We start from the raw sequence: 57,671 nt of genomic DNA, 5'->3' as shown, positions 1-57,671 counted from the left end.
GTATAACTCCAAGTGCCTTCGTTGTTACTTAAAATTCCTATTTCATTACTGCAGTAATCAGCAAAAAAGTAAACACCATATAAATTAGGTTGAGCTGAACCTCTATAAATATAACCACCAGTTATTGAGCATTTAAAGGCTCCAGATGAGGTATGACCATATTCAGCAACCGGAAAAGTCATTTCAGCCATAGGAGGACAGTCGGCTGTGTTATAGGTAGAATTTCCTTCATAACAACGCCATCCATAATTAACACCTAAAGCAGATGCAGAAGGAGTAACCATATTTATTTCTTCGTACTCATTTTGTCCAACATCAGCAATCCAAATGTCATTGGTTAGACTATCAAAAGAAAACTTCCAAGGATTTCGCAGTCCATAAGACCAAATTTCGTCAAGAGCAGTTGCGTCACCAACAAAAGGATTTGTAGCAGGAATAGCATAGTTGTTTCCTCCACTAGTATTATCTACATCTATTCGAAGCATTTTACCTAATAAAGTACTGAGGTCTTGAGCTCTATTTCCTGGATCACCACCTGAGCCTCCATCTCCTGTCGCTATGTATAAATAGCCATCATTTCCAAACGCCATGTCACCACCATTATGATTGATATAAGGTTGAGAAATAGTCATTAATATTAGCTCAGAACTTGAGTCTGCTGTATTGCTATCGCTTCTTGTGAATCTTGAGATTACAGTATCACCTGCGTTGTTTATATAATTAACATAAAAATAACCGTTCGATGCATAATTTGGATGAAAAGCTAATCCTAAAAGTCCTTGTTCACCACCATTATCAGTAACGTTTACGTCAATATCTAAAAAAGGAGTTGAGTTAATTGTGCCTTCTTGGTTTATGATTTGGATATAACCAGATCGTTCTGCAACAAAAAGTCTATTATCGCCTGAATGCTTGATATTTACAGGGTTTGAAAGTCCTGTGGCAAAAGTTTCAATCTCAATATCTTGAGCAAACCCAATAGAAAAACTAAAGAGTATAACTAGAGAGGTTAACTTTTTCATAGTATTAATTTAAGGGAGTTTGTTGCAACAAAATACAAAAAATCTAACAATATCAATGAATTTAATTGTTATTCAGGTTTTTAGAAATAATGTTGCATGCATTGTCAAGAAGAGAGTATACGCGCTCAAAATTTTTAATTGTTCCATAGTAAGGATCAGGAACATGTTTGTCTTTGATGTGAGGGTCTACTTCTAAAATAAGCTTTACTTTAGAAATGTCGTGAGTGTTCCTAGCGAGTTTAATTACGTTTTCGAAATTAGATTGATCCATCACAAAAATATGGTCAAAAGTATCAAAGTCAGAAACTTTAAACTGTCTTCCGCGTTGGTGCGAAATGTTAATTCCGTTAGCTCTAGCTACAGCAATAGACCTATGGTCTGGGTTGTCACCAACATGATAGTTTGCGGTACCAGCCGAATCTACATAAAACTTGTCTGAAGGTAGCTTAGATTCTAAAATACCATGAGCCAATGGTGAGCGGCAAATATTACCTAAGCAAACCATTAGAATACTTACCATAACTTAATTTTAGAGCGATAATTTTTTAGAAAGATCTTCTACGTATTTTCTAAACTGTTTGTCAGTAGAAGATAAATTGTCTACAGTTTTACAAGCATGTAATACTGTTGCGTGGTCGCGTTTTCCAATTTGAGAGCCAATACTCGCTAAAGAAGCTTTAGTGAATTTTTTAGCAAAAAACATAGCTAATTGTCTAGCTTGTACAATGTGACGCTTTCGGGTTTTAGACTGTAATGTGCTAACGTCCATTTGGAAGTAGTCAGAAACTACTTTTTGGATATAGTCAATTGAAACTTCTCTCTTAGTATTCTTAACAAATTTTTCAACAATATCCTTAGCTAAGTTTATTGTAATTTCCTTTTTATTGAATGAAGATTGTGCTATTAAAGAGATTATAGCGCCTTCTAATTCTCTAACGTTAGTTTTAATGTTTTTAGCAACATACTCTATAATTTCTTCAGGCATTTCAACACCATCTCTGTAGAGTTTGTTTTTAAGAATAGATACTCTTGTTTCAAAATCAGGACTCTGTAGTTCTGCTGAAAGTCCCCATTTAAAACGAGACAATAAGCGTTGCTCAATATCTTGCATATCAACAGGAGCTTTATCACTTGTTAAAATGACTTGCTTACCATTTTGGTGTAAATGGTTGAAGATATGGAAGAATACATCTTGAGTTCCAGATTTGCCCGAGAAAAACTGAACATCATCAATAATTAAGACATCAATAATTTGATAAAAATGAATAAAGTCATTTCTGTTATTCTTTTTTACTGAGTCAATATATTGTTGTGTAAATTTTTCAGCAGATATATAAAGTACCGTCTTTTCAGGATACTTGTCTTTAATATCAATACCAATAGCATGAGCTAAGTGGGTTTTTCCTAATCCAACACCACCAAAAATAAGTAATGGGTTAAACGATGTTCCTCCAGGTTTGTTAGCAACTGCTAAACCTGCATTTCTTGCTAACCTGTTTGAATCTCCTTCAAGGAAATTTTCAAAGTTGTAGTTAGGGTTTAATTGAGACTCAATTTTTACATTTCTAATTCCAGGAATTACAAATGGGTTTTTAAGCTCAGGATTTTTATTGTTTAAAGGAATATCAACATCTTGCGACTTAACAGCTGTTCTGTTAGAACTTGGTATTTTTTCAGTAAATGGTTGTTTGTTACCATAGGTGTTTTCCATTTTAATAACATATACCAATTTAGCAGTTTCTCCAAGTTCTTTTGTAAGCGCAACTTTAAGGATTTTTACATAGTGTTCTTCAAGCCACTCGTAGAAGAATTTACTAGGTACTTGAATGCTTAAAGCATTGTCTGTAAGTTTAACTGCTACAATTGGTTCAAACCAAGTTTTGTATGCTTGGGGTTGTATGTTATCTTTTATAAAAGAAAGGCAATTATTCCAAACCGATTGCGCAGTTACATTCATTCTCTAAGTTAATTTTTGATGTTTAGTTAGTTTAGTTTAGTAAAAAAAAGAGAAATTCGAGTTTCTCTTGAGTCATTTTTTTTACCTGACAAATATGTGAACAAAATTCTTAAAAAAAAAATCAAAACTCGTTGAATTTTAAGAATTTTTTTCTCATGTTTAAAACTTGTTGAAAGTACAAAAAAAAAATTAAAATTTTATGGTTAATCCTACAAAATGCTCTGAAAATCAGATTAGAGTACGTTATGGTGAAACAGATCAAATGGGTGTGGTTTACCATGGAAACTACGCGCAATATTTTGAAATAGGTAGAACAGAGTGGTTAAGAAAATTAGGAGTAACTTATAAACAAATGGAAGAAGATGGTGTTATGCTTCCGGTTATATCTTTAAATGTAAAATTCAAAAAGTCAGCGTATTATGATGATGTTATTAAAGTGATAACAAAACTAAAAAAAATGCCAACAGCAACTATAGAATTTGACTACGAAATTTTAAATTCTAAAAATGAAATTTTAACGACAGGAAATACAGTTTTGGCGTTTATAGATATTAACAAGAATAGACCTACAAGATGTCCAAAATATATTTTAGACAAATTACAAGATTAATCGTTTAATGGGCTTATAGAAACTTCAAATAAGCTATCAAAAGCATTAAAAATAGATTCGCTTTCTTTTAATCTTACAGAAATATTAAGTTGGCAATCTAATTCTAGTTTTTGATCTAAAACCTTTATGTTTTTTTCTTTTATAATACGCATCACTTTATTCATGTTTTTGTAATCAAAAGTGATTTTGTAATGCCTGTTAATAGTTTTAGTAACAATTTTTGAAGCTTCTAAACTTAATTGAGCCGCTGTTTTATAAGCATTTATTAAACCACTAACACCTAGTTTTACGCCTCCAAAGTATCTTACAACTACTATTAAAATATTTGTGACTTCAAAAGATTGTATTTGCCCATAAATAGGCATGCCTGCACTGTTGTTGGGTTCACCGTCATCATTTGCCCTAAACTGTATGTTGGTTTCGTCTGTTCCTATTTGGTAAGCATAACACCAATGTCTGGCTTGGTGGTGTTGTTTTTTTAAATCTTCAATATATTGTTTAACCTTATCTTCAGAAGACACAGGAAACGCATATCCAAAAAATTTACTGTTTTTGTCTTTGAATAAGATTTCTTCAGATGGTTTGTTTATGGTTTTGAAAGTATCTTTCATTATGCTAATGTCACTAAAATTATTGAGACAATCGCTAAAACAATACCTAACCAGTTTTTAGCAGAAAGTTTTTCTCCAAATAAAACCAAACCTGTTAAAGTGGAAAGCATCACAATACCTACATTATTTACTGTAAATAGAGTAGAGCTCTCAAACGTTTCATGGTCTAGTGCTTTTAATAAAAAGTAAATAGAACTGTAGTTTATAATACCAAGAGTAATACCTCCTAATAAACTTTTAGGTTGAAATTTAAATTCGCCTTTAAATAGTTTTGCAATAAGGGTTAATACACCAATTAATGCTGCGCAACCAAAAATTGTTGCAGAAAAAATAGGAATTCCATTTTCAGGAACGTAAGTAGTTTCTAGATATTTAATAGAGGTGTCTATAACTCCAGAACCTAAAAACAAAAGTATAGGAAAGAGTAAGTTTTTCTTAAAATTGATTTTAGATCCCGCTTTTATTGAAGCTAAATATACTGCAGCTAAAGCTAGTAATATACCTATCAGCTTTTGAAATCCAGTACTTTCATTATAGACGTAAATACCAAAAATAACAGGAATTACAACACTCATTTTTGAAGCTACTGAAGCAACAGAAACACCGTTTTTTTGAACTGTAATCGCCATTACAATAAAAATACTTATAAATAAAACACCTAAAAAAACGGCTCCCAAAAACCATCTTGAGCTTGTGATTTCAGAAATACTGATAGGCGAATCGTATGCGATTAAACCAACAATACATGCTATAAAATAGTTGACAACTATAGCTTGAGTAGTGTCAATTTTAAATCGTTGAAAGAGCTTAAAAACAATAAAAATTAAAGTTGAAGCGAGTATGCTAAAAACTAAATACATTAAAATAAATGGTTGTTTATAGTGAATAAATTTACAACATCTTCAGTAGTAGGGTTGATGTTCCAGGTATGGATACCTAGTTTTGATGCAGAGTCAGTGTTCTCTTTGGTGTCGTCAATAAAAAGGCACTCTTCAGGTTTTAAATTGTTTTCAAGGAGTACAAACTCATAAATGTTAGCGTTAGGTTTTCTTAAATTGATTTCGTGCGATAAATAAAACTCATGAAATTGAGTTTTAAAATCGTCGTAAAATTCCACCTTGTCTTTTATCCAATTAATATGTAATTCATTAGTATTACTTAATAAAATTAGTTTGTAGTCATCAGTTTTAGCTAGTGTTTTTAAAAACTCTAAACGATGAGTAGGGAAATCTCTCAAAATATAGTTCCAAGCATCAAGAATGGATTCTTTTGAGAGTTTAGGGAAATTCTCTACATAAAACTCTATAAACTCTTCGCTAGATATTAGTCCTTGCTCATACAAACTATTTATGGCAATGAGTTCTTCAGGGAAAGTTTCAACTTCAAACAAATTAAGAGCGTTATTCATTGCGCCTTCTTTATCTAAGTTGATAAACACATCACCAAAATCAAATATTAAGGTTTTAATCATAGTTTTTTCGTGTAAACGGATTTTTTTAGTTATACATCCTTATCAGGATTTTCATAAATCCTTAAAATATCATTTTTAATGTTTTCTTCAGAAATTAGCTTTCCTGTAAAATTAGGTGCTTTTACACCTTCTTTAAACATAGTTTGTCCTGTAAACACTCGTGCTTCATCCCAAACACCAGAATCTATAAAAAGCTGTAAGGTTTTTGAGCCTCCTTCAATAATTACAGAATTAATTTCAGCATCATATAAAGCTTTACAAATTGCTTGAGCTGACGTGTCTTTGATTACTATGGTTTGTGCATCGTTATTAAAGACCTTATGTGTTTTTGAAAGCGTTTCGTTTTTGTCTAAAACCACACGAATAGGATGTGTTCCAGTCCAATCCCTCACGGTTAAGCTTGGGTTGTCTTGTAAAACAGTATTTGTACCAACCAGAATAGCTTGTTCTTCACTACGCCATTTATGCACTAATTGTCGTGAGTAGGTGTTAGTAATCCAAACAGGTTTTTGTTCTTCTTTAGTTAATGGAGCAATAAAACCATCAGTAGTTTGAGCCCATTTTAAAATAATATAAGGACGTTGCTTGTTGTGAAATGTAAAGAAGCGTTTATGATGCTTTTTACAAGCGTCTTCTAAAACGCCAACAACAACATTGCATCCAGCCTTTTTTAGTTTTTCAATACCTTTTCCTGCAACTTTACTATGAGTGTCAATAGTGCCAATTACAACTTTAGGGATGTTATGTTTAATTATTAAATCGCTACAAGGTGGCGTTTTTCCAAAATGACTGCAAGGTTCTAAAGTAACATAAAGTGTCGCTTTTTCTAGCAAAGATTTGTCTTTTACCGATGCTATGGCATTTACTTCAGCATGATTGCCACCATAAGAACTTGTAAAGCCTTCGCCAATAATAGAATTGTTATGCACAATCACACAACCAACCATTGGGTTTGGTCTTGTGGTTCCCAATCCGTTTTTGGCAATTTCAATACAGCGTTTTATGTAATAGTCGTGTTGTTTCAAGAAGAGTAATAATTAACAAATATTATAATTTATATTTATAGAAAATTAAATAACATTGAAAAATTTCTTTTATCGCTTATTATCTTATTTAGTTTGCATTTTTATAATGATAATAGGTTATTCATATATGATTTCAATACCTGAAATGGAGTTTCCATATGTATACAAATCAATCTTAACAAGCGCTATTGTAGCATTTTTTCTGATAGCATTACCATTATTATATATGATTAAAGATTTAATTAAATGGTTCAGAAACAAAAACTGAAATCTACCAAAGCAATTGAATGATTTCTTATCAAAATCGAATTTATAATATGTATCTTCATCCCGAAAAATTTCGGGATAAAAATAATACAATAAAGTGAGCAATAATAATATTGTAATTAGAGAAATACAACCTGAAGATGACCAGCAAATTGCAAAGGTTATTAGAGAGGTGCTTATTGAGTTTGGAGTGCCTAAAGTTGGAACAGCCTATGAAGATAAAGCTTTGGATTGTATGACAAAAACGTATGATACTCCTAAATCTAAATATTTCGTTATTGACCACAATGGTAAAATTATTGGAGGAGCAGGCATTTCGCAATTAGATAACTACCAAGGAAATGTTTGCGAATTGCAAAAAATGTATTTTTTACCAGAAGCTAGAGGTACTGGTTTAGGTGCAAAAATGATGGCAGTTTGTCTTGAGCAAGCTAAAAAATTTGGGTTTGAACACTGTTATTTAGAAACCTTGCCATATATGAAAGCAGCTACAAAACTCTATGCTAGAGTAGGGTTTCAGTCACTAGATAAGCCAATGGGAAATACAGGACACTATTCGTGTAATGTATGGATGATAAAAAAGTTATGAAGTTAAAAGACATTCAAACATTATTTCATAAAACGCTAGATACTATTTATGGTAAACAAGAGGTTGATAGCTTTTTCTATCTCTTGACTGAGCATATTGTTGGTTTAAATAGAATGGCTTTAGCTTTAGAGCCAAATGCTATTATCAATAAAAAAGACGAAGAAGTTTTTCAAGATGCTTTAAGCAGACTAGAACAGCAAGAGCCTATTCAGTATATTATTGGAGAAACTGAGTTTTACGGTTTAATGTTCAAGGTCAATCCAGATACCTTAATTCCAAGACCTGAAACCGAAGAACTTGTAGAGTGGGTTATCAAAAATCACTCAGAACAAAACCAAGATGTTCAATTAAACATTTTAGATATTGGTACAGGAACAGGTTGTATCGCGATTTCTCTGGCTAAACACTTGCCAAATGCTAAAGTTTATGCTTTAGATGTTAGTAGAAACGTGTTGGAAGTAGCAAGACAAAATGCTGAAAATAATAATGTATCTGTGCAATTTATAAATGATGATATTTTAAATCCTAATGGGTTTAAATCAGATTTTAAATTTGATATCATAGTGTCCAATCCGCCTTATGTACGACAACTTGAAAAGCAGGAAGTAAAACCAAATGTGCTCAATCATGAGCCACACCTAGCGTTATTTGTTGATGACCATGATCCGTTGTTATTTTACCGAGCTATATGTGAATTTTCAACTATTTATTTGAAAGAAAAAGGCACTTTGTATTTTGAAATTAATCAATATTTAGGAAAAGAAATGGTTGATTTAATGCAGACATTTTCTTTTAAAAACGTAGAACTCAAGCAAGACTTATTTGATAATGATAGAATGATGAAAGCAGTAAAGCTTTAGGGTTTTCAATAATTCTTAATGACTAATTACACTTAATATGGCTTTAATTTTTTTTGAGTCAGAAAAGGTGAGAGGTGTTGAAAATAACGAACCATCACTTTCGATGGATGAAGAAGCTGACGCGTGAATTTCCTTTAATCCTATTTCTTTAAAACGTTTAGCGTTATTTTGGTTAATGCCACTACCTGCTAAAATGGTAATTCTTCCTTTAGCTTTTTCGTTTAGTTTTTTTAGGGTATTAATGCCTTTTTCAGCTGAAGGTTGTAAACCAGAAGTCAGTACTCTTTCAATACCTAAATTGATGAGCTGTTCGAGAGCTTCTTCAGGATTTTTAACGCAATCAAACGCACGATGAAATGTAAAAGAAAGTGGTTTGGAAAGCTCTACAAGTTCTTTTGTTTGTTTTAAGTCAATAGTATCATCTGCATTTAAAACCCCTGAAACGATGCCTTGAAAACCTAAGTCTTTACATAATTGAATGTCTTGTTTCATGATGTCAAGCTCATCTTCTGTGTAGACAAAATTTCCACTACGAGGTCTAATTAATACAAACACCGGAATTGAAAGTGTATCTCTAACCTGTTTTAATAAACCATAACTAGGTGTAATACCACCAACAGAAAGCTCTTGACATAACTCAATACGATGAGCTCCTGCATCTTGAGCGTTTTTAGATGATTGATAGGAATTGGCACAGATTTCTAAAAGCATGTTTTTGTGTTTGTCACATCGAGTGATTTTGATTTATCAAAATTGTATCGAGATGCTTGTTCTCGATATAAAATTATTACATAATTTCACTCGAACTGACGATTATATAGGTTAATTCACAATTATCTCATCTATAAACGTCCACGCTTTGTTACCAGCACCTTGTTTACCTTCTGAAATGGTTCCATAGTTTGGGATTTTCAAATAAATATATCTAGATGAAACATCTGCCTTTATAATAACTGGTAGCATCTTATCTAAAACTTCTGGAAGTTTAGCCTTAGAATCCAAGCCATGAGCATCAAACCCAAATTCAATTTCCTTTGGAGCATAAATCCATTGGCCTTGTCCATTGTAAAATCGAGTTTCAATAGAATTGATTTCTATTTCTTCACCTAAATCAATGATAATCGCGATATCTTCTCCCCAAAATCCTAACCATTCTTTGTCGCCATAACGTGAATCGCTTCCAGAAATACCATTGATTAATCCTTCAGCACCACTTCCAGGATAGGATTTGTGAGGTGCTTTATTTATGGTAATCTTTTTTCCTACTGCCTTATGATGATTAATGTTTTGAGTGAAAACTTTACCTAATTGTTTTTCATTATTAAAGAGGGAAGCTTTAATGGTCACGCTTTCAGTAATTGGAATAGGTTGATTATAAATTTCTGATTGCAGTGTAGGTTCCGAACTGTCTAGGGTGTATCTTATAGTTTTACCGTCAGTTAGCGTTTTTAGTTGATAGCTAAGATTATCATTTGATAGTAACTCACCTTCAATCTCATAAAGATGATTAGCATAATTAATATCTAAAGCATCGAGTCTCTTGTGAAAATTCTCAACACGTTTCACAAAGTCAGAATAGTTTTTGTTTTCTGGTTTTGACCAAACCACTTCGCTCATGGCTAACATTCGTGGAAAAGCCATATATTCCAATTGACTTTCGGTGTTAATGTACTCTGTCCAAATGTTCCCTTGTGCACCTAAAATGTATTGCGCTTCGTCATCATTGAGTTCCTCAGGGATTGGATTAAAACCATACACTTTTTCTAATGGTAAAAAGCCACCAATAGCTATAGGTTCGTTGTCGTTTTCGCTTTGGTAATAGTCAAAATAACAATGAGACGTAGGTGTCATAATTACATTATGGTGTTGCTTTGCAGCTTCAACAGCACCTTCAATCCCTCTCCATGACATTACAGTTGCATTTGGAGCTAAACCGCCTTCAAGAATTTCGACCCAACCTATAATTTGCTTGCCTTTGCTGTTAAGATATTTTTCAATACGTGCTATAAAATAGCTTTGTAGCTCGTGTTCGTTTTTCAAACCTTTATTCTTTATGAGTTTTTGACAATATTCACAGTTTTTCCATCTGGTTTTTGGAGCTTCATCACCACCAATATGAATGTATGTGCTAGGAAAAAGAGTAGCAACCTCGTCTAAAACACTTTCTAAAAAAGTAAATGTTTCTTCTTTTGGGCAAAAAATATCTTCAAAAACGCCCCATGTTGTGGCAACATCTATTTGTTTTCCAGTACAACCTAATTCAGGATAAGCGGCAATAGCAGCTTGTGCATGACCAGGAAGTTCAATCTCAGGAATTACTGTAACAAACCTGCTTTTAGCATAAGCGACTACCTCTTTAACTTCTTCTTGTGTGTAAAAACCTCCATATGTTTTACCGTCAAATTGTTGAGGTTGGTCGCTATAATGACCAATAAGGGTTTCGTTTCTATAAGCAGCAACTTCTTGCAGTTTTGGATATTTTTTGATTTCAATTCGCCAACCTTGATCGTCGGTTAAATGCCAATGAAACGTATTCATTTTAAGCATCGCTAAAGCATCTATATATTTCTTTATGAATTCAACCGAAAACATGTGTCTGGATACATCTAAGTGCATGCCTCGATGCTCGAATTGTGGCTCGTCTTTAATTGTAGCACAAGGGATAAGTGCTTTTGCTTCAGAAAGCATTTTGTTTTCAAATTCGGTAGGTAGTAATTGTCGTAAAGATTGTACAGCATAAAACGCACCTTGATCTGTTTTTGCTTTAATTACAATTGACTTCGGAAGAATTTCAAGCAAATATCCTTCGAGATTTTCAATACTCTCATCTTTTATAAATGAAATAGAATTATTGTCCTGTAGCTTTATGGAACTTCCATTTTCAATGTAGGATTTTAAAAATTCTGCAGAGATTTTAAAATCGTCAGTATACTTTATTCCGGTAGAATTGTCTAAAACAAAATAGCCTTTATTAATAGTTTGCTCTAAAGGAATTGGGATAATTTGAGGCGTAATACTTGGTGTTTCAGTGTTTTGGCAATTGAATAAAAAACTGATAAAAACAATACAAACGGTTATTTTCTTGAAAGGCATTTTAGTATATTAGATGCTTTAAATATAACTCAAAAAAGATAACTTTTCTCAATTACTTTAATGGATATTAAACAGCAAATAGAAACCCTTCGTGATGAATTGCGTCAGCATAATTATAATTACTACATATTGGATAATCCTACAATAAGTGATTTTGATTTTGATGTAAAGCTTAAGCAGCTTCAAGAGTTGGAAGCAAATCATCCTGAGTTTTATGATGCAAGTTCGCCTACATTGCGTGTAGGAGGAGAGGTTACAAAGAATTTTGAAACTGTTGTTCATGAACATCGTATGTATTCTTTGGATAACTCTTACTCTAAAGAAGATTTGTTAGATTGGGAAACTCGTATTAAAAAGCAAGTTGATGGTGAAGTACAATATACCTGTGAACTTAAATATGATGGTGCGTCTATTAGCTTAACGTATGAAAATGGACAACTTACAAAAGCGGTTACAAGAGGTGACGGATTTCAAGGTGATAATGTTACTACTAATATAAAAACCATTAAATCAGTTCCGTTGCAGTTGAAAGGCGATTTTCCACCTAAATTCGATATAAGAGGTGAAATCGTTTTGCCTTTTGAAGGGTTTAATAAAATGAATGAAGAGCGCATTGAAATAGGAGAAGAACCATATAGAAACCCAAGAAATACAGCTTCAGGAAGCTTGAAGCTACAAGATAGTACTGAAGTAGCTAAACGTCCTTTGGAATGTTTGCTTTATAATATTACAGGAACTAATTTGAATATTTCCACACAATTTGAAAGTTTAGAAAAAGCTAGAGCTTGGGGATTTAAAGTTCCGCAAGCAGCTAAACTTGCTAATTCAATTGATGAGGTTTTAGAATTTATTGCCTATTGGGATGAGCATAGACATAATTTACCTTACGAAACTGATGGTGTTGTTATAAAGGTAAACAGCTTATATCAACAAGAGGAATTAGGATATACAGCCAAAGCACCACGTTGGGCAATGGCTTATAAGTTTAAGGCAGAGCAAGTTTCTACTCGGTTAAATGAAATTACTTATCAAGTTGGGCGAACAGGAGCAATTACTCCAGTTGCAAATTTAGAGCCTGTAGAATTAGCAGGAACAACTGTTAAACGAGCATCATTGCATAATGCTGACCAGATTGCGAAGTTGGATATTAGAGAAGGTGATGAGGTGTATGTAGAAAAAGGAGGAGAGATAATCCCTAAAATTATAGCTGTAGATTTAAGTAAACGACCAGCAGATTCTAAACCAACTGAATATATTACCCACTGTCCAGAATGCAATACTGAATTGGTAAGAACTGAAGGTGAAGCACAACATTATTGTCCGAATTACAATGGATGTAATCCTCAAATCATTGGTCGCATACAGCATTTTATTTCAAGAAAAGCGATGGATATTGATGGCTTAGGAGGAGAAACCGTTGCTTTGTTGGTTAATGCAGGTTTAATTACAAATTATTCTGATTTATATGAATTAACTGTAGACCAAGTGTTGCCCTTAGAACGTATGGCTCAAAAAAGTGCTGAAAACCTTATTAACGGAATTGAAGCATCTAAGCAAATTCCTTTTGAGCGCGTTTTGTATGCGTTAGGTATTAGGTATGTTGGAGAAACCGTTGCAAAAAAACTGGTTAAACATTATAAAACTATTGATGCGATTAAAAATGCTTCGGAAGAAGAACTTGTCAATGTAGATGAAATAGGAGTGAAGATAGCAGAAAGTGTTGTTGCCTTTTTTGCTTCGGAAGCGAATAGCTCTATTATTGAAAGGCTAAAACATTTTGGAGTGCAATTGGAAATTTCAGCTGAAAAATTAGCAAATCAAACCAATAAATTAGAAGGGTCTACGTTTGTAGTATCTGGCGTGTTTACTTCTGTGTCTAGAAATGAGCTTAAAAAGCTTATTGAAGATAATGGAGGTAAAGTGTCTTCTTCAATATCTTCTAAAACAAGCTATGTTGTTGCTGGAGACAACATGGGACCAAGTAAAAAAACAAAAGCAGAATCCTTAAATATACCTATTCTTTCAGAAGAAGAATTTTTATCAATGATTAGGTAAAATCCTACAAAATGTTAATTTTCATCGATAAAATGCATTTTTATTCGTTTAATTGTATTTTTTATTTATATTTGTCCCAATAAGGGATTAATTAAATAAATGCAAAAACCAAAAACATTAATAGCATTACTTGCTGTACTTAGTGTTGTCTTTTTAGGATTACAACTCTTTAAGTATGAGTATTATGCCTCAGGTATTAGAGCATTGCTTTTGGTCTTGCTTAGTATCTTATACTGTTCGCGCGTTGAAAATAAAAGAAAGTTTTTCTTTTTATTTTTAATAACATTTACAGTTGCAGATGTTTTTAACTTCTTGTCTTGGCAAATTTCTCCTGATAGTTTTATGGCTGACTACTCTTATTACATTATTAATGCAATGTATATCATATCATATACGTTTTTGATAATACAAATATTAAAAACATTGGATATTAAAGAAGTGATTGCCAAATTGCCAGTTCATATAATAATTTTATTGGTTTTAGATATTTCGTGTGTAATTGTTGTTACAAACACTACAAAACCTGAATTGCAATTTGCAGAGTATTTGCTTGAATTTGTTTATAATATAGTTATAATGGCTTTGTTGTCTGTAGCGCTTATAAACTACATATACAAAGACGATAAAAAATCGATGAACTTTTTAGTGGGTTCGATTTTTATAGTCTTTTCAGAAGTAATACAACTAGCTTATTTTTATGTTTCGGAAGTAAACGTATTAAATGTACTATGTTCTATCTTCTTAGTGCTTGCTTTTGTATTCTTCTATTTACAGGCAAAAATTAGCCACGAGGAAAATTATAATAAACTAGAAGTTTAATTTTTTTCCAATCACAGGAATGTCTTTTTTGTAAAAATAAAGGATAATAGCAGAAAGTATAAAAGTTACTACTGCAGTTGAAAATAAAACTCCTCCATCATTATTAACTTGAATACCTAGTTGTGTTAAATGCATAACTATTGCACCAAAAATTACACCTAATGTTAGTGTTGCACCTGCCCAAACAGTTTTGGGAATAAGTAAAAGTATTCCGGCTATGAGTTCAAGAACTCCAATGGCAATCCTGCCATAAGGTTCAAGACCAACTTGCGAAAAAATGTACACACTATCAGGATGTGCTGTAAACTTAAATCTAAGAGTTTGAATTAAAATAATTGCAACTGCTAATCTGAGGATAAAAAGAAGTTTAGTTTTCATGAGATTATTTTTAGTTAATATCCCATTTAGACGCAAAACTAGTTTAACCCTATCATTTTAGTGTTAAAATTCTAAACTATAATAGAGGTTCCTTCAGCAGCTTTGTTTTTATCAGCATCAAAATAAAAGTCGATTTTACCTAGGTTTATACCATAGCAACCTACTTGGTTTACAAGGGTGTTTTTACCTTCAATGTTTTTAACAACAGTTGGTTTTGGCAAAAACGTATGCGTGTGTCCACCAATAATTAAGTCAATATCTTTGGTGGCTTTTGCTAAGTTAAGGTCGCATACTTTTTCAGGACTATTTTTGTAGTAATACCCAATATGCGAAAGACAAATAATTAAATCGCAACGTTCGGTCTCTTTTAAAACGCGCGTCATTTCCTGAGCAGTTTCTATAGGATCCATGTATACAGTTTCTTTATACATATCTTTACCTACCAAACCATCTAACTGAATTCCAAGACCAAAAACACCAATTTTAATACCTTCTTTTGTAAAGGTTTTGTAAGGTTTTACATGAGTGTCCATTATGGTGTTTTTAAAATCATAATTAGCTGAAATAAAATCAAAATCAGCATGTGGTAATTGTGCATATAAACCATCTATACCATTGTCGAAATCGTGATTTCCAATTGTAGCAACATCGTATTTAAGCATACTCATCAGCTTAAATTCCAATTCGCCACCATAATAATTAAAGTAAGGAGTGCCTTGAAAAATATCGCCAGCGTCCATTAATAAGGTATTAGGGTTTTCTTTTCGTATCGCTTCAATTAAACTAGCGCGTCTAGCAACACCACCTTTATTTGCGTTTCTGCCATCTTCAGGTCCAAAAGCATCAATGTGACTATGAACGTCATTGGTATGAAGAATAGTGATTTTTTTTGGAGGAGTTGCAAACGATTGTAGTCCTAAACCACCTAATCCTATTAAGGTTGATGCAGCAGCTGTTTTTTGTATAAAGTCTCTTCTTTTCATGGCTTAGTTTTTTAATTGAATAAATCTGTCATCAATTACAGGATTAATAGTGTCTACTTTTTTGAAATAATCTATAAGAGCATTTCTAATTTTGTAATCTAAATCATAAAGACTGTCGTTGGTTTTGAAAAAATCCATGTGGTCACCACCATTGTATAAGTAATCATTGGTTAAAACAAAATAGTTTTTATCAAAATCAATAGGAGAGTCGTGTAAACTAGCTGAAGCAACATTGAAATCTGCGTCAATAGCTAATTTTAATTTAGAAATTGGATGCGCTCTTTTTGCTTTAGCTAGATATTCTAATAACTCTTTTACTTGAGCGCCTTTTAAGTCAACCACAACCATTGAGTTTTCAAAAGGCATTAATCCATAAGCAGTTCTTGCTGTAACATTACCTTTAGAGAGTATAGATCGAATTCCACCATGATTAAGTAAAACAAAATCGATGTCTTTTCCTGTTCTTTTCTTAAATACAGGATTTGCTTGTTCGTAGATAGCATCAGCCATAAAATTTCCTACAGCTGTGTTGTATTCTCCATCGTTTTTTGAGTAGGTATCAACGGAATATGCTAAAACACTGTCAAGGTTTTTGTTAACATGCTCACGATAGGGTTTAATGAATGCTTCAACGTCAGAATTAGCTTGAAGACTATCGGTAATTTGTATCTGTTTACCTTCAATTCTATATAAATGATTTTCCTGTTTACAAGAGGTGAAAATCAAGACTGAAGCAACAACTAAAAGGTGTTTGAAATTCATAGGATATTTTAAAAAGTTACAAAAAGATGTAGCACTATTTACTACATTTGCAAAAAGGATAAAGATAAATGATTTTAAAGGCATTTAGGGAAAAATCAAATCAAAAATATATCAACAAATTGTTAAATTCTAGGAATGGGTCTTTTAGCAATACTAAGGTTGATAAAGTAGGAGTGATTTTACACTTAAGTGAATTTTCTGATTTTGAAGCTTTCAGAACGTTTTTTGAGTCCATAGACATTAAGCGAAATAAAGTTAAAATTGTCGCTTATGTTGAAGATAACAAAGATAGTAACGACCTTTGGGATACCTATTTCAATCCAAAAGATTTTGGTTGGAACGGGAAAATAAAAAACGTAGAGCTTCAAACATTTATTGACACAGAGTTTGACATCTTAATTAGCTTTTATAAGCAAGATGTTTTAGATCTTAATTTAATTAGTGTAGCTTCAAAAGCTAAGTTTAAAGTAGGATTAGCAGGAATTGATGATCGTTTTTACGATTTAATAATAAATGTTGCACCAAAAGAGTTTACGCTATTTAAAAACGAATTAAAAAAATATTTAACGGTTTTAAACAAAATATAATGAATACATTTTACGGCACAGGAGTTGCCTTAATAACGCCTTTTAAATCTGATTTAACTGTAGATTTTGAAGCGCTTACAAATATTGTTAATTACAACATAGATAACGGAACAGACTACTTGGTTATTAGTGGTACAACAGGAGAGAGTGTAACTATCACTTCTGAAGAAAAGAAAGCCATAATTAATACTATAGTTGAAGCAAATAATGGTCGTTTACCTTTAGTTTTAGGAATTGGAGGTAATAATACAGCAGCAGTTATTGAAGAGATTAACACAACCGATTTGTCTCATATCGATGCTATTTTATCAGTGTCTCCATATTACAGTAAGCCAACACAAGAAGGCATTTATCAACATTTTAAGGCCATTTCGCAAGCGTCTCCAAAACCTATTATTTTATATAATGTACCAGGAAGAACATCGTCAAACATGTTGCCAGAAACTACATTGCGCTTAGCAAATGATTTTGAAAATATCATAGCAGTTAAAGAAGCAGGTAACAATGTGGCTCAATACTTAACCTTGATTAAGAACAAACCAGAAGATTTCTTGATTATTTCAGGAGATGACGATTTAGCGCTTGGTGTAGTTTTAGCAGGTGGAGCAGGAGTGATTTCGGTAATAGGGCAAGCATTACCTAAACAATTTACCAAAATGATAAATCTTGGTCTTGAAGGAAAAGCAAGTGAAGCTTACGCAATTCACTTTGATTTAATGGATATTACAAGTTTAATTTTTGCAGAAAACAATCCTGCAGGTATTAAGGCTGTTTTTGAAACACTTGATCTTGCAAAAAGTACAGTAAGGTTGCCACTTGTAGAAGCAACAGAAGGGTTAAAATCTAAAATTAAAGAAGCAGTTAATAAGCTAGATTAAACCTAAAAAGTTAAAGTTTATATAAAGCTTACTCATAACACGTTACAACCTTTATTTTAGCACAAAATTTTTGTTTTTATAATACGTTATAAATACGTACTTTTGCATTCTGTTTAAATTTTATGAAGAATTTATTTTACACACTTTTATTAGGATTACTGTTAACCTCTTGTAGCGAGTTTCAAAAAGCATTGAAATCTGAAGATATAGCTGAAAAGTTTACTTTAGGAACTGAACTTTTTGAAGCTGAAAAATATAGTAAAGCTAACAGGTTGTTTGCTCAAATAGTTCCGCAATACAGAGGAAAACCACAAGCTGAAAAGTTAATGTATATGTACTCTAAGTCTTATTACATGATGAAAGACTATCACTTGTCTGGTTATCAGTTTGAACGCTTTGAAAGCAGTTACCCTAGAAGTGAAAAAGCCGAAGAAGCTTCATTTTTGTCAGCAAAAAGTTTCTATATGCTGTCTCCAGTTTATAGTAAAGAACAAAAAGAAACTTATGAAGCATTAGATAAACTTCAAATCTTTATTTCTAAATATCCTAATTCTGAATACTTACCAGAAGTAAACGAAATGGTAAAGGAGTTGGATTACAAATTAGAAAAGAAGGCATATGAAATTGCAAAACAATACAACAAAATAGCTTATTATGACGCTTCAGATTATGAAGCAGCTATAAAAGCTTTTGATAATTTTTTAATTGATTACCCAGGAACTAGTTTTAGAGAAGATGCTATGTTTTATCGTTTAGATTCAGCATTTACTCTAGCTATAAATAGTGTAAGAATTAAAAAAGAAGCACGTTTAAATACTGCTGTTGCCTATTACAATTCTTTTATTAAGTTTTATCCTGAGTCTGAACATGCAGAAGCAGCCAATAAAATGAACGAAGAATTACAAACAGAATTAGAGACATTCAAAGTAAAAAGTTAATTATTAAGATAATGGATTTAAAGAAAACCAATGCTCCTGTTACAACTGTAACTTATGACAGAAATGAAATTGACGCTTCAACAAGTAATATTTACGAAGCTATTTCTGTAATTTCAAAAAGAGCTGAACAAATTAACACTGACATTCGTAGAGAACTTATCGATAAACTTGAGGAGTTTGCAACCTACAATGATAGTCTTGAAGAAATTTTTGAAAATAAAGAGCAAATAGAGGTGTCTAAGTTTTATGAAAAACTACCTAAGCCTCATGCACTAGCTGTTCAAGAATGGTTAGATGACAAAATTTATTTCAGAAATACTGAAGACAACAATCAGGAATAAGATTTAAGATGTCAATATTAAGCGGCAAAAATATATTACTAGGCATCACTGCTGGTATTGCTGCTTATAAAACAGCTAACCTTGTAAGGTTATTTATAAAAGCAGGCGCAAACGTAAAGGTCGTTATGACGCCTGCTTCTAAAGACTTCATTACACCTTTAACACTTTCTACATTATCAAAAAACCCAGTTCATTCTTTGTTTACAAATGAAGAGGATGAAAATGCTGTGTGGAATAATCATGTAGAACTTGGGCTTTGGGCTGATATTTTTGTGATAGCTCCTGCAACAGCCAACACCATGTCTAAAATGGCTAATGGTACCTGCGACAATTTACTTTTGGCTACTTATCTTTCAGCTAAATGTCCTGTGTATTTTGCTCCTGCTATGGATTTAGACATGTACAAACATCCATCTACAGTGCAGTCTTTTGAGGCTTTAAAATCTTTTGGAAACATAATGATTCCTGCAACAAGTGGCGAACTTGCAAGTGGTCTTGTAGGCGAAGGTCGTATGGCTGAACCAGAAGATATTGTTGACTTTATTGAAAAAGATATTTTAAACAAACTACCACTTCGTGGAAAAAAAGTATTGGTTACTGCAGGCCCAACGTATGAAGCAATAGATCCTGTTCGTTTTATAGGTAATCATTCTAGTGGTAAAATGGGATTTGAAATAGCCAAAGCTGCAGCAAACCTTGGTGCTGAGGTTATATTGGTGTCAGGACCTAGTCATGAAACAGTATCTAGTAGTTTAATAAAATTAATACGAGTTACCAGTGCTTCTCAAATGTATAATGAAGCACATAACTACTTTGGTAATGTTGATATTGCAGTACTTTCGGCTGCAGTTGCAGACTACAGACCAAAAAATGTTGCAGACCAAAAAATAAAAAAGAAAGAAGCAACGTTTAGCATAGAGTTAGAAAAGACCAAGGATATATTAGCTTCATTAGGAGCTATTAAAACCAAACAGTTTTTAGTTGGCTTTGCATTGGAAACCAATAACGAGTTAGAACATGCAAAAGGAAAATTAAAAGCTAAGAATTTAAATTTAATTGTATTAAATTCGTTAAACGATAAAGGAGCAGGTTTTGGAGGTTCAACAAATAAAGTTACTTTTATAACTAATGATGACCAAATCATTGCCCAAGAGCTAAAGTCTAAAACACAAGTAGCTGAAGACTTAATGAATCAAATATTAAAACAACTCAATGCGTAATTTTCTTTATATCTTATTTTTATGTTTCGGTTTAAGTGTTACTGCTCAAGAACTTAATTGTAACTTGGTAGTTAACGCGCAACAAACTGGTAACGAAAATGTTCAGGTGTTTAAAACTTTAGAAAGACAATTAACAGAGTTTGTAAACAATACAACTTGGACAGATAAAAATTTTAAATCACAAGAACGCATCAATTGTAGTATGGTAATCAATATTTTAGATTACAATAGCGATGTGTTTAATGCGACGTTGCAAATACAATCGTCTCGTCCTGTTTTTAATTCAACCTATAGTACTCCAGTTTATAATTTTAACGATAAGAATTTTACATTTAGATATCTTGAGTTTCAAAACTTAGTGTTTAATCCTAATCAGTTTGAATCTAATTTGGTATCGGTTTTAGCATACCATATTTATATGATTCTAGGTTTAGATGCTGATACTTTTGAGCAAAATGGAGGTGATGAATATTACAGACAAGCGCAAACTATTTTAAACTATTCGCAGCAAGAAAACTTTAAAGGTTGGAAGCTAGAAGATGGTCAGCAAACACGCTTTGTTTTAATAGACAATATTTTATCTCCAATGTTTAAAGAATTTAGAAATGTGATGTACGCTTATCATATGGAAGGATTAGATAAAATGCATAGAAACGCAAAATCTTCAAAAGAGGAAATAGCTTCGGTTATAGAAGAGTTAAAAGCTATGAATAGCAGACGTCCTAATTCTTTTCTTATGCGTGTGTTTTTTGATGCAAAATCCGAAGAAATTCAAGATATTTTTTCAGGTGGACCAAGTGTAAACATTACTGAGGTAATCACATCACTTACTAGAATAGCTCCTATGCATGCTTCAAAATGGAGAAACATAAAATACTAGACACTTAAAAAAAAGTGGTACTAGTATAGATTTTTGTTGAAACTTTAGCTAACAATACATTGCTTACATCACTATCCATAAAAAATTACGCTTTAATTGATAACCTTCAGGTTAATTTCAATAATGGACTTACCATAATTACTGGTGAAACAGGAGCAGGAAAATCAATACTGCTTGGAGGTTTGTCTTTAGTGCTTGGTAAAAGAGCCGATTTGAGTAACGTTAAAGACGCATCAATAAAATGTGTTATTGAAGCCACTTTTGATGTTGCTAATTACGACCTAAAATCGCTTTTTAAAGAAGAGGACTTAGATTACGAACCATTAACCATTGTACGTCGCGAAATATTACCTTCAGGTAAATCTAGAGCATTTATAAATGATACACCTGTAAACTTAGATAGTTTGCAAACCTTAGGCGAACACCTTTTAGACATTCATTCGCAACATCAAACCTTACAGTTAACCAATGACGATTTTCAGTTTCAGGTTATAGATGCATTGGCAGATAACGCTAAGTTACTTTCAGAATATTCTAACCAGCTTTCAATATATAAATCGCTAAAACGAGAATTAACTCAATTGCAAGAGCAAAAAAATGAGTTTACCAAAGAGCTAGATTATAACCTGTTTCTTTTAAAAGAATTAGAAGCAGCTAAGTTGGAAGACGACGACTTGGAAACTTTAGAAGAAGAGTATGAAACGCTTAATAATATAGAGGAGATAAAAGATAAACTTTCGGCATCTTATCAATTGTTAAGTAATGAAGATATTGGTGTTATTAGCAATTTAACAGAACTCAAAAATCAGTTTGCTAAAATTTCAGAATATTCGGCAAACTATAAAGCTATTTTTGAAAGAATCAACAGTAGTTTAATAGAGTTAGACGATGTCTTTTCAGAAATTGAAACAGCTCAAGATCAGCTAGAAGATGACCCTAACCGATTAGAAGTAGTGAATGCTAAACTGCAAGTGCTTCATAATCTAATGCAAAAGCATATTGTGTCTAATGTTTCTGAATTAATTTCTATTCGAGAAAACCTTAAGGAAAAAGTATCTGTAACAGAGAATATGGATACTCAAATTGTTGCTATTGAAAAGAAACTTAAAACGATTGAACAACAATTAAATCAACTCGCTAAGGATATTCATAAAACACGAGAAAACGCAATACCAACCTTAACTGAGCAATTAGAAGCTATTTTAGGAAGTTTAGGAATGCCAAATGCTAAATTTAAAGTAGAGTTAAAGCTGGTAGATAAATTCCTTTTAAACGGAAAAGATGAATTGAGCTTTTTGTTTTCAGCCAATAAAGGTGGTCAATTTAATGAACTTAAAAAAGCAGCATCAGGAGGAGAGTTATCTCGTATTATGCTTGCTATAAAGTCAATTTTATCAAAATATACGCAATTGCCAACCATTATGTTTGATGAGATAGACACAGGAGTTTCAGGAGAAATTTCAAACAAAATGGGATCTATTATGCAGCAAATGAGTAAAACAATGCAAGTGTTTACCATAACACATTTACCGCAAATAGCATCAAAAGGAGATACACATTTTAAAGTCTTTAAAGAAGATGTTGATGAGGTAACCCAAACGCAGTTAAAAAAATTAACTTCAGAAGAACGTATTGTTGAAATAGCACAAATGCTTGGAGGTGCAACACTTTCTGATTCGGCTTTAGAGCATGCTAAACAATTATTAAATTAAGATAATGTGAAAATAAAGTATTATTGCAGAATTGAACGCCAAAAAGCAGTAATACATTTAAAGTTTTATTAATTTTGAATTTAATATTGATAAAACCTAAATAGGTAATAAAATACCAACTAAATTATAAATATTCAAAAAACTAGTAATATGTCATATAACTTATTAAAAGGAAAAAAAGGAATTATTTTTGGTGCATTAGACCCAAACTCAATAGCTTGGAAAACTGCAGAGCGCGTTCATGAAGAAGGCGGAACATTTGTGCTTACCAACGCACCAATTGCTATGCGAATGGGACAAATAAAAGAGCTTGCCGAAAAAACAGGTTCAGAGATTATTCCTGCTGATGCCACATCAATTGAGGATTTAGAAAATTTAGTGTCAAAATCAATGGAGATTTTAGGCGGAAAGATTGATTTTGTTTTGCATTCTATTGGAATGTCTGTAAACGTGAGAAAAGGAAAAGCTTATACTGATCAAAATTACGATTGGACTCAAAAAGGAACCGATGTTTCTGCAATGTCATTTCATAAGGTAATGCAAACACTGTATAAAGCAGATGCAATGAATGAATGGGGAAGTATAGTAGCCTTAACATATATGGCTGCACAGCGTGTGTTTCCAGACTATAACGATATGGCAGACAATAAAGCCTATTTAGAAAGTATAGCGCGTAGTTTTGGGTATTTCTTCGGAAGAGATAAAAAAGTAAGAGTAAACACTATTTCGCAATCGCCAACACCTACAACTGCAGGTCAAGGTGTAAAAGGGTTTGATGGGTTTATCGCTTATGCTGATAAGATGTCGCCTTTAGGAAACGCTACAGCTTTAGATTGTGCTAACTATACAGTCACTTTATTTAGTGATTTAACCAAACGAGTAACGCTTCAAAACTTATTTAATGATGGTGGATTTAGTAATATGGGCGTAAGTGACGCAGTTATGGAAAAATTTGTTGAATAAATAACATACATAATTTTAATACATACTATAAAAAAGAAGAAGGGCTTTTAGCTCTTCTTCTTTTTTTATACAATCGCTTGATTTTTAAGCAACTGTTTTTCGTCGGTTTTTTTAGTTTTTAATCGATTAGAATTGAGAGTAGTTTCTTAACATAAAATTAATCAATACATTTATGCATTAACGTTTTATTAACTATTAATTAAAATAACAAATTATGAAAAAAATTACTTTATTGATAGCGTTGGCTATTTTTTCATTTTGTTGGCAATCAAATGCTCAAATTTCTGAAGATTTTGAAGTTGACCCTCCTTCAGGATGGACATTTATGCAAACAGAAGGAGATGACCCAGGATTTGTACAAACAAGTAGTCGAGCAAATTCTGGCACCTATTCTTTTTACCATAATGATGATAATATTGCAACAGAGTCTACTTCTTGGATGATTTCACCATCATATACTGTTTCTACAGGTGATGTTTTAGAGTTTTATTATAATCATAACTATACTTCAATAGGTTATGGAGTAGAAGAAGGAATTTGGATATCTACCACTTCGGCTGATCCAATAAATAATCCTGGAGACTTTACATTATTATATGATTTACTTGCCAATGCATCTGAAGATGTTTGGACTTTATATTCACAAAGTCTAGATGCTTATGCAGGTCAAACGGTTTATTTTGCTTTTAAATATGTTGGTGATTGGGAAGATGAACTTTATATTGATGACTTTTTTGCTGGAGCTCCACCTACTTGTCTTGAACCGTCTGCTATGACGGCTAACAATATTACTTCTACATCTGCTGATTTGTCTTGGACTTTAGGTGATGCAGAATCAATGTGGAATTTAGAGTGGAAAGCTGGAGCTGACTTTAATCCTGGTGCAGGTGAAGAAGATGGGTCAGATTCAGTATCAGGATCTCCTGAATATAATAGTCAACTAACAGGTTTAACTGCCAATACAGAATATTATGTGTATTATCAAGCTGATTGTGGTGGAGGAGATACAAGTACTTGGGCATCATTTACGTTTACTACGCTAGCAGAAACACCTAACTGTGCTGAAGCACCTATTACGCCATTAGATACGGCTGTTGATGTTGAAGGTGAGACTGTATCTTTAAGTTGGACTGCTCCATCATCTGGACCAACTCCAACAGGATATAATATTTATTCTTATGATGATGCTACCGGAACAAACCCAGTTTTAGAGACAACTGTAGCAACAACAACAGCTTCAGTAGATTTTTCTTATAGTCAAGTTGTGTATTGGTCAGCAGTTCCTGTTAATGTTTCTGTAGAAGCTTCTGGTTGTGCTATTTGGAGTTTTACTATTGAAGGTGCTCCAATTGGTTATGACTGTAGCAACCCAATTGTTGTTTCATCAGTGCCTTATTCAACATCAGATGATACAGCAAATTATGGAGATGCATATGACCTTTCTGATGTACCTGCTTTAACAGGCGCTCAGTATACTAATGGAACAGGAAGTACTTACTACATAGGGGCTAATGATGCTGTATACTCGTTTACACCTGCTTCTGATGGTGTTTATAATTTTGATTTAACATTACCTACATCTGATTGGCACTCTTTATGGTTATTTGAAGGTTGTCCTTTCTCATCGGTAGTGGCTTACCATACTTCAACTTCAGGAACAACAAGAAGTTTGCCATTAATAAGCTTAACTAGTGGTACAACGTATTATGTTGTAGTTTCTGCTTGGTCAGGTTCTCCTCAAACATCAACTTATGATTTAGATATTTATGAAGTTACTTGCCCTGCGCCATCAGGTATGACTGCAGATAATTTAAGTGAAACTTCAACTGATTTATCATGGAGTGCTGGTTATGCTGAAACAACTTGGAATATTGAGTGGAAAGAAGGTGCTGATTTCACTCCAGGAATGGGAGAGGAAGATGGATCAGATACTGTAAGTGGTACACCAGAATATAATGGTATGCTTACAGGGTTGAATGAGAGTACTACTTATTATGTGTATTATCAAGCCGATTGTGGTGGAGAGACAAGTGATTGGGTGGCGTTTACCTTTACAACACCAGCTGCACCACCAGCAAATGATGAATGTCTAGGAGCTATTGAGTTAACAGTTGAAGGAGAAATAGCAGATTTACCTTCTGCAACTCAAATTCCTGGAACAATAGCAGGAGCAACAGATTCAGGTATTGCAGCACCTGCAGGTACAGCTAATGATGATGTTTGGTATAGCTTTACAGCAACTGCAACAGATATAAATATTGATGTAACTGATGATTTTGATGGAGTTATCCAGTTATTTTCAGGAGATTGTAATAACCTTACCTCAATTGAATATGATGACTATGACAGTACTTATGGAAATCCAAGAATAAGTCGTACTGACTTTGTTGTAGGACAAACATATTATGTAAGAGTATATTACTATTATTCTGGAACACCAACTTCATCAGATTTTACAATAGCTCTATGGTCTACTTCTGAAGTTTTATCGGTTGGTGATGTAGAAGATAATAGTCAATTTACATATTTCCCTAACCCAGTTAATGATAAATTAACGCTTAACGCTCAAAGCAACATTCAAAATGTTGCAGTATATAATATGTTAGGGCAAGAAGTAATAAACGCTTCTCCAAACACATTAGATGCTGAGGTTGATATGGTAAATCTTAATAGTGGTGCTTATTTTGTTAAAGTAACAATTGATAATGCTACAAAAACTATTAGAGTTATAAAAAACTAAATAGTTTTTAAATAAAAAGAAGAAAAGCCTTAGCTAAATAGCTAGGGCTTTTCTTTTTTTAGTACTTTTAAAATTAAACACTTATATAAATGAAAAAAAACATTTTATCTTTTAAAATAGTATTTCTAATGAGTGTAATTGTTTACTCTCAAACATATTTTTCAGACCAAGCTTCTAATATCGGATTAGGTTTTAGTAGTGGTAATACTCCTTTTGGTAGTGGAATAACTTTTTATGATTATGATAATGATGGTTGGGACGATATAACTTTGGCTTCTCAAGCTGGAACTGCTTTACGCTTTTTTAAAAATGTTAATGGCGTTTTTGTAGAAGAAGTGCTAATTGTGCCAAAAATAAACTCACAATCAAAGCAAACAAATTGGGTTGATATTGATAATGATGGAGATAAAGACCTTTATGTGACTAGTAACGTGTCAGGAAATAGGCTTTTTGTTAATAACGGAAGTATGAGTTTTCACGAAGTTACTACAACTTGTGGTTTACCAACGAATAATATTTTTACTTATGGTGCATCCTGGGGAGATTATAATAACGATGGCTACCTTGATGTTTTTTTGAGTAATAGAGATGTTACAGGTGTAGTGCCAAATTATTTGTATAAAAATAATGGTGATGGAACATTTGTAAATGTAAGTAATCTTGTAGGTATACTAGAAGTTAGTGATTTATCTTTTTGCTCTGCTTTTTTTGATTATGATAAAGATGGTTGGCAAGACATTTACGTGTCTAACGATAGAGTAGATAACCCAAATGTACTTTATAAAAACAATGGAGACGGAACTTTTACTGATGTTAGTGTTAACACAGGTACCAATCTTTACATAGATGCTATGTCTGTAACAATAGATGATTATAATAACGATGGTTGGTTAGATATTTATGTAACAAATACACCAAGTGGAAATGTGTTATTACAGAATAATAATGGTGAAACGTTTACCAATGTAGCTTCAACAGCAGGAGTGCTTTTTAATAGTATAGGTTGGGGAGCAGTTTTTCTAGATGCAGAAAATGATATGGATTTAGACTTGTACGTAAGCGGAGAATTTAACGGTTCGGTACCTGGGTTTTTATCGGCAGCTTTTTATGAAAATAATGGTAGTGGTTATTATAGTTTAGCATCAAATTCAGGGTTTATAAACGATACTAGACAAAGCTTTTCTAATGCAATAGGAGACTTAAATAATGATGGATTTCCTGAAATAGTTGTTAGTAATGCAGATAATGAGAATATTTTTGTTTGGAGTAATCAAACAGTTTCTACTAATAATTGGCTAAAAGTAAAGCTTCAAGGAACAGTTAGTAATAGAGATGGTATTGGTTCTTTAATAGAAATTTCAATTAATGGAGAAAAGCAATATAGATATACGCTGTGTGGAGAAGGTTATCTCTCTCAAAATTCAGGTGTCGAGATTTTTGGACTTGCAGACAATACAGTTGTTGACTATGTTAAAGTTACATGGTTAAGCGGTATAATTGATGTTATTGATAATGTAAATGCAAATCAAGTTTTAGAGATTATAGAAGGAGAAAATCAATTATCAATAAACGAAAACGAACAGACTACTTTTAGTTTTAATAACCCTGTGTCTGATGAGTTAATAATAAAATCTGCCCAAAATATAAAATGCGTAACGTTATATAATGCTTTAGGTCAAGAATTAATGCATAATAATGCCTTGGCTCGTGAAGTGAGGTTAGACCTTTCACATTTAGAAAAAGGATACTATTTTATAAAAATGGAGACAAATGATAATTTAAAGTCTTTTAAGATTATTAAAAGCTAAATGAACTAGAATTAAGTGTAACTATTCACTTAACGAGAATACCTTGTTTTTTGTCGAATTTATTGTTAATAAAAGGTTGTCTTATCTTTTTTTAATACATTTATGTTGTTATTAATCAAATACCTAAATATACCATGAAGAAAATTACTTTATTGGCATTTTGCCTTTTTTTAACAAATATTTACGTTCAGGCGCAGTGTAATTTTACCAGTCAATTTCCGGCAGAGACCTACAGTGCATTGAATTCAGGATCAATTGAACAAATCTCTAGTTGTAGCTCCTTTGGTGAGTTTTCTGTTGTTGACAACCTCAATATTGGAGATGAATATCAATTTGATGGAGATGGTGGTTATATCACAATAACCGATGCTGCTGATGGAACTACTGTTTTAAGTCATGGAGCATCACCATTAAGTTGGGTGTCTACTGCTGTTGAAGTTGAAGTGCATTGGGCTGAGAACGCTGTATGTGACATTGATTTTAATTGTCATGTAACTACAGTACAAAACTTAGATTCAACAGGACTTTCTAATGATGATTGTGCTACAGCTCAATCTATAATCCAAGAAACTGGTGTTGCAAGTGCAGGAGCAGCAAGTGCAACTTCAGGAACTATTGATTCAGCAACTAGTTCAGGTATGTCTGCACAAAGCTGTGGTGGAACGCCAAATGATGATGTTTGGTATTCTTTTGAAGCTTTAACATCTAATGTTACTTTAACTCTTGAGCTAGATAATTTTGATGGAATAATAGAATTATACTCTGGAAGTTGTGGAAGTTTGTCTGCTGTTAGTTGTGCTGATAATACAGAAGGAGGACCAGCTTTAGAAACAATTAACTCTACAAGTTTAGTTGTTGGAGAAACATACTATGTAAGAGTATTTCAATGGGGACCAGGTTCAACAACAGGAAAAACTTTTGATTTGAAGATTTGGTCTTCTGATACTTTAGGAGTTGATGAGGTTGAGAGTGAAAACGCTTTTACTTATTTCCCTAACCCAGTTAAAAATGAGTTGAATTTAAAAGCTCAAAGCAATATACAAAATGTATCTATTTACAACATGTTAGGACAAGAAGTTGTTAGAACTGCACCTAATAGTTTACAAAGTGAAGTTAGCATGAGCAACTTAAGCAATGGTGCTTACTTTGTAAAAGTTACTATCAATGATGTAACTGAAACTATCAGAATTATAAAGCAATAAAAATATTAAATATTGTATTTTCAAAAGCCACCAATTAGGTGGCTTTTGTGTTTAGTTTAATTACCTTTGTGGTATATGAATACACTTGATTTTTCATTTATAATACCAGTATTTAATAGGCCTGATGAGGTTAATGAGCTTTTAGAAAGCTTTACTTTGTTAGAAGGCGATTTTAGCTTTGAAATAGTTATTGTAGAAGATGGTTCTAATATTGACTGTAAAGCAATAGTAGCATCTTATATTGACAGATTGAATATTTCCTATTACTTTAAACCTAATTCAGGACCTGGAGATTCTAGAAACTTTGGAATGAAAAAGGCAAAGGGAAATTATTATATCATATTAGATTCAGACTGTTTATTGCCTAAACATTACTTACAAACGGTTAAAAGTAGTCTAGATAACGAATTTGTTGACTGTTTTGGAGGTCCTGATGCGGCTCACCATTCGTTTACATCGCTACAAAAAGCTATAAACTTTGCTATGACTTCTTTTATTACTACTGGTGGAATAAGAGGAGGAAAGACAAAAGTAGATAAGTTTCAACCACGAAGTTTTAATATGGGACTGTCTAAGGCTGCATTTGAAGCTTCAGGAGGGTTTGGTGTAATTCATCCAGGTGAAGACCCTGATTTGTCAATACGGTTAATTAATCTAGGTTTTAAAACTAAATTGATTAACGAGGCATTTGTATATCACAAACGCCGAATTTCATGGTCTAAATTTTACAAGCAAGTCAATAAGTTTGGGTTGGTTAGACCTATTTTAAACCAATGGCATCCTAAAACAGCAAAACTCGTTTATTGGCTACCAACATTGTTTTGTTTAGGTTTTTTAGCTTCAATAATTTTGTTTGGTTTAGGAATTGACTTAGGACTAAAATTATATGCTTTATATTTTATAGCAGCCTTTATTTTAGCATTAATTAGCTCCAAAAGTTTGGTTGTAGCTATACAAGCTATTATTGCAATAGCAATACAGTTTTTTGGTTATGGTTATGGGTTTTTAAAGTCTACATTAGCTTTAAAGTTTACTAAGAAAACTCCAGAGCAGGTATTTCCTCATTTATTTTTTATACATGGTTAGTAAACTAAAACATAAACTGCTAAAGTCAATAAAGAGTAAAAAACTCAATGTGTTTGGGTTGTTTTTGCTTTTAGCATTTTTGTTTTTGGTAATTTCAAAACTATCCAAAGAGTATACTGAGTCGGTTAATTTTGCAATTAAATTTTCCAATGTTCCCGAGCATTATGTGTTAACAAAAAATGACTCAGCCAATGTAAATGTAGTGATGAACTCTCATGGGTTTAATTTAATGCCTTTATACTTTTCAGATCATTCTTTAAAAGTAGATTTTGAAAAAGATCTAAGCTTGGTTGACGACCATTATATTTGGGTGCCTAATGCAACTGTCCATAATATAAAACCTCAGTTAGGAGATAAAGTTGAAGTTGTATCAATAAAACCAGATACTTTAAAGTTTTCGTTTCAAACGTTAGCAGTTAAAAAAGTACCTGTTGTTGTAGATTCTAAAATTTCATTCTCTTCAGGGTATGATTTACTAAACGGTTTAACGGTTTCTCCAGATTCAATAAACGTTATTGCGCCTCAAAATGTAATTGATAACATAGAGTTTTTAAACACCAAATCACTAGCTTTAAAAGAGGTGAAATCTAATATCAACTCAAAGGTTAATGTGGTTTTACCTAAGGTTGATTATAACATCAAATTATCAGAAAATAATGTCACAGTAACTGGAGACGTCGAAAAATTTACTGAAGGTACAATAGAAGTACCGTTGAATATAAATAATACGCCTAATAATGCCACAGTAAATTTTTTCCCTAAAACCGTATCTGTATTGTATTATTTACCTTTAAAAAACTTTAAAGAAATTAAATTACAAGATTTTAGAGTAGAATGTGATTACAATGAAGTTTCAGGAAGCAATCGTACGTTCTTAACGCCTAAAATTACCAGATTACCTAATGTGGTTAAAAATGCCAAAATAAAACAAAGCAAAGTAGATTTTATCTTAGTAGAATGAAAATTGTAGGTCTTACAGGTGGTATTGGTAGTGGGAAAACAACTGTTGCTAAATTGTTTTCTGAATTAGGTGTGCCTATTTATATCGCTGATGTTGAAGCTAAAAAATTAATGAATAGGTCTAAAGTAATCCGCAGAAAGTTGATTGCACTTTTTGGTGAAAAGGCTTACACTAACGAAGGCTTAAATAGACCTTATATTGCTTCAAAAATATTTAATAACAAAGAACTGCTTGAACAAATGAATGCTATTGTGCATCCAAAAGTAGGTGCGCACTTTAAGCGTTGGCTTAAAAAGCAGAATGGTGCATATGTTATTAAAGAAGCAGCTATCATTTTTGAAGAAGGTATGCAATCTCAATACGATTGTATCATTTTGGTTACTGCAGATTTAGAAGAACGCATAAATCGTGTGTTACAACGCGATAATACTTCAAGAGAAAAAGTTTTGGCAATAGTCAATAACCAGTTAAGCGATGAAGAAAAGATTAAAAAATCTGATTTTGTGATAGTTAACAATACTATTGAAGATACAAAAGTTCAGGTTTTAAAAATTCATAAATCATTGATAAAGTAAGTCAACAACTCAAATTTTAACATTTTTGTTAATGTAAGGTTAAAGGGTACAAAAACTAAATGTTAAAATCTTAAATTTGAACGATGGGCAAAAAGCTATTCATTTTAATGGTGGTTTTAATGAGTTTATCACTCATAGGGATTATTTTCGTTCAAGCATATTTTATTAATAATACGCTTATAAATGAAAAAAATCAGTTTACCTTAAACGTAAAACGTTCGTTAAGTTTTGTTTCAAAAGCAATTGAAGACAAAGAGTTCGCTGTTTTTGATAATAAACTTCAAGAGTTTATAGAAAAAGGAGGTAAGCCTGATACTACAGCACTGTCTGAAATAATCCTTAAGTATCAAGATAACGCTAATAACGAAACCGTAATTTTTAGAAACGGTATTTTAGAAGAAAGCTATAAAATCCCATCACTGTTCTTTGAAATAGGTTTAGATAGTATAAGTTTAAACAGGGTACAAAGCAATCAGGAAACAAAAGTATACAGCAATAATAATTTAACAGGAGAATTTAAGATTAGTCCTGAAAAATCATTTCAAAATATACAATCTATGTCGCCTTTGCAGCAAGCACATTTTATTGCAGCTACAAGAGAGCGTTTTAAAAACATTCCGGTTTATAAAAGAATTACCAGCGAAGAGGTTTCAGGGTTTTTAAAAAAGCAACTTAAAAATAATGGTATTGATATCAATTTTGAGTTTGCTATTTACGATAAAGATTTGGCTACCAAAGTACAGTCTGATGATTTTGAAGTATCGAGTGCTACACTTGGTGTTCCGGTATTTTTAGATAATAATGGAGAAAGTGATTATAGACTATATGTCGATTTTCCTGAGCGTAATAAGTTTTTGTTTTCAACCATTTTAAAAATGTTGTTGCTTTCAATAATCTTTACAACAATTATTATTGTGGCATACTCAAGTGCTGTTTATCAGTTGATAAAGCAACGTAAAATATCACAGATAAAAACAGACTTTATCAATAACATGACGCACGAATTTAAAACACCAATAGCAACAATTAATTTGGCTTTAGATTCAATAAAAAACCCAAAAATAATTGGCGATCAAGAAAAAGTGATGCGCTATTTGGGAATGATAAAAGACGAAAACAAGCGTATGCATGCCCAAGTTGAAAACGTTTTGCGTATATCTAAACTAGAAAAGAATGAACTTAACATTAGTAAGGATAGAGTGAAGTTGCACGACTTAGTAGAAGACGCAATTACACATGTAGAGTTGATAGTTGAAGATAGAAAAGGTTATGTAAATATGCATTTAGAAGCTTCTAAATCATCTGTCTTAGCTAATGAAAGTCATTTTACCAATGTTATTGTAAATATTTTGGATAACGCTATAAAGTATAGTGACGATGCACCAAAAATAGATGTGTACACAGAAAACGTAGGCAATAACATACTATTAAAAATAGCCGACCAAGGTAACGGAATGTCAAAACAAGTTCAAAAACGTGTTTTTGAAAAGTTTTATAGAGAGCATACAGGAAATGTTCATAATGTAAAAGGTCATGGTTTAGGTTTGGCTTACGTAAAAAGAATAGTAGAAGACCATCAAGGTCATATATCAGTAGAAAGTGAAAAAGGAAAAGGTAGTGTATTTACAATTAAGCTGCCACTAATATCATAATTATGGAAGAACTAAATAAGAAAATTCTATTAGTAGAAGACGATCCAAATTTTGGAACTGTATTAAAGGATTACTTAACCATGAACGAATATACAGTTGTTCATGCTAAAAACGGAATGGAAGGTTTTGAGAAATTCAAAAAAGACGATTTCGATTTATGTATTCTTGATGTCATGATGCCTTATAAGGATGGATTTACGCTTGCTAAAGAAATTCGCGAAAAAAACGCTGATGTTCCAATCATTTTCTTAACTGCTAAAGCTATGAAAGAAGATGTATTAAAAGGATATAAAGTAGGAGCAGACGATTACCTAAACAAGCCTTTTGACAGTGAAGTGTTGCTTATGAAAATTAAAGCAATTATGCAGCGTAAAGCAACTGACTCTGTAGCTGATAGCAAACAATTTGAATTTAAGATTGGTAAGTTTGACTTAAACTCTAAATTACGTTTCTTAAAATTTAATGGAGGAGAACCAGTTAAGCTTTCTCCAAAAGAAAACGAATTATTACGTTTATTGGCTTTACATGAAAACGATTTAATGCCAAGAGAATTAGCATTGACTAAGATATGGAGAGACGACAACTACTTTACTTCCAGAAGTATGGATGTTTACATTGCTAAACTACGTAAATACTTAAAACCTGACGAAAATGTTGAAATTTTAAACATACATGGAGAAGGGTTTAGGTTGGTTGTCAATCAAAACGCATAAATTATATAAGAAAGCCTATCGATTTTGATAGGCTTTTTTTTATGATTTTATATTACGTTCAATTGTAGCTATGATCTCATTGACATTGGTTTTGTAGTCAAACCAAAAGGTGTCCTTATTCTTTTTAAACCAAGTTAATTGGCGTTTTGCAAAACGCCTTGTGTTCTTTTTTATTTCTGAAATTGCAAAGTCTAAAGTCCATTCGCCATTAAAATAATTGAAAAGCTCTTTATAGCCTACTGTGTTTAATGCGTTTAAATGCTGTTTTGGTATCAAAGCTTTAGCTTCTTCTATAAGGCCTTCTTTAACCATAATATCTACACGAGAGTTTATTCTATTATAAATTATCTCTCTGTCAGCAGTAAGTCCTATTGAAATGGTTTTAAACTGTCGCTGCTTTTTATTTTTTTTCAAAAAAGAAGAGTAGGGTTTGCCCGAGCCTATGCAAACTTCTAAAGCTCTTATCACTCTATGTGGATTATCAAGGGCTATGGTGTTATATGCGTCAAGGTCTAATTCTTTTAATTGTTCTTGTAAGCTAATTAGTCCTTTAGTTTCTAGTGTAGTGTTAAGTTGTTCTCTAATTTCTGGTTTTACATTAGGAAACTCATCCAAACCTTTGGTGACAGCATCAACATAAAGACCAGAACCACCAACCATAATAACAACATCATGTGTTTGGTATAATTCAGAAAGTTTTGCAATAGCATCAACCTCAAAAGCACCTACATTGTAGTTGTCTTCAATACTTTTATGATGAATAAAATGGTGTTTAGCTGCGCTCAATTCGTCTGCTGTTGGAGCAGCAGTACCTATTTGCATTTCTTTAAAAAATTGTCTGGAATCAGCCGATACTATTTCGGTATTAAAATGTGTAGCCAATTTAATACTTAAAGCAGTTTTGCCAATAGCAGTAGGACCAACAATGGAGATTAGATATTTACTCATGTTCTAGCTTATTGCCACAGTTGTAACAAAAATCGGCTTTTTGCTTATGGTCGTCAACACCACAATTAGGACAAGGATAATCTTTTTCTAAAGTAAATAATCCTTTTTTCTTTCTGTTTTGGGCAAATTCAGCAGTAACAATTCCTGTAGGAACAGCAATGATACCATAACCCAAAATCATGATTAGCGAAGCAATAACCTGACCTGTTGGAGTAACAGGATGTATATCTCCATAACCAACAGTTGTTAGTGTTACAATACACCAATAGATACTCACAGGAATACTTGTAAAACCATTAACCTCGCCTTCAATAACATACATTAATGAACCTAAAAGCACACAAACTACGAGTACAAAATAGATGAAAACAATTATTTTGGTTCTACTTGTTTTAATGGCTAAACGAAGCTCTGAGGCTTGACCAGTAAAGTGTACTAAGTTTAAAATTCTGAAAATACGTAAAAGCCTTAATGCTCTTACTACGGATAAAATTTGTGCACCACCAAAAAAGAACGATAGGTACATTGGTAGAATTGCTATAAAGTCGATAATTCCATAAAAGCTAAAAATGTATTTAGATGGCGTTTTAATGGAAATAATCCTGAGGATATATTCAATAGTGAAAAATACTGTTATAACCCATTCACAAATTAAAAGCACGTTGTGATACCTTTCGTCAACAGAGTCAACGGTTTCTAGCATCACCATAAGAACACTTAGTAAAATTAGACCAAGCAGGACAATATCAAAAGCTTTTCCTGCTACAGTGTTGGTGCCATAAATTATGATGTGCACCTTTTGTCTAAAAATATCAAATTTTGATTTCACTTTTATTATCTATTGACGCTAAATACCAAATCTACAAAATTATAGTTGAATGCTGTTGAGTACTCTGCTCTTTCTTAATTTACTTATTATTATTGCTTTTTCTTTAATAAAATAAGTGAGTTTTTTTGAACATCAACTATTTTCCCAAAAAAGGTTTTTAAACTATCATAATATTGAGGTTCGTAATAAGACTGAGTAAAATTAAATTTAAAATATAACAAAACAGAATTCTCATTTACAGTTGTTGTAAAGGTAAGTGATCCAGTATTGTTTGGTAGCTTTAAAACACAGTCTTCAGGAGTTTCTAAAATCTCATAAGCATCACCAATTTCGAGCTTTAGCATATATAAGTAAGCATCTTTATAGCCGAAATCAATAGGGTAAGTTCTTTCTTGTAGTTTAAAAGGGTTTTCTGTGAAGAATTTAAATAAAAACGGATTTAAATAAATGTTATTAGCAGTTATATCACTTTCGTAAACAATTTCAAACTCTTCTTCAAATTCATAACTGGTTTTTCCTTCGCTGAGTACTTTATGGTCTAAGAAGTCAAGGTTTACATAGGTTTCTTTAAAATAATCTAAGTACTGATTGCTATTAGAGTAGTAGCTTCTTTTTAAAGGTAACCCATGGTATCCTGTGGATTTTGAAGAAATTATTCCTGAAATGTTAGCTTCAGCATCTATGCTAAGCTCAGCTTTGTAAAATCTTGAAGATACTTTTTCATCACTAATATCTATCCATGAACTAGCATCTTTGAAGTCTAATAATCTTCCGTAGTGATTTAAACATTTAAACGGAATTTCTCCAAAAGATAAGTATTCATCAGTAGCGTCTAAAAAGTACTGCTCGTTGTTAATGGTTGCAGCTACAATAAGATAATTAAATTCAGAGATTACTGGGAAAAGCTTAGTAGGCAATCCATTATTTCTAGTAGAAATTAAAACAGGTTTAACATTGATGTCATTTTCTTCAAGTAAGTTATGAAGTAGGATATTGATTTCTGAAGCACTACCAGATTTTTCCTTTATTAAATTTTTTACAGAAGTGTCTTTAAACAGGTTGTGTTTTCCATTCCACGTATAATTGTTTTGTACGTACTCGAGAATTTTAGAGGCTTTTTTTAGTTCGTCATTTTCATTTATGATACTATCGCTTAGTAAATTTTTTAAACCACCACTTTTTCCTAATTGACGACCTATGTTATTATCTGTTTTTAGTTCTTTATCTGTAGTTTTCCAGTTTTTTGTGATATTGTCAACTCTTCCATCAAAACCTCTGAACACTTTAAGTTCATATTCAATCCTAGATAAATAATTACTTTTTGTGGTCATGTAATCTTCTTCAATAAAGGCTGGTATATCTTTCATTATATATCTTGTATCTGTACAATTAGCATAACCACCATTTCCAACTGATAAGCAGTTGTGCCTTATGTTGCTGTCTTGGTGAAACAGTTTTAAAAACCCAACCAGTTTAATGTTGTATTCGTAGTTACCAGGAATGCTAGTATTATACTCGCTATAAAGTTTAGGAATATCTTCTTGAAAGCTCCATCCTTTATATTTGAAAACAAATGGAGACTCTAATGTGTAACTATAAATAATTACAGAACCTTCCTTAATATTTGGAAAAGTAGATTTTACTATAGTATAGTTTTCGTTATATTTTTCTTCAAATATTTCACTGTTTTTAAGTTTGGTTTTAGTGACCGAACCATTTTCAAGATTGTATGTGGTAGCTCTTAAATCAGATACTTTTTCCTTTTTGTTTTTGTTATTGTATAGAAATATTTCCAAATTGGCTTTATCAAATCCGTTTCGGTTAAAAATCTTAACCTTTTTAGTGATTTCGGTTTTAAGTTTAAAACTATTTTTATCTATATAGCTGTTACCATATTCATAAATAACCAAAGCATTAGCAGTCGAGTCCTTTTCGTAATAATTTGTTTCTAGATCTGCTTTTGTTACAGATGCGCCTTCGGAGTTAAAAACAGACTGACCAGTAAATGTAAAAGAAGTAAAAAATACAAGTACTAAAGCGAAGTGTTTCATTTAGTGTTGATTAAGGTTGATGATTTTTAGATTCTTGTTTTTTCGTAAGTAGTTTTGAATAATATGCTGAGAGTCTCTATTGTTTTCCATTGGAGTGATTAAAGACTCTAATACATCCATATTGGTAATTTGATAGTTTAAATTGAAGTGTCCTAAACCGTTGAACAATCCGTTTTTTATCAATACTACGCTACGTTCATCAACTTCTCGTCCTTTATCAATGATAAGCATATTCTTGTTTGTGTAACTGTTTTTATCAATTAATTGCTTTACACGATTGTTGTAGTCAGTAACATCTTCTTCTTGTATACAAGCTCCTGAGCATTGTTTTATAGTATAGTTAAAGCAATTACTTTTTGTTGGATATACACCAGAAAGCTTTTGACAAAGCTGGAATTCTTCAATAGCTTTGAAGATAAAATGTTTTGCACTTTGCTTATTACTAAATGTGGTAATTGCATGTTTTCTACCATCGGCTTTGTCTATAGTTAGGTTAATGTAACCATTGTCATCAGTAAAACTATATAACGCATAATTAAAAATGTGTCTGCGTAAAGCTCTATTAAATAAAGGCTTGTTCTTTTTTATTTCCTGAGATTCTTTTAGTAAGGCAATAAGTTCACTGCCAGTTTCTTCATAAGTTACAGCTGCTGTTTGTAGTTGAATTTTTTTAGACTTAGAACTGGTGTTGGTAAAATGCTGACTAATTCGGTTTTTTATATTGTTGCTCTTGCCAATGTAAATGATTTCGCCATCTTCATTGTGTATGTAATAGACTCCAGTACTGTTAGGAAGTTCGTCAATTATACGCTTTAAACTAGGTTTTAGTTTTGATTTAGCTTCAACTTGTATTGCATCTTGAACAATAAATTTTTCAAGGTCTTTGGTCAATAACATTTTAAACAACTTTACAGTTGCCATAGCATCACCAGCAGCTCTATGTCTGTCGCTTACAGGTATTCCCAATGATCTGGTAAGTTTGCCTAAGCTATACGACTCTTGACCTGGAATAAGCTTTTTAGATAATTCTACAGTACACAACGTTTTTCGCTTGTAACCAAAACCCAAACGCTTAAATTCAGTTTTTAAAATACGATAATCAAACTGCGAATTGTGAGCAACAATAATACAGTCTTCGGTAATTTCAACAATACGTTTAGCAACCTCATAAAACTTAGGAGCATTTTTAAGCATGTTGCTATTAATGCCTGTAAGGTTTACTACAAAAGGTTGAATTTCTCGCTCAGGATTTACAAGACTTATAAACTGATCAACTACTTTATGACCATCAAATTTGTAGATTGCAATTTCGGTTATACCTTCTTCATTGTACTTTCCACCAGTAGTTTCTATGTCGAGTATTGCGTAAATGAGTATGCTTGTAAAAGTTGTTAATTATAATTTCTAGCTCCAAATATACTACTTCCAACTCTAATCATGGTACTTCCGTTTTTAATAGCCAGTTCGTAGTCACCACTCATTCCCATTGAGATGGTTTGTAGGTTACAATTTTCAGTTTGAAGTGGTTTTAATGTTTCAAATGTAGTTTTTAGGTACTGAAACTCTTTTTCAATTTGATTGGTATCTTCAGTAAAGGTTGCCATACCCATTACTCCTGTAATACAAACGTTTTGTAATGTTGAAAGTGCTTCAGAAGTTATTAATGCTTTAGCGTCGTTTGCAGACATACCAAATTTACTGTCTTCTTCAGCAATTTTAATTTGAAGTAAACAATTAATAATTCTATCATGTTTTTGGGCTTGTTTGTTTATTTCTTTAAGCAATTTAAAGCTGTCTACACCATGAATGAGGTTAACAAAATCAGCCATATATTTTACTTTATTTCGCTGAACATGACCAATCATATGCCATTCAATATCTTTTGGTAATTGCTCGTGTTTGTCAACCATTTCCTGAATTTTATTTTCACCAAAAATACGTTGACCGCAATTGTAAGCTTCCATAATAGCACTTATAGGTTTGGTTTTTGAAACAGCTACCAAAGTAACATGCTCAGGAAGTTGAGATTTTAATGTATTTAGATGTTCTGAAATTGTCATTATTATTTCAATATTTTTTATAAAATGGTTTTAAAACTCATAAATAGTTACACCACTACGTATTTTGGGTTCTATAAACGTGCTTTTTGGTGGCATTTTAAGTCCGTCGTCAGCAATTTGCTTCATGTCTTCAATATCCACAGGAATCATACCAAAACCAACAGCAAATTCACCATTGTCAATACAGCTCTTTAAATTAACAATATCTTTTTTTCCGTTGATATAGGTAATTCTAGAGTCGTTACGTAAATCGTCAATCCCTAAAATAGGCTGTAGAATGGTTTTATATAAAATTTGAGTATCAAGAGCATCTAACGACGTTTTAAAATCATAAAGTGATTTTCTAAGATACAGTGAGTAGAACTCACCATCTAGATACATGCTGAAATGATGTTTTTTTGATGGTTTGTATGGCATAATGCCTCTGTTTTCAATTCGGTAAATAGCATCTAACTGAATTAAAAACTCCTCTTTGGTTAATCCGTTAAGGTCTTTTACAACTCTGTTAAATTCATGAATTTGCAATTCAGATTCAGGAATCAGGTAACTCATAAAATAATTATAAGTTTCAGAACCATTGTGGTTTGTACTGTTTTCTTTTAAATCTTTATACAGCAAATAAGATGATGCAGACCTATGATGACCATCAGCAATATACACTGTGGACATGTTTTTAAACTCCTCTTGAATGGTGTTGATAGTGTCTTGGTTGTCAATCATCCAAAGATAATGTGTGTCTCTGTATGTTGTTGTAAATTCAAACTCAGCGCGTTGTTGCTGTATGTTTGAAATTAGGTTTTGAATTGTACTATTATCAGGATAGGTGAGGAGTACAGGTTCTGCATTAAAGCCAACCGTTTTTAAATAGTCTTTAAACACATGCTCTCTGTGAACAATAGTGTCTTCGTGCTTTCTTATCACATTGTTTTCGTAATCTTCAGCACTTGCCGCAGCTACAATACCATTAAAAACCTGACCTTCTCGATTTACAATTTTGTAAACGTAAAAACAATTGGTTTGGTCTTGTACAAAAATGTTATCTTCCTTAAACTCTAAATAGCGATTTTTCACCAGTTTATAGCGTTCAATTCCAGAAATTTCCCTGTCGTATTTATACCCTGGATTTACAATATGTAAAAATGAAAACGGATTATAATCCAATCGTGCTTCCCTTTCAGCTTGTGTATAGGTTTGGTAAGAGCGAGATGCCACCAAACTCACTTTGTCTCTTGTAGGACGAACAGCTTTAAAAGGGATTATTTTTGCCATAGTACTTCCTGCGAAAGCAGGAATTTCATTTGTTATTAAATTAAGTGTGTTGTTATGAAAAGATTGCGAAACTTAGTTTTGTAAGTTTCGCAATACTATATAATGTTGTTTTGTTATGCAAACTGCTTCGCAACGGTTTCAGCTTTTCTGCTTTCTGAATAATCATAAAACCCTTCACCAGATTTCACGCCTAATTTTCCTGCTTGTACCATGTTTACAAGTAATGGACAAGGTGCGTATTTTGGGTTTTTAAATCCATCATACATGACGTTTAAAATAGATAAACACACGTCTAAACCAATAAAATCAGCTAATTGAAGTGGTCCCATAGGATGTGCCATTCCTAATTTCATTACAGTATCTATTTCGGTTACACCAGCAACTCCGTTGTAAAGCGTTTCAATAGATTCGTTTATCATTGGCATTAAAATGCGATTAGCCACAAAACCAGGATAATCGTTAACCTCAACAGGAACTTTTCCTAAGGTTTTTGAAAGTTCCATAATAGTATTGGTAACATCATCACTTGTGTTATAACCTCTAATAATCTCAACCAATTTCATAATTGGTACAGGATTCATAAAGTGCATACCAATTACTTGCTCTGGTCTTGAGGTTACAGCAGCTATTTGCGTTATGGAAATTGATGATGTGTTTGTTGCTAAAATAGTGTCTTTAGGACAAGCTTCGTCTAGTTGCTTAAAAATATTAAGTTTTAAATCTACATTTTCGGTAGCAGCTTCAACCACTAAGCTCGTGTCTTTAACACCATCAGTAATGTTTGTAAATGTTGAAATATTGCCTAGAGTTTCTTCTTTTTGAGCTTCGGTAATTTTTTCTTTAACTACCATTCGGTCTAAGTTTTTAGAGATGGTATCCATTCCTCTTTTAAGTGAAGCTTCACTAATGTCTATTAAGTTTACTTTAAAACCACTTTGAGCAAAAGTATGTGCAATACCATTTCCCATGGTTCCAGCTCCTATGACAGCGACATTTTTCATAAATAAAATTAATTTTTGTTCCTGCGAAAGCAGAAGTATTTGTTATCTGTTAGTTTAAAATAATTAAGAGTTCCATTTAAAACTGCTCAATAATCATTGTAGCTATACGTAAGGCTTCAGTACCATCGTGTAAGGTTACAACTGGTGTTGTATTGGTAGTGATAGCATGAGCAAACGTTTCTAGTTCGTCTAGTATAGCATTATTATTGGCAACTTCAGGATTGTCAAAATAGATTTGTTTTTTGATGCCTTCAGCATTTTGAAGAATCATATCAAAATCACCTGGAGTTTCAGGTGCATCTTTCATTTTTACGACCTCACATTTTTTTTCTAAAAAGTCCACTGAAATGTAAGCGTCTTTTTGGAAAAAGCGTGTTTTACGCATGTTTTTAAGCGATATTCTACTTGCGGTTAGGTTTGCAACACAACCGTTTTCAAACTCTATTCTTGCATTGGCAATATCTGGAGTGTCACTAATTACCGAAACTCCACTTGCTGAAATAGCTTTAACTTTAGATTTTACGACGCTTAAAATAATATCAATATCATGAATCATTAAGTCCAATACCACAGGAACATCAGTTCCTCTAGGATTAAACTCCGCCAAACGATGTGTTTCAATAAACATTGGGTTTTCCAGCTTGTCTTTAATAGCTGTAAACGCTGGATTAAAGCGCTCCACATGTCCAACTTGTCCGCGAATATCGTGTTGCGCTAACAACTCTCTTATATGTTCAGCTTCTTCTACAGTATTGGTAATAGGCTTTTCAATAAATATATGTTTGCCTTTAGCTATTGCTTTTTTTGCACAATCATAATGCGAAAGAGTTGGTGTAACAATATCTACCATATCAACCGCATCAATAAGCGCGTCAATAGAATTAAAATATTTATAACCAAACTCAGCTTCTACCTTTTTTGCGTTGGCTTCATCAGCATCATAAAACCCTACAAGGTCATATTTTTCAGATTGTTTGAGAAGTCTTAAATGAATTTTACCTAAGTGACCAGCACCAAGTACACCTGCTTTTAGCATTGTTTTTTACGTTTTTAACAAAAATAAGATTTTAGTTTTAGAAATTCTAGATTAGAAATTAGAAAAAATGGTTAAACTTCAACTTTTAGACTTTGAACTTTTTTGGGTTTGAATTACCTTAGCAACGAAAACCTGCCATACATTGAAAGATACATTTAAGCATCAAGGATTACGACAACAATTGGTTAATACCATTAAAGAAAAAGGTATTACAAACGACAACGTTTTAAAGGCTATTGGAAAAATACCAAGACATTTATTTATGGATTCTGGTTTTTTAGACCATGCCTATCAGGATAAAGCATTCCCAATTGCTGCAAACCAAACTATTTCGCAACCCTATACTGTAGCTTTTCAAACCGAATTACTACAAGTAGAAAAAGGACACAAAATACTTGAAATAGGCACAGGAAGTGGCTACCAAACTGCTGTGTTATGTTTGTTAGGAGCTACTGTGTATAGTATTGAACGCCAATTAGAGTTGTTTAAAATTACTAGCAAGTTTTTACCAAAACTAGGTTACAGACCTAAAAAATTAATTTTTGGCGATGGTTATAAGGGTTTAAAAGAAGAAGCTCCTTTTGACAGTATTATTGTTACTGCTGGAGCACCAATGGTACCTAAAGCCTTATTGGGTCAATTAAAAATTGGTGGTCGTTTGGTGATTCCTGTAGGAGAGGATGTGCAAACTATGACCTTGTTTGTTAGAAAAGGACCAAAAGACTTTGAGCAAAGAGAGTTTGGTGAGTTTAGGTTTGTGCCAATGCTTGAAGATAAAAACTAGTTAGCTAACATTTGAAAAAAGCATTTGTCATATTAATTATTGGAATTTTATCCAATTCGATTTTTGGACAAAAAAATAGTGATGAAAAAAAAATTGTTTCTGAATATAAATTTGAAAAAGAAAGAAAAAAATTATTAGCGCCAAATGGAATTAAATGGACAGAATCTGAATTAGATAGTTTAGTTATTTATGATGACAGTACTTATCATAGAGTTTATACTTATGTCTTACATCAAATTAAGAGTAAAGAGCAAATCGGAACTTGGAAAACAAAAAATGACACTCTAATATTGATTTCAAAAGAAAATATGGATAGTCAATTTCCAGCAAACACTACATATTTTTATAAAATAAAACGGAACAAAATAAAATTAATTAAATATGAATATAGGGAAGAAGAATGGATTGATTTTTCCGACTTATTCCTGCAAAGAAAAAAACTGAAAAGAATAAAAAAACATTAATCTTGTAAATACATACTAGGTATAGGATTTTTAGCAGTTTCTTTTGCCCAATATAAATTAATAATCCACCAACGTTTTCCGTCGTAAAGCAACTGTATACTATTAATACCTCTCATAAACGGTTTGCTGTCTAACTTGCTATGATAGGCTTCATAAGTGCTAAAAACATGAGTAATGTTGCCAAAGGTTTCGGTTTTTCTATGAATTTCCTTTTCAATAAAACCATTTTCAACCAACCATTTTGCTGATGACTTTATATAGTCTTGAGGCGACATATAGCGTACTCTGTAAATACTGTCTTTAGGCTTTGTAGATGCTATAAGTTTAGCTTCAGGTTTAAATAAATATTTAAAAAGATCCCAATTGCGCTCTTCTTCTTTTTCGCCTGAAATAACCTTGTATAAGGTCGTAACAATAGAGTCTAGCGATTTCACATTTTGAGTATAATCAGGAACTGTAGCGATGTCTTGTGCTTGTGTTGAAAACGCTATCAACACAAACAAAATGGTGCAAAATTTATTCATACTTCAAAAGTAATTAAAAAAACTTGAGACCAAACAAAATGGCATCACTTTGAAATCCGCTTTGGTAGGAACGTAAATAATCCAGTCGTAAAAATCTAAACTTCCCAAAACCAATATTGTCTATACCAATGGTATATTCTTGATAAGGTTTGTTGTCTGGTGTTGCAAGGTTGTGTGCACCAATTATTAAATTGAAATTAAGCTTGTTTAATAACGGAATCTTCCCAAGGATAAACCCATTAAAATCGTGTTCAGCATGCATTTCTAAGTACGAGTCGTTTGTACTTGCAGTATAGTAAGGCAAGTTATTAAAAACATTTAAGTACGAACCTTGTCCAATATGGGTTTGGTTACCATTAAAGTGTTGGTAATCCATAAACGCAATATCATCAGCATTAAAGAATTTACCTGCTTTTATGTTGTATTGAAATAGGCCTTTATCAGCAATATTAAAGCTTTGGGTAAGTCTTGCTTTTACTTGGTCAAAATTGTAATCATCTACTGAAGCCGAAAACCCTTTTTCATACCCTAAGTAAAGCGTTGGGAACTTTCTGTTTGGGATATTGTATTTACTATCAGGATAACTTAAGTAGTCTTGGTCAAAGTTTATTCTTGCATCTAGACTCGCTTTTATAATGTTGTGTGTTTCAAAAGGAGCAACGCCATAAGCTGTTGGATCTATTGGGTTATTACTAGTGTAATCTCTGTCATCTTGTGGATACCAAGCTTGGTCTGTAGTGTTAAACAATGCTTTTCGTCTTTGGTAGCTTAGGCTTGCGTTAAGTCTTAGTCCATTAAAAACTTCGTCAGAAAAGGCTACATTAACATAGCTTAAGTCATACAGTTTCATGTAGTTCTTTTCTGCTAATAGCGAATATGCTGAATTGAGCAGATTAGAAATAGGTTCGCTAGAATTGAATTGCTGTACAACAACTCCTCCAGAAACCGATAAAAATGGTCTGCTAACATCATTAAACTTGTAAGTTGCGCTAAGCGTTCCTCTTAATCTGTCGTCACTAAAACCATAGTTTAGATTTCCGTTTATGCTTAAATATCTTTTATAGTCATCATAGTTTTTTCTGAAATAACCACCAACATTTGCATTCCAACCTTGAACAGTATTAAAACTTATTTTTGATATTGGCGAAGTGATACCAGCACTCCAGTTTTCATAAGTGTTTGAATAATTATAACCTGAAAGAATATCACCTAATTTAAACTTGTTGTTTACAGCATCTACTGAGTCTTTGTAGGTTTTGGAGTCTCTAACCACTTGAATGCTGTCTTTCTTTTGATAGTCTAAAACTTCTTCGTCAGTAAGCGGAACTGGTCTTAGCGTTTTCCAGTAGGTAGAATCTTTTTTATTGGCTTCGTCTTCAAAAGAGACTATTTCTCTGCCAAAATCTTTTTGGGTTAAATCTGTATTAAAACTGTAATTGCTGTAAACCGCAGTAAAACGACCATCTCCTTTTATCCCAAATAAACCATATTGAAAATCAATAACCTGAGAAATTTTTGCCCAAATAGCATAGTTTTGAGAGTAGGAGTAGTTTTGAGTGATGGTTATTTTGTCAGCAGCAGGAATTTTTGCCTGAATACCTGTAATATCCAATTCAATACCATAAACCGTCCATTGGTCTTCAACAATATAGATAAACCCTGAAAACACTGGGTCGTTGTCTCGTTTTGGTGTCGCTTTAATTTTATTAATGAGATTGCCTTTGTCATCATAAAACACACCTTCTAGCTTGTAATTGTAGTACCCAAAAGCGTTGTTTGCAATAGGAGAAACAATTTGATTACCAAGTTCAATAGTGTTGTCGTAAATTTCAAAATCTACATCAATAGCATTGTTAAAGCTAAAACCATTATCGTCTCCACTAACTTTTGAAGCTATTATTTTTTCTTTTAACCTGTTAGGTCTTAAAAATTCTAGCTTTGAAACCGTTTCTGAAAGGTAAATAACACCACTTCTTGTAGAATCGAGTCCACCACCAAGATCACCAATTTCCTGTCCTAGTATTTTTTCAGGAGCGTTTTTAATTCTAATTAATCCACGTGAGTAAAAATCGGCTTTATAGCTTTGTATTTTTTCAAGGTTTTCTTTTCGTTTAGCAATTGCTTGCCTAATAATTTTATTGGCAGGATTTTCTTCGGAATTAATAACCACTTCGTTAAGTGTTATTTCCTCATCAATTAGTACTGCGTCTAAATTGTAAGGAAAACTGCTGATGTCAACCTTCTTTTTTAAAGTTTTATAGCCTAAAAACTGAAAAACAACAGTATGAGTTCCTGTTTTGGTCAGGTTTAGCTCATAGTAACCTTCGGTATTACTGGTGGTTCCTGTGTAAGTGTTTTCAATGTAGATGTTTACAAAAGGTAACGCTTTGTTGTTTTTATCGGTAACTGTACCTTGTATTTGAGCGAATGAGATGTAAGTGGTAAAAAGGCAAAGGGCAAGAAGTAATTTTTGTTTCATTAGGTTGTTGATTGATGGTTTCTATAATAATAGACGCACTTTTTTATAAAAAGGTTGCCTTAAGAACACCAAACATAGCTATAATTTTTAGCTGTAATTGTTAAACTATCCTAAATTACTTATAAATTTTCTTAATTCTATCAAGATTTCGCTTATTGTCTCTGTCTTTAATCGTATCGCGTTTGTCGTATAGTTTTTTACCTTTTCCTAAAGCAATTTCTACTTTAGCTAAGCCTTTTTCGGTAATAAATACTCGTAAAGGAACAATAGTGTTTCCTTTTACATTTACTTCGCGTTCTAGTTTTTTAAGCTCTCTTTTGTTGAGTAATAATTTGCGTTCAGCCTTAGGTTTATGGTTGTAGTAGTTGCCATACACATACTCTTGTATGGTCATGTTAATAACAAAAAGTTCGCCTTTGTCATTAAATTCGCAAAAACTTTCTGCAATAGACGCTTTACTATCTCTAATAGATTTTATTTCGGTACCAGTTAATACAATACCAGCAGTGTAAGTATCAAGAATTTCATACTCAAACTTCGCTCTTTTGTTTTTTATGTTTACTGGTTTTTGCATAGGAGCACAAAGCTACGCTTTTTTTGCATTTACCAAAAGAAACTAAGCTTACTCTATGGTTAATAATTGATGTGAAGCAACACCATTTGTAACCGTTATAATGAATAATGATGTGTAATTGCTTTCGTCTAGTTGCTTGTAAACCTCTTCACCAATAATTGTGTTTGCAAACACAGGTGTTGTATTGCTGTGTCCTACAACCAATACGGTTTTGCCTTTGGTGTTTTCGATAAAAGCTTTTTTATCCATTTTAAAAGGATCGTAGGTTGTAATCTCTAAATTGTGTTTTGAAGCAGAGGGTTGTGCGGTTTCTATTGTTCTGTGGTAGTTGGTAGAGTATACTGCATCTAATTTGATATTGGAAAGTACAGTACTCCATTTTACAGCTCTTGATTGTCCTTCTTTGGTTAAATGCGGATTTCTATTACTAGAGTCGCTAGTGTCTTTTTCTGCATGTCTAATAAAATAGTAGGTTGTAATTTCAGAAGGGGAAGAATCTTGAGCATTTACCATTGGTATTAAACCAAAAGTGAATACTAGGAGTAAAACATATTTCATACTAAATAAAAACAAATGATGATTACCAAAAATAGAGGGTAATCATCATTCGCTATAATAAATATATGTTAAAGTTTTGATTTGTAGCTGCTAGTAGTTGGCAGTTGCTAAGGAGCCATTAATAATATCAACTCCAGCGGATGTGCCAATTCTATCAGCACCTACATCAATATATTTTTTTGCAGTTTCGTAATCTCTAATGCCACCAGAGGCTTTAATTTTAGCATTATCGCGTACAGTCTTTTTTATGATTTTTACAGCAGTAAGTGTAGCTCCACTTTTTGTAAAACCAGAAGAGGTTTTAATAAAATCTACTTTAGCATCTAAGCAAATTTCACTGGCTTTAATAATCTCATTTTTTGAAAGTTCGCTAATTTCTATAATTACTTTTAAAGGTGTTCTTCCAATAGCAAGTTTAACATCGCTTATGTCTTTAAATACCGCAACATAGTTTTTGCTTTTTAGGTAACCAATATTAATTACCATATCAATTTCATCAGCTCCTTTTTCAATCGCGTCTTTAGCTTCAAATACTTTAGCTTCGGTACTCATTGCTCCAAGAGGAAACCCAATAACAGAGCAAATCTTTACACTGCTTCGTTCTAGTAATTGTTTTGCTAATGCTACATAGCTGCTATTAATACATACAGAATAAAACTGATGCTCCTTGGCTTCATTGCATAAGTCGATAATATCCCTTTCTGTGGTATCGGATTTTAATAAAGTGTGGTCAATATATTTATTGATCTTCATGGATGTAGGTTAATAGTATTATTCACAGTTCTTCATAATCATGAGGGAACCTGTGAGTAAAGGTTAATAATACAGTTTATGTAATTTGAGGACTAATAGCAATTCAAATTTAGTAAAATAATCTTATATATTTTAATGCGAAAACCTAAAGTTTTATTGTGTTGACGTTAAAGTTTCCTAATGTTTTCAATAAAAAAACCTCTATGAAAGAGGTTTTATATTGATAATGAGAATGTTGTTTTTTTTACATTATAGGTTTTACTGTATAGCCTTTTTTCTGTAATAATTTTATCACTCCATTTTCTCCAGGTAAATGTCCTGCACCAACACCAAAAAAGGTAGGTTGCTGTTTAGCGAAGTCTTCTATTTTAGCAATCCAGTTTTTGTTTCTGTTGTCTAAAATGACATCTTTGTGTTTAGTATTGGTGAGATTAACATCTTCTTCCATAAGTTTAGCAAGTCCTTCAATATCTTTTTCAACATAAATCTCCATCATTTTTTGAAAAGCAGCTTTATCAAAACTCATATTGTCTTTAGCTGAACGTAATAAGTCCTGTGCTTGGTCTTTATAAGGAATTTGATCAAAAACTGCCATTTGTTCTTCTACAGTTTCTAGACCCAAAACTTCTTCTTCTTGTTCGTGAGCTATTTTCATAAGTTCGTTTTCAAACGATTGTACAGCTGCACAGTCTAAAAGTTTTGGATACATCATAGCTGTAATAAAAAACGGTTTGATGTTACCAATCATTTCAGCAGGCATTCCTGTTTGTGTTTTTAAAAAGTCACTAAGAATTGTGTAGTCTTCAGCACTCACTAAATCCTTAAGGGTTTTACCATCTTTCATATATATATCGTTTGCCATTTTCATTGCCATAGAAGGATCATCCATATCTACTTCTAAAACTAGGAGTGATGTGTCGTCTAAGGCTTTTTTGATATTAGCATCTAAAGAAGCATCACAGGTCATGTGAATGGTTCCATACAGATAAGATGGTTGTTCTAATCCGTTTCCAGAAATTTCCCAAAGTAAAGATTTTTCAAGGGTTTGAGCAGTACTAGTTGTTGAAAATAAACTAACCGCAAACAGTAAAAGAAAAGTAAAGTGTCTCATAATTGTGTTTTTTTAATTAGTGTATAGATGCTTAAAAATGTTACAAAAAAAAGCAACACTCCTCTAATTAAAGACTTGTGCTGCTTTCACTAACCAACCAATATAAAGACGTTTTAAAACTACATTTGTTACAGTGTTTAGTATTCTTCTGAAACTAAATCGCCTTGGTTTCTAAATACTAATTTATCATCAAAAGCATCTAGTAAAATAATACTGTCTGTAGATACTTTTCCAGATAGTATTTCTTTACTTAACTCGTTTAATACTTCTTTTTGTATCACGCGTTTTACAGGTCTTGCACCATATTCTGGATTATAACCTTTTTCAGCTAAATACTCAACAGCTTCAGGTGTTGCGTCAAAAGTGATGCCTTGTTTTGCAATCATTTTAGTAATGCCTTTTAGTTGTAAACCAACAATAGCTGTAATGTTTTCCTTGCTTAAAGGCGTAAACATAATAGTATCATCAATACGGTTTAAAAACTCTGGTCTTACCGATTGTTTTAATAAGGCTAATACATCTACTTTTGCAGCTTCCATAGCAGCATCAATATCTTTTGTAGCTTCAAAACGCTCTTGTATCACATGACTTCCCATATTTGAAGTCATAATGATTATCGTATTTTTAAAATCTGCTAAACGTCCTTTGTTGTCTGTTAGATGTCCTTCGTCAAGTACTTGTAACAAGATGTTGAAGGTATCTGGATGCGCTTTTTCAATTTCATCTAATAATACTACTGAATACGGTTTGCGTCTTACGGCTTCGGTTAATTGTCCGCCTTCGTCATAACCAACATATCCTGGAGGCGCACCAACCAATCTGCTTACTGCGTGACGCTCTTGGTATTCGCTCATGTCTATACGCGTCATCGCATTTTCATCATCAAACAGATATTCTGCTAATGCTTTTGCCAATTCGGTTTTACCAACACCTGTGGTTCCTAAAAACAAGAAGGTTCCGATAGGTTTTTGCGGATTTTGTAAACCTGCACGACTACGTCTTACAGCATCACTTACAGCAGCAATGGCTTCTTCTTGTCCAACCACGCGCTTGTGTAATTCGTCTTCAAGCTTTAATAGTTTTTCACGCTCGCTTTGTAGCATTTTGGTAACAGGAATTCCTGTCCATTTTGCAACCACTTCGGCAATATCATCATAAGTGACTTCTTCCTTAATCAACGAGTTTCCAGATTGATTCTCTTGAAGTTCTTTTTGAAGTTTATCTAACGATTCTTGGGCTTCCTTAATTTTTCCGTAGCGAATTTCAGCTACTTTACCATAATCGCCTTCGCGTTCGGCACGTTCAGCTTCTAGCTTGTAGTTTTCAATAGCCTGTTTGGTGTTTTGGATATTGTCAACCACTTCTTTTTCGCTTTTCCACTTAGCGTAAATTTCGTTACGTTCTTCTTTTAGGTTTGCTAAATCTGAACGTAAAGACTTTAATTTTGCTTCGTCTTTCTCACGTTTTATGGCTTCAATCTCAATTTCCAACTGCATGATTTTTCTGTCTAAAACATCCAGTTCTTCTGGTTTTGAATTGATTTCCATACGTAGTTTAGATGCAGCTTCATCCATTAGGTCAATGGCCTTGTCTGGAAGAAAACGGTTGGTGATATAACGCTCTGATAATTCAACAGCACCAATAATCGCTTCGTCTTTAATACGTACTTTATGATGTGTTTCGTACTTTTCTTTAATACCACGAAGTATTGAAATAGCACTTTCGGTATCTGGTTCATCAACCATAACTTTTTGAAAACGTCTTTCAAGAGCTTTGTCTTTTTCAAAATACTTTTGGTATTCGTCTAACGTTGTGGCACCAATAGCACGTAGCTCACCACGCGCTAACGCAGGTTTTAAAATGTTGGCAGCATCCATAGCGCCTTCGCCTTTTCCAGCACCAACAAGTGTGTGAATTTCGTCAATAAAAAGTACAATGTCACCTTCGCTTGTGGTTACTTCTTTTACAACCGCTTTTAATCGCTCTTCAAACTCACCTTTGTATTTAGCGCCAGCAATAAGTGCTCCCATGTCCAAGGCAAATATTTGCTTGTCAATTAGATTTTCTGGGATGTCACCATCTACAATTCTATGTGCTAAACCTTCAGCGATAGCGGTTTTACCAGTTCCTGGTTCACCAACAAGAATTGGGTTGTTTTTGGTACGACGTGATAAAATTTGAAGAATTCTACGTATTTCTTCATCACGACCAATAACAGGATCCAATTTTCCGTCTTTGGCTAATTGGTTTAGGTTTTTAGCGTATTTGTTTAACGAGTTGTAAGTGTCTTCTTGACTTTGAGACGTTACACGATCACCTTGACGTAGCTCATCAATGGCTTTTACAAGGTCTTTTTCAGTAACGCCTTGGTCTTTTAGCATTTGTGCAATCTTACTGTTTGACTTAAACACAGCAAGAATAAGATGCTCAACAGACACATAGTCGTCATTCATTTTTTTAGCAATAATTGCTGCCTCGTTAAGGCTTTTTCCAGCTTCGCGAGAAAGCATAATGTCACCACCAGATACTTTAGGTAAACTTTCTAGTTGTTTATCTAAAACCTGTTGTAGGGTCTGAACGTTTACATTTAGTTTTTTTAAAATAAATGGTAATACGTTTTCATCAACAAGCGTAATGGCTTTAAAAATATGCTCATTTTCTATTTGTTGATGTTGTAAGCTTTGGGCAAGCTGTTGCGCTTGCTGTATCGCTTCTTGTGATTTTATTGTATAATTATTAAAGTTCATGTGTTTAAATTTTTCCTTTCTTTTGTCAGGTCGAGTGAAATTTTGTTAAGAATTTAGTATCGAGACCTAATGTACTTCTCGATACAATTTTTTTAAAAAATCACTCGAAGTGACTAATTGTGTTATTTTTGTTTTCAACGAGTATAAGTCAATAATCTTACCAATACGTTTTGTGAGACAAAATGTCGTTTTACAGCAGTTATAACGTGACTTTTCGTCAGTTTGTAAGATTTTAATTTTTGAACGACTTAGTAATATAAGGTATGAATTCCGCATCGAGACGGAATGAAAAAAAACAAATGCTATGGGATTTTTAAAAAACATATTTGGCTCTTCAGAACCTAAAGACGAAAAGGTATTGCCTTGGATATTTTTAGACGATATACAACAATTAGATTTTATAGAAGAAAAGTCTAAAACCAAACCACAACTTATTTTTAAGCACTCTACACGATGTGGTATTAGCCGAATGGTTATGCGACAGTTTGAAGCACAATATCCTTTTAGTAGTGATAATGTAGATTTGTACTATTTAGATTTATTGACCTATCGAGACATCTCCAATACCATAGCACAACGTTTTGGTGTATTTCATGAATCTCCACAATTACTAGTGGTAAAAAATGGAGTAGTGGTTACTGCTGCTTCGCATGGTGCTATTAACGATTTAGAGTTAAATACACTACTTTAATTTTTTTAGTTATTTAAAATAATATGGTTTTTATTAAAACCTTAACAATTTATTTCTAAACGATTGTTTAGATTTGTGGAATAGTATACCGCTATAACTTTATTAAGTATTAATTTTTGTTCAAAAAAGATATCAAACCCTAAATAAAATAAGCATAATGAGAAAATTTGAAAAAGCAATTATAGGAATCACTAGTTTGTTAATGGGTTTAGTATTAGTAAGATTCACCATTTCTAAACTTGCAGGTTGGGAAATATCGGTAAACGCATTTATTGAAATGGCAAAACCATTAGGGATTAACCCTACTTTTTTTAGAGTTTTTACAGGAATTTTAATTCTACTAGTTGTAATCCTGTATTTTACAACAGTAGTGTTTGCTCTATTTGAAACTAAATTGCAATCTTATAAAAAACTGAACTTTATATCAGTTAGCACGTATTCAAATACTTTAGGCTTACTCACCATGGTAGGCGCTTTGCTTGCTGAGTTTTATTTGCGTGTGCAACCTAAGTGGTTGCTAGTTTATATTGCAGCCGCTATTGTTATCTTTTCGGCTATAAACCTATTGATTATAAAAAAGCAACAAAAGCAATTAACACAAATCACTATATAAACACTATCACCATGAACATTTTAAAAACACTAAGCCTATGCTTGGTAATGAGTTTAACGTTTTCTTGTAAAACAGAACAAAAAAAAGACGAAAAGTCAACAACAGAAACACCACAAGCCACTATGGAAGAACCAACACCTACGCAAACAGAAGCTCTTGAAGCTCGTAAATCAAATTTTAGTAAACAAGCAGATGATAAAACCAAAGCTATTTATAAAGATGGTTTAGATGCTGTATTAGAGTCAGGAATATTAGACAACGCTAAGCAAGTAGGCGATGCAGCACCTACTTTTACGCTTAAAAATGCAGTAGGCACTGAAGTAGCATTGCAAGATTACCTTGCTAAAGGACCAGTAGTATTGGTATGGTATAGAGGCGGATGGTGTCCTTACTGTAACATCAATTTGCGCTATTTGCAAGAAGAATTACCAAACATAAAAGCACAAGGAGCTAATCTGCTAGCTATTACACCAGAGTTACCAGACCAATCGATAAGCACAAGTGAAAAAAACCATTTAGAGTTTGAAGTCCTAAGCGATATAGGTAATGGTGTTGCGAAAGAGTATGGTGTAGTTTTTAAACTTACCGATGAAGTAGCAAAAATTTATAACCAAAAGTTTGACCTTAACAAACACAATGGTGACGACTCTAACGAGTTACCACTAGCAGCAACGTATATTATAGATACTGATGGAACTATACGCTATGCCTTTTTAGATTCTGACTATAGAAAACGCGCAGAACCTAGTGATCTTACTGCTTTTTTAAAGCAAATGAAACAATAGTTAATTATTACTTTAAGTATAAAAAAACACCCTTATTGGGTGTTTTTTTTGCTCAAAAACTACGTAACGTTACGTATTGTTTGGTGTTTTTAGGTTGTTTATATTGCTGTGTTTTGGATGTTGGTAATTAAAGACATCTGTATATAAAATATTGCCATTTGTTAAAAAACTGAATTAAAAAGGAATAGAATTACGAAAATGATTATCAAAAAATGAAAACAACAGAAGGTTTGCCATTTGTGAAATTTATGATGCTACTTAGTAGTATGGCACCTTTATTTCTTTTAGTAGGAATTAGAGGAATGGATAATATTGTTTCAGATAAAAATTTATGGATTACAATTGGTACTCTATTGTTTATTCCATTTGTGATTGTAAAATTGAGAATATATTTTTCTGTAAAAAGCAATGATGTTTTTGTTCTTGACGTAAGTGAAACAAAAAATAATAAAGAATATTTATTTACATATTTATTCACTGTTTTGCTACCGCTTTATAGCGTGACTATAGGTAGCAACAGAGAGTTTTTTGCAATCATATTTGCAATTTGTTTTGTGATTTTTGTTCTATGGAATATGAACTTACATTTTGTCAACATCCTTTTCGCACTGCAAGGTTATCGAGTTTATACTATTGAAAGTTTTGATTCTGCAATTTTACTCACTACAAGAGCAACATTGCCAAAAGACATAAATGAACTAAAAGTACACCGACTTAGTAACTCGGTTTATATAGAATTGAAAAAACATAAATATGGTAATTGAAGATTTTAGAAATATCGAGTTCGGCATTTGTACAATAATTGGCGGACAGCAAACAGTTTTAAGAATTCCAATAGATAATTCAGTTAGAACAACTCTATATGATATGCACGAGAGTTTTTACAAAGCATATTTTGGAATTGAAGAAGAGCCTGAATTATTTCAACCAAGTGAAAAATATGGTTCAACTGAAAAGTTATTTGTTCCATTATCCAATGAAAATTTAGCCTCATTACGAGAAATATATAACCAAAACGATATTCCAATTGTTAACATGGCATTAGGAGAAATAGCTAATAGTATTTCATTCTATTTTGCTATTTTTAGACATAATAATGGTTCTAAACAAATTGCTGTAAAACGTCCTTCACAATTTAAAGGGCTTTTAAGAAAAAAGCTTATCTATTTAATAGACGATACTCTTCAGGTTATACCTGATAATATTTTTAAACTAGACAATGATTTTGATTTTATAATACATGAAAACAATATTGATATTTTACACCCAACTGGATTTAATTTTATAGCAAATATTGATGAAGAAGTCTTACGTTCCGCTGCTGACTCAACAAGGCAATTATCAGTTAGAATTCAATTTATAAATTTTAATTATTTAGCTGATTTTGTAGGTCACTCAAAAACTGCTGCAAAACTTATTGCTTCAATTAAATCTCGAACAGATTTGGAGAGAACCTCTCAAGTCAAGTTGATGGAAAAATGTATTCGAATTGGCGTAAATATTAGAGAAGAAAACGGACAAATATTGCCTGAGGAAGATGATATTGTTAGGTTTTTAGAAATCTTAGATAGGAGAGGCTATGACTTTGATATTACCGAAGATTTACCTGAAATATATGTAGCATCAAGCAGGAGAA

General features: G+C 32.6%; 55 protein-coding genes (2 of these 55 only partly in view). 28 read left to right on the top strand and 27 right to left on the bottom strand.

All coding sequences use genetic code 11. The annotated features are described in order from the left end of the window. From DMZ43_RS07800 to dnaA, 3 genes are all read right to left on the bottom strand, one after another. Window positions 1-1,022: the 5' portion of a PQQ-dependent sugar dehydrogenase gene (locus tag DMZ43_RS07800; protein ID WP_131507176.1), read on the bottom strand. 382 nt of this gene lie to the left of the window's left edge; the window shows 1,022 of its 1,404 coding nt (coding positions 1-1,022); it begins with the start codon at window positions 1,020-1,022; its stop codon lies beyond the left edge, outside the window. Between the two features lie 61 nt (window positions 1,023-1,083). Then, window positions 1,084-1,542: a low molecular weight protein-tyrosine-phosphatase gene (locus DMZ43_RS07795; RefSeq protein WP_238155793.1), complete on the bottom strand. Its 459-nt coding sequence runs from the start codon at window positions 1,540-1,542 to the stop codon at window positions 1,084-1,086. Between the two features lie 9 nt (window positions 1,543-1,551). Further along, window positions 1,552-2,979: a chromosomal replication initiator protein DnaA gene (gene dnaA / locus DMZ43_RS07790; protein ID WP_129760360.1), complete on the bottom strand. Its 1,428-nt coding sequence runs from the start codon at window positions 2,977-2,979 to the stop codon at window positions 1,552-1,554. A gap of 199 nt (window positions 2,980-3,178) precedes the next feature. Between dnaA and DMZ43_RS07785 the strand changes: the two genes are divergently transcribed. After that, complete coding sequence (locus tag DMZ43_RS07785; RefSeq protein ID WP_131507174.1) at window positions 3,179-3,589, top strand: thioesterase family protein; 411 nt, start codon at window positions 3,179-3,181, stop codon at window positions 3,587-3,589. Here DMZ43_RS07785 and DMZ43_RS07780 read toward each other — a convergent pair. From DMZ43_RS07780 to ribD, 4 genes are read right to left on the bottom strand one after another with little or no spacing between them, the layout of a single operon-like run. Next, window positions 3,586-4,200, bottom strand: a complete 615-nt coding sequence (locus tag DMZ43_RS07780) for a YigZ family protein (protein ID WP_131507172.1) — start codon at window positions 4,198-4,200, stop codon at window positions 3,586-3,588. The genes DMZ43_RS07785 and DMZ43_RS07780 overlap by 4 nt on opposite strands. Then, the gene (locus DMZ43_RS07775; RefSeq protein ID WP_131507170.1) at window positions 4,200-5,060 is read right to left on the bottom strand and encodes an EamA family transporter; all 861 of its coding nucleotides are present in this window, start codon (window positions 5,058-5,060) and stop codon (window positions 4,200-4,202) included. The genes DMZ43_RS07780 and DMZ43_RS07775 overlap by 1 nt, the downstream gene beginning before the upstream one ends. After that, window positions 5,060-5,671, bottom strand: coding sequence for an HAD family phosphatase (locus DMZ43_RS07770; RefSeq protein ID WP_131507168.1), 612 nt, complete (start codon window positions 5,669-5,671; stop codon window positions 5,060-5,062). Before DMZ43_RS07770 ends, DMZ43_RS07775 begins: the two co-directional genes overlap by 1 nt. A gap of 29 nt (window positions 5,672-5,700) precedes the next feature. Then, window positions 5,701-6,696: a bifunctional diaminohydroxyphosphoribosylaminopyrimidine deaminase/5-amino-6-(5-phosphoribosylamino)uracil reductase RibD gene (gene ribD / locus DMZ43_RS07765; RefSeq protein WP_131507167.1), complete on the bottom strand. Its 996-nt coding sequence runs from the start codon at window positions 6,694-6,696 to the stop codon at window positions 5,701-5,703. A gap of 364 nt (window positions 6,697-7,060) precedes the next feature. Between ribD and DMZ43_RS07760 the strand changes: the two genes are divergently transcribed. Both DMZ43_RS07760 and prmC read left to right on the top strand, forming a co-directional pair. Further along, window positions 7,061-7,552, top strand: coding sequence for a GNAT family N-acetyltransferase (locus DMZ43_RS07760; RefSeq protein ID WP_131507165.1), 492 nt, complete (start codon window positions 7,061-7,063; stop codon window positions 7,550-7,552). After that, a complete protein-coding gene (gene prmC, locus DMZ43_RS07755) occupies window positions 7,549-8,412 on the top strand; it encodes a peptide chain release factor N(5)-glutamine methyltransferase (RefSeq protein WP_131507163.1) in 864 nt (287 codons plus the stop codon). Before DMZ43_RS07760 ends, prmC begins: the two co-directional genes overlap by 4 nt. A 15-nt stretch (window positions 8,413-8,427) precedes the next feature. Here prmC and DMZ43_RS07750 read toward each other — a convergent pair whose 3' ends face one another. Further along, window positions 8,428-9,123: a copper homeostasis protein CutC gene (locus DMZ43_RS07750; protein ID WP_131507161.1), complete on the bottom strand. Its 696-nt coding sequence runs from the start codon at window positions 9,121-9,123 to the stop codon at window positions 8,428-8,430. A 111-nt stretch (window positions 9,124-9,234) separates the two neighbouring features. Beyond that, window positions 9,235-11,505 (bottom strand): beta-N-acetylhexosaminidase, encoded by a 2,271-nt coding sequence (locus DMZ43_RS07745; protein ID WP_131507159.1) that lies wholly within the window; start codon window positions 11,503-11,505, stop codon window positions 9,235-9,237. 60 nt (window positions 11,506-11,565) lie between these two features. Here DMZ43_RS07745 and ligA point away from each other — a divergent pair, with 60 nt between their 5' ends. Then, entirely contained in the window at window positions 11,566-13,560 is a 1,995-nt protein-coding gene (gene ligA, locus DMZ43_RS07740) for an NAD-dependent DNA ligase LigA (RefSeq protein WP_131507157.1), read from the top strand. Window positions 13,561-13,659: 99 nt separating this feature from the next. Then, window positions 13,660-14,379 (top strand): hypothetical protein, encoded by a 720-nt coding sequence (locus DMZ43_RS07735; RefSeq protein WP_131507156.1) that lies wholly within the window; start codon window positions 13,660-13,662, stop codon window positions 14,377-14,379. On the opposite strand, the gene DMZ43_RS07730 is transcribed toward DMZ43_RS07735, so the two are convergent. From DMZ43_RS07730 to DMZ43_RS07720, 3 genes are all read right to left on the bottom strand, one after another. Further along, on the bottom strand, window positions 14,368-14,757 hold the full coding sequence (locus DMZ43_RS07730; RefSeq protein ID WP_131507154.1) for a DoxX family protein: 390 nt from the start codon (window positions 14,755-14,757) through the stop codon (window positions 14,368-14,370). The genes DMZ43_RS07735 and DMZ43_RS07730 overlap by 12 nt on opposite strands. A gap of 71 nt (window positions 14,758-14,828) precedes the next feature. After that, entirely contained in the window at window positions 14,829-15,740 is a 912-nt protein-coding gene (locus DMZ43_RS07725; RefSeq protein WP_131507152.1) for a bifunctional UDP-sugar hydrolase/5'-nucleotidase, read from the bottom strand. Between the two features lie 3 nt (window positions 15,741-15,743). Continuing rightward, window positions 15,744-16,502 (bottom strand): 5'-nucleotidase C-terminal domain-containing protein, encoded by a 759-nt coding sequence (locus DMZ43_RS07720; RefSeq protein WP_129760346.1) that lies wholly within the window; start codon window positions 16,500-16,502, stop codon window positions 15,744-15,746. 68 nt (window positions 16,503-16,570) lie between these two features. On the opposite strand from DMZ43_RS07720, the gene DMZ43_RS07715 reads away from it, so the two are divergent. The 16 genes from DMZ43_RS07715 to DMZ43_RS07640 all read left to right on the top strand — a co-directional run bounded on the left by DMZ43_RS07715 (window position 16,571) and on the right by DMZ43_RS07640 (window position 34,758). Beyond that, window positions 16,571-17,089 (top strand): hypothetical protein, encoded by a 519-nt coding sequence (locus tag DMZ43_RS07715; RefSeq protein ID WP_131507150.1) that lies wholly within the window; start codon window positions 16,571-16,573, stop codon window positions 17,087-17,089. Next, on the top strand, window positions 17,089-17,967 hold the full coding sequence (gene dapA / locus DMZ43_RS07710; protein WP_131507148.1) for a 4-hydroxy-tetrahydrodipicolinate synthase: 879 nt from the start codon (window positions 17,089-17,091) through the stop codon (window positions 17,965-17,967). The genes DMZ43_RS07715 and dapA overlap by 1 nt, the downstream gene beginning before the upstream one ends. A gap of 122 nt (window positions 17,968-18,089) precedes the next feature. Continuing rightward, complete coding sequence (locus tag DMZ43_RS07705; protein ID WP_129760343.1) at window positions 18,090-18,905, top strand: outer membrane protein assembly factor BamD; 816 nt, start codon at window positions 18,090-18,092, stop codon at window positions 18,903-18,905. Between the two features lie 11 nt (window positions 18,906-18,916). Beyond that, window positions 18,917-19,246, top strand: a complete 330-nt coding sequence (locus DMZ43_RS07700; protein ID WP_187347850.1) for a DNA-directed RNA polymerase subunit omega — start codon at window positions 18,917-18,919, stop codon at window positions 19,244-19,246. Between the two features lie 8 nt (window positions 19,247-19,254). Then, entirely contained in the window at window positions 19,255-20,466 is a 1,212-nt protein-coding gene (gene coaBC, locus DMZ43_RS07695; protein WP_131507144.1) for a bifunctional phosphopantothenoylcysteine decarboxylase/phosphopantothenate--cysteine ligase CoaBC, read from the top strand. Next, a complete protein-coding gene (locus DMZ43_RS07690) occupies window positions 20,459-21,346 on the top strand; it encodes a DUF4835 family protein (protein ID WP_131507142.1) in 888 nt (295 codons plus the stop codon). Before coaBC ends, DMZ43_RS07690 begins: the two co-directional genes overlap by 8 nt. Before the next feature lie 59 nt (window positions 21,347-21,405). Further along, window positions 21,406-23,058 carry a DNA repair protein RecN gene (gene recN, locus DMZ43_RS07685; RefSeq protein ID WP_131507139.1) on the top strand — a complete coding sequence of 551 codons (1,653 nt, stop codon included), beginning with the start codon at window positions 21,406-21,408 and terminating at the stop codon, window positions 23,056-23,058. A 150-nt stretch (window positions 23,059-23,208) separates the two neighbouring features. Continuing rightward, window positions 23,209-24,021 (top strand): enoyl-ACP reductase, encoded by an 813-nt coding sequence (locus tag DMZ43_RS07680; protein ID WP_131507138.1) that lies wholly within the window; start codon window positions 23,209-23,211, stop codon window positions 24,019-24,021. A 214-nt stretch (window positions 24,022-24,235) separates the two neighbouring features. Then, window positions 24,236-26,761: a T9SS-dependent choice-of-anchor J family protein gene (locus tag DMZ43_RS07675; protein ID WP_131507136.1), complete on the top strand. Its 2,526-nt coding sequence runs from the start codon at window positions 24,236-24,238 to the stop codon at window positions 26,759-26,761. Window positions 26,762-26,850: 89 nt separating this feature from the next. Beyond that, window positions 26,851-28,569 carry an FG-GAP-like repeat-containing protein gene (locus DMZ43_RS07670; protein ID WP_131507134.1) on the top strand — a complete coding sequence of 573 codons (1,719 nt, stop codon included), beginning with the start codon at window positions 26,851-26,853 and terminating at the stop codon, window positions 28,567-28,569. Between the two features lie 134 nt (window positions 28,570-28,703). Further along, a complete protein-coding gene (locus tag DMZ43_RS07665) occupies window positions 28,704-29,771 on the top strand; it encodes a T9SS type A sorting domain-containing protein (protein ID WP_131507132.1) in 1,068 nt (355 codons plus the stop codon). A 75-nt stretch (window positions 29,772-29,846) separates the two neighbouring features. Beyond that, window positions 29,847-30,857, top strand: coding sequence for a glycosyltransferase family 2 protein (locus DMZ43_RS07660; RefSeq protein ID WP_131507130.1), 1,011 nt, complete (start codon window positions 29,847-29,849; stop codon window positions 30,855-30,857). Next, on the top strand, window positions 30,850-31,818 hold the full coding sequence (locus DMZ43_RS07655; protein ID WP_131507128.1) for a CdaR family protein: 969 nt from the start codon (window positions 30,850-30,852) through the stop codon (window positions 31,816-31,818). Before DMZ43_RS07660 ends, DMZ43_RS07655 begins: the two co-directional genes overlap by 8 nt. Beyond that, window positions 31,815-32,393 (top strand): dephospho-CoA kinase, encoded by a 579-nt coding sequence (gene coaE, locus DMZ43_RS07650; protein ID WP_131507126.1) that lies wholly within the window; start codon window positions 31,815-31,817, stop codon window positions 32,391-32,393. Before DMZ43_RS07655 ends, coaE begins: the two co-directional genes overlap by 4 nt. Before the next feature lie 83 nt (window positions 32,394-32,476). Next, a complete protein-coding gene (locus tag DMZ43_RS07645) occupies window positions 32,477-34,045 on the top strand; it encodes a sensor histidine kinase KdpD (RefSeq protein ID WP_238155792.1) in 1,569 nt (522 codons plus the stop codon). Between the two features lie 2 nt (window positions 34,046-34,047). Then, on the top strand, window positions 34,048-34,758 hold the full coding sequence (locus DMZ43_RS07640; protein ID WP_129760330.1) for a response regulator transcription factor: 711 nt from the start codon (window positions 34,048-34,050) through the stop codon (window positions 34,756-34,758). A 39-nt stretch (window positions 34,759-34,797) separates the two neighbouring features. Here the strand turns inward: DMZ43_RS07640 and miaA are convergent, their stop codons facing one another. The 8 genes from miaA to DMZ43_RS07600 all read right to left on the bottom strand — a co-directional run bounded on the left by miaA (window position 34,798) and on the right by DMZ43_RS07600 (window position 43,952). Continuing rightward, window positions 34,798-35,706 carry a tRNA (adenosine(37)-N6)-dimethylallyltransferase MiaA gene (miaA, locus tag DMZ43_RS07635; RefSeq protein ID WP_131507124.1) on the bottom strand — a complete coding sequence of 303 codons (909 nt, stop codon included), beginning with the start codon at window positions 35,704-35,706 and terminating at the stop codon, window positions 34,798-34,800. Beyond that, on the bottom strand, window positions 35,699-36,544 hold the full coding sequence (locus DMZ43_RS07630) for an ion transporter (RefSeq protein ID WP_131507122.1): 846 nt from the start codon (window positions 36,542-36,544) through the stop codon (window positions 35,699-35,701). The genes miaA and DMZ43_RS07630 overlap by 8 nt, the downstream gene beginning before the upstream one ends. A gap of 80 nt (window positions 36,545-36,624) precedes the next feature. Then, window positions 36,625-38,586, bottom strand: coding sequence for a DUF3857 domain-containing protein (locus DMZ43_RS07625; RefSeq protein ID WP_131507120.1), 1,962 nt, complete (start codon window positions 38,584-38,586; stop codon window positions 36,625-36,627). Continuing rightward, window positions 38,587-39,957: an exonuclease domain-containing protein gene (locus DMZ43_RS07620; protein WP_131507118.1), complete on the bottom strand. Its 1,371-nt coding sequence runs from the start codon at window positions 39,955-39,957 to the stop codon at window positions 38,587-38,589. Between the two features lie 20 nt (window positions 39,958-39,977). Beyond that, window positions 39,978-40,658: a YggS family pyridoxal phosphate-dependent enzyme gene (locus DMZ43_RS07615; protein ID WP_305036025.1), complete on the bottom strand. Its 681-nt coding sequence runs from the start codon at window positions 40,656-40,658 to the stop codon at window positions 39,978-39,980. A gap of 18 nt (window positions 40,659-40,676) precedes the next feature. After that, window positions 40,677-41,915 carry a DUF1015 domain-containing protein gene (locus tag DMZ43_RS07610; RefSeq protein ID WP_131507114.1) on the bottom strand — a complete coding sequence of 413 codons (1,239 nt, stop codon included), beginning with the start codon at window positions 41,913-41,915 and terminating at the stop codon, window positions 40,677-40,679. Between the two features lie 113 nt (window positions 41,916-42,028). Then, a complete protein-coding gene (locus tag DMZ43_RS07605) occupies window positions 42,029-42,916 on the bottom strand; it encodes a 3-hydroxyacyl-CoA dehydrogenase family protein (protein ID WP_131507112.1) in 888 nt (295 codons plus the stop codon). Between the two features lie 76 nt (window positions 42,917-42,992). Continuing rightward, complete coding sequence (locus tag DMZ43_RS07600) at window positions 42,993-43,952, bottom strand: Gfo/Idh/MocA family protein (protein WP_131507111.1); 960 nt, start codon at window positions 43,950-43,952, stop codon at window positions 42,993-42,995. Window positions 43,953-44,094: 142 nt separating this feature from the next. Between DMZ43_RS07600 and DMZ43_RS07595 the strand changes: the two genes are divergently transcribed. After that, a complete protein-coding gene (locus tag DMZ43_RS07595; RefSeq protein ID WP_129760321.1) occupies window positions 44,095-44,736 on the top strand; it encodes a protein-L-isoaspartate(D-aspartate) O-methyltransferase in 642 nt (213 codons plus the stop codon). Between the two features lie 11 nt (window positions 44,737-44,747). Then, on the top strand, window positions 44,748-45,200 hold the full coding sequence (locus tag DMZ43_RS07590) for a hypothetical protein (RefSeq protein WP_131507109.1): 453 nt from the start codon (window positions 44,748-44,750) through the stop codon (window positions 45,198-45,200). Here the strand turns inward: DMZ43_RS07590 and DMZ43_RS07585 are convergent. From DMZ43_RS07585 to clpB, 7 genes are all read right to left on the bottom strand, one after another. Further along, window positions 45,197-45,724, bottom strand: coding sequence for a hypothetical protein (locus tag DMZ43_RS07585; protein ID WP_131507107.1), 528 nt, complete (start codon window positions 45,722-45,724; stop codon window positions 45,197-45,199). The genes DMZ43_RS07590 and DMZ43_RS07585 overlap by 4 nt on opposite strands. Before the next feature lie 13 nt (window positions 45,725-45,737). Next, window positions 45,738-48,203, bottom strand: a complete 2,466-nt coding sequence (locus DMZ43_RS07580; RefSeq protein WP_131507105.1) for a DUF5686 and carboxypeptidase regulatory-like domain-containing protein — start codon at window positions 48,201-48,203, stop codon at window positions 45,738-45,740. A gap of 115 nt (window positions 48,204-48,318) precedes the next feature. Further along, entirely contained in the window at window positions 48,319-48,777 is a 459-nt protein-coding gene (gene smpB, locus DMZ43_RS07575; protein WP_129760317.1) for an SsrA-binding protein SmpB, read from the bottom strand. A 48-nt stretch (window positions 48,778-48,825) separates the two neighbouring features. Next, window positions 48,826-49,335 carry a phosphoglycerate mutase family protein gene (locus DMZ43_RS07570; RefSeq protein ID WP_131507103.1) on the bottom strand — a complete coding sequence of 170 codons (510 nt, stop codon included), beginning with the start codon at window positions 49,333-49,335 and terminating at the stop codon, window positions 48,826-48,828. Between the two features lie 90 nt (window positions 49,336-49,425). Beyond that, entirely contained in the window at window positions 49,426-50,088 is a 663-nt protein-coding gene (gene deoC, locus DMZ43_RS07565) for a deoxyribose-phosphate aldolase (RefSeq protein ID WP_129760315.1), read from the bottom strand. Window positions 50,089-50,332: 244 nt separating this feature from the next. Further along, window positions 50,333-51,199: a TraB/GumN family protein gene (locus DMZ43_RS07560; RefSeq protein ID WP_131507101.1), complete on the bottom strand. Its 867-nt coding sequence runs from the start codon at window positions 51,197-51,199 to the stop codon at window positions 50,333-50,335. A 137-nt stretch (window positions 51,200-51,336) separates the two neighbouring features. Next, the gene (gene clpB / locus DMZ43_RS07555; protein WP_131507099.1) at window positions 51,337-53,946 is read right to left on the bottom strand and encodes an ATP-dependent chaperone ClpB; all 2,610 of its coding nucleotides are present in this window, start codon (window positions 53,944-53,946) and stop codon (window positions 51,337-51,339) included. Between the two features lie 304 nt (window positions 53,947-54,250). Between clpB and ytxJ the strand changes: the two genes are divergently transcribed. From ytxJ to DMZ43_RS07530, 5 genes are all read left to right on the top strand, one after another. Further along, on the top strand, window positions 54,251-54,637 hold the full coding sequence (gene ytxJ / locus DMZ43_RS07550) for a bacillithiol system redox-active protein YtxJ (RefSeq protein ID WP_131507097.1): 387 nt from the start codon (window positions 54,251-54,253) through the stop codon (window positions 54,635-54,637). Window positions 54,638-54,794: 157 nt separating this feature from the next. Then, window positions 54,795-55,250 carry a hypothetical protein gene (locus tag DMZ43_RS07545; protein ID WP_131507095.1) on the top strand — a complete coding sequence of 152 codons (456 nt, stop codon included), beginning with the start codon at window positions 54,795-54,797 and terminating at the stop codon, window positions 55,248-55,250. A gap of 11 nt (window positions 55,251-55,261) precedes the next feature. Beyond that, window positions 55,262-56,035 (top strand): peroxiredoxin-like family protein, encoded by a 774-nt coding sequence (locus DMZ43_RS07540; protein WP_131507093.1) that lies wholly within the window; start codon window positions 55,262-55,264, stop codon window positions 56,033-56,035. 212 nt (window positions 56,036-56,247) lie between these two features. Further along, on the top strand, window positions 56,248-56,799 hold the full coding sequence (locus DMZ43_RS07535; protein ID WP_131507091.1) for a hypothetical protein: 552 nt from the start codon (window positions 56,248-56,250) through the stop codon (window positions 56,797-56,799). Beyond that, window positions 56,789-57,671, top strand: partial view of a Kiwa anti-phage protein KwaB-like domain-containing protein gene (locus DMZ43_RS07530; RefSeq protein WP_131507089.1) — the 5' portion only. It continues 11 nt past the right edge of the window; the window shows 883 of its 894 coding nt (coding positions 1-883); the start codon lies at window positions 56,789-56,791; the stop codon falls past the right edge of the window. Before DMZ43_RS07535 ends, DMZ43_RS07530 begins: the two co-directional genes overlap by 11 nt.

The organism is Meridianimaribacter sp. CL38 (assembly GCF_004328055.1).
Lineage (GTDB): Bacteria > Bacteroidota > Bacteroidia > Flavobacteriales > Flavobacteriaceae > Gaetbulibacter_B > Gaetbulibacter_B jejuensis.
Note: the sequence above shows the minus strand (reverse complement) of the source record. Positions and strands in the feature narration are given on the sequence as shown.

Coding starts and splice junctions, on each gene's coding strand:
- DMZ43_RS07795 (WP_238155793.1), bottom strand. CDS start 1,542: ATGGTAAGTATTCTAATGGTTTGCTTAGGTAATATTTGCCGCTCACCA.
- dnaA (WP_129760360.1), bottom strand. CDS start 2,979: ATGAATGTAACTGCGCAATCGGTTTGGAATAATTGCCTTTCTTTTATA.
- DMZ43_RS07785 (WP_131507174.1), top strand. CDS start 3,179: ATGGTTAATCCTACAAAATGCTCTGAAAATCAGATTAGAGTACGTTAT.
- DMZ43_RS07780 (WP_131507172.1), bottom strand. CDS start 4,200: ATGAAAGATACTTTCAAAACCATAAACAAACCATCTGAAGAAATCTTA.
- DMZ43_RS07775 (WP_131507170.1), bottom strand. CDS start 5,060: ATGTATTTAGTTTTTAGCATACTCGCTTCAACTTTAATTTTTATTGTT.
- DMZ43_RS07770 (WP_131507168.1), bottom strand. CDS start 5,671: ATGATTAAAACCTTAATATTTGATTTTGGTGATGTGTTTATCAACTTA.
- prmC (WP_131507163.1), top strand. CDS start 7,549: ATGAAGTTAAAAGACATTCAAACATTATTTCATAAAACGCTAGATACT.
- DMZ43_RS07750 (WP_131507161.1), bottom strand. CDS start 9,123: ATGCTTTTAGAAATCTGTGCCAATTCCTATCAATCATCTAAAAACGCT.
- DMZ43_RS07745 (WP_131507159.1), bottom strand. CDS start 11,505: ATGCCTTTCAAGAAAATAACCGTTTGTATTGTTTTTATCAGTTTTTTA.
- ligA (WP_131507157.1), top strand. CDS start 11,566: ATGGATATTAAACAGCAAATAGAAACCCTTCGTGATGAATTGCGTCAG.
- DMZ43_RS07735 (WP_131507156.1), top strand. CDS start 13,660: ATGCAAAAACCAAAAACATTAATAGCATTACTTGCTGTACTTAGTGTT.
- DMZ43_RS07730 (WP_131507154.1), bottom strand. CDS start 14,757: ATGAAAACTAAACTTCTTTTTATCCTCAGATTAGCAGTTGCAATTATT.
- DMZ43_RS07725 (WP_131507152.1), bottom strand. CDS start 15,740: ATGAAAAGAAGAGACTTTATACAAAAAACAGCTGCTGCATCAACCTTA.
- DMZ43_RS07720 (WP_129760346.1), bottom strand. CDS start 16,502: ATGAATTTCAAACACCTTTTAGTTGTTGCTTCAGTCTTGATTTTCACC.
- DMZ43_RS07715 (WP_131507150.1), top strand. CDS start 16,571: ATGATTTTAAAGGCATTTAGGGAAAAATCAAATCAAAAATATATCAAC.
- dapA (WP_131507148.1), top strand. CDS start 17,089: ATGAATACATTTTACGGCACAGGAGTTGCCTTAATAACGCCTTTTAAA.
- DMZ43_RS07705 (WP_129760343.1), top strand. CDS start 18,090: ATGAAGAATTTATTTTACACACTTTTATTAGGATTACTGTTAACCTCT.
- DMZ43_RS07700 (WP_187347850.1), top strand. CDS start 18,917: ATGGATTTAAAGAAAACCAATGCTCCTGTTACAACTGTAACTTATGAC.
- coaBC (WP_131507144.1), top strand. CDS start 19,255: ATGTCAATATTAAGCGGCAAAAATATATTACTAGGCATCACTGCTGGT.
- DMZ43_RS07690 (WP_131507142.1), top strand. CDS start 20,459: ATGCGTAATTTTCTTTATATCTTATTTTTATGTTTCGGTTTAAGTGTT.
- DMZ43_RS07680 (WP_131507138.1), top strand. CDS start 23,209: ATGTCATATAACTTATTAAAAGGAAAAAAAGGAATTATTTTTGGTGCA.
- DMZ43_RS07675 (WP_131507136.1), top strand. CDS start 24,236: ATGAAAAAAATTACTTTATTGATAGCGTTGGCTATTTTTTCATTTTGT.
- DMZ43_RS07670 (WP_131507134.1), top strand. CDS start 26,851: ATGAAAAAAAACATTTTATCTTTTAAAATAGTATTTCTAATGAGTGTA.
- DMZ43_RS07665 (WP_131507132.1), top strand. CDS start 28,704: ATGAAGAAAATTACTTTATTGGCATTTTGCCTTTTTTTAACAAATATT.
- DMZ43_RS07660 (WP_131507130.1), top strand. CDS start 29,847: ATGAATACACTTGATTTTTCATTTATAATACCAGTATTTAATAGGCCT.
- DMZ43_RS07655 (WP_131507128.1), top strand. CDS start 30,850: ATGGTTAGTAAACTAAAACATAAACTGCTAAAGTCAATAAAGAGTAAA.
- coaE (WP_131507126.1), top strand. CDS start 31,815: ATGAAAATTGTAGGTCTTACAGGTGGTATTGGTAGTGGGAAAACAACT.
- DMZ43_RS07645 (WP_238155792.1), top strand. CDS start 32,477: ATGGGCAAAAAGCTATTCATTTTAATGGTGGTTTTAATGAGTTTATCA.
- DMZ43_RS07640 (WP_129760330.1), top strand. CDS start 34,048: ATGGAAGAACTAAATAAGAAAATTCTATTAGTAGAAGACGATCCAAAT.
- miaA (WP_131507124.1), bottom strand. CDS start 35,706: ATGAGTAAATATCTAATCTCCATTGTTGGTCCTACTGCTATTGGCAAA.
- DMZ43_RS07625 (WP_131507120.1), bottom strand. CDS start 38,586: ATGAAACACTTCGCTTTAGTACTTGTATTTTTTACTTCTTTTACATTT.
- DMZ43_RS07610 (WP_131507114.1), bottom strand. CDS start 41,915: ATGGCAAAAATAATCCCTTTTAAAGCTGTTCGTCCTACAAGAGACAAA.
- DMZ43_RS07605 (WP_131507112.1), bottom strand. CDS start 42,916: ATGAAAAATGTCGCTGTCATAGGAGCTGGAACCATGGGAAATGGTATT.
- DMZ43_RS07600 (WP_131507111.1), bottom strand. CDS start 43,952: ATGCTAAAAGCAGGTGTACTTGGTGCTGGTCACTTAGGTAAAATTCAT.
- DMZ43_RS07585 (WP_131507107.1), bottom strand. CDS start 45,724: ATGAATAAATTTTGCACCATTTTGTTTGTGTTGATAGCGTTTTCAACA.
- DMZ43_RS07580 (WP_131507105.1), bottom strand. CDS start 48,203: ATGAAACAAAAATTACTTCTTGCCCTTTGCCTTTTTACCACTTACATC.
- smpB (WP_129760317.1), bottom strand. CDS start 48,777: ATGCAAAAACCAGTAAACATAAAAAACAAAAGAGCGAAGTTTGAGTAT.
- DMZ43_RS07570 (WP_131507103.1), bottom strand. CDS start 49,335: ATGAAATATGTTTTACTCCTAGTATTCACTTTTGGTTTAATACCAATG.
- deoC (WP_129760315.1), bottom strand. CDS start 50,088: ATGAAGATCAATAAATATATTGACCACACTTTATTAAAATCCGATACC.
- DMZ43_RS07560 (WP_131507101.1), bottom strand. CDS start 51,199: ATGAGACACTTTACTTTTCTTTTACTGTTTGCGGTTAGTTTATTTTCA.
- clpB (WP_131507099.1), bottom strand. CDS start 53,946: ATGAACTTTAATAATTATACAATAAAATCACAAGAAGCGATACAGCAA.
- ytxJ (WP_131507097.1), top strand. CDS start 54,251: ATGGGATTTTTAAAAAACATATTTGGCTCTTCAGAACCTAAAGACGAA.
- DMZ43_RS07545 (WP_131507095.1), top strand. CDS start 54,795: ATGAGAAAATTTGAAAAAGCAATTATAGGAATCACTAGTTTGTTAATG.
- DMZ43_RS07540 (WP_131507093.1), top strand. CDS start 55,262: ATGAACATTTTAAAAACACTAAGCCTATGCTTGGTAATGAGTTTAACG.
- DMZ43_RS07535 (WP_131507091.1), top strand. CDS start 56,248: ATGAAAACAACAGAAGGTTTGCCATTTGTGAAATTTATGATGCTACTT.